Here is a 56,559-nt window from a genome sequence, read left to right on the forward strand (position 1 = left end):
GGCTCTGTTGAAATCCTCAGAGAGTTACATGTTCGCCGTGTAATTCGACGAGATGAAGGCCCTCCCGAAGTCGCAGATTCTCCGGTTTACTGAGAAGGCGATCCATTTGGCACGCCGAGTGGTTTCTCGATACTCCTCGAAGTTCTCCAAACATCGCTATACACTTCCCCAGCACGTTGTTTTGCTGTGCCTCAAAGTTCGGAAGAACACGACCTATCGTGGCCTGCTTGACGAACTAATCGAGATGCCACGCATTCGTCACGCCCTCGGATTAGCTGAACTTCCTACGCCATCAACGCTTTGTAAGGCGTTCAACCGGCTTGATATGGCTGTCTGGCGTGCTATATTGACTCTCTCAGCGACGCTACTTCCGACGAGCGGTGTCGTTGGAGTTGATGCGTCAGGATTCGACCGCAGTCACGCCTCAAAACACTACACGAAACGAGCCGAACTCACGATTCAGCAGCTCAAGGTGACGTTGCTGGTCGATACGGAGGTGAACGCAATTCTCGATTTACACGTAACGACGACACGAAAACACGATAGCCAGATCGCTCCGTCGTTGATCAAGCGCAATCCCGAAGACATTGATATTCTGCTCGGTGACAAGGGCTACGACGACCAGAAGATCAGGCGGCTCGCCCGGCAACACGAGGTTCGGCCACTGATTAAGCATCGTGAGTTCACATCACTCCACAAGGCATGGAACGCACGCTTAGACGCTGATCTCTACGGCCAGCGGAGTCAATCCGAGACTGTGAACTCAACGCTCAAGCGAAAGTACGGTGCGTTCGTCCGCTCACGACGATGGTGGAAACAGTTCCGTGAACTCACTATCGCTTGTCTCGTTCATAATCTCGACCGGTCGCTCTGAACGGTCTATACAGTTATTCCGTTGCTCGATACGCCTGACCGCCACGAACGATTCCCAGTACCGCGAGGAGGGCATACAGAACGGGCATATTTACGAGACCGAGATTCAGATAGCCGAGAACGGCGAACGCAAGTGAGAGAACTCCAACAACGATCATAATGACTGAGTACACTTTCTGAAACTTCAAGAGCAGGAACACACCAGCGACGGAGATTAACGAGAAGAGGGCGCTGAGGAAATACGAATCGAGGTAGACGGAAACAAAAACCGCTCCGAAGAAAGCAACAACGATGAGTCCCACCCTACAGAGATTCCTCCGTAACTCCTGATCGATCACGTTGAGAGAGTTATATTCCAAGGAGAAACAGTTTATTCTTTTCGCAATTCTCATCGACCGGCTGTTTCAGGCGAGAATGTGTCTGAAGAATAGGATTTCAACAAGGCCAAATAGAGGGAAATCTGCATCCAAATTTGTATTAGATTTGTATATACTATATCATGTATGATCTAATAAGTAGTATCATATTTATTGTTGATGTGCTAATGTTGATATTTATATTACTTTAAACTATGCGCGGAGGACCTCCATTCGAAGATATTTCGCAAGTTCATCTGGACCTGTCTCCGTTGGGATCCTCACTAACGTTGTCTTCGCATCAGCAAACGACTTCTTGTATACTGATTCAGTATCCTTTAGTATTTTTTGAGGAGTAGTATCCAATCCCGCGGAACAGAGAGCAGCACTATATTCAATTAACCAGTCTAACTCATCTATGATTACTCCTGTTGAACGACGTGCTAATTCAGGAGTAGATATATGTTCATGCTGAATCTGCTCTCTTTTTTCACGAATGAGATATATTGCAGCGCCCAAAGTCTGTCCTGTTGGTGGAGCCACCTGTCCATCAAATAATTTTTCTGGAGGTACACGCCGCCGAACACCGTGATCTCCAAATTGCTGTTTACGCCACTTCCAGTGGGACCGATCAATCATTCCCTCAAGTAGTTCATTTTCATTGATTGTACTTCCAGCGGTGTTATACGCGTAAATCATGCTTGACTTATAATAAGGGTAAACAACTCCATCTTCCGATATGAATGAGAGATCGTCACTCATAAAGTGAATATCATCTGATTGTTTTATTAGCATACTTGTTGAAGAGGTTTTACCCGCACCGCCAGCACCAGTCATAACAATCGCATTCTCTTCAAGCAAAATTGACGCAGAGTGAAGAAATGAAATCCCTTTTGAGAGAATCCATCCCTGTACTAGTGGCTCAAAAATATTGTAAACAAATGCTTTTGCGAGTCCGTTTGCGTAACTCACAAATGTGTTGTTATTCGCCTGAAGAGCCCAACGTACAGGACTCAAATTATTTTCATACAATTTTCCATCATAATATATGTCAATTGAAAGTGTGCTTGACTCCCAACCTTCTATTCGAAGAATACAGCCGCGCTGTCCAATTCGATCAGTTAGCCATGATACTGGCGGGCTATGTGGCCGCCTCTGATCTACGTGAATCACACCATTCTCAAGAGTGATACTATCGGTTGCTTTCGTATTTAGATCCGTCGGAATTCCGATCTCCTGCCAATCATGGCCTCTTATTCGTATATCGGCAGGGGAATCTGAATTCTCAAGTTGGCCATACATCGTCTCTATTACATCTGTACAAAACGGATCGTCAGAGAAGGAAACAGTAAGTGGACCAATAAGAACAGATCGCTCGGTCATATCTTAGTTGTAATTAGCTCACAAGATATTATGATTGTTTTGGTAGAATAAGAGAAGAAATGCCAACACTAACGCGAAGAGAACGGTCAAGACAGAAACCGTTTGTACTCCGGCTGCCTATCCAAAAGGTACTTTGGACACGTCGTTGTGAATATTTTAATGGCCAATCCCAATATCCTCTTAGTAATTCTTGATAGTGTGCGGGCCAAAAACACGAGTCTACACGGGTATGGAGAACGAACGACGCCCTTCTTAGAATCATTCACTGAAGAAGCAGAGTGGTACCGACAGACACGAGCACCGAGTATCCATAGTGTCGCGAGCCACGCTAGCATCTTTACCGGACTACACGTGACCCAGCACGGCGTTACAAAACACGAGTCGCGACTCGATCCCGACGCAACGGTCTGGTCGATGTTGTCGGAACAGGGCTACGAGACGGGCCTGTTCACGCCCAACGTGGTCGTCACAGAGTCCTCGAACCTCGCAGAGCCGTTCGATATAGTCTCGGGACCTCGACGAGACCCGAAACATCGATACTTCGAGAACGCTCTGTCCCCAAACGATATCGAGGGCCACCAAACGAGGGCAGAATATCTTTCGCGGTGTTTAAAGAGCGGCAAGCCGCTTCGGTCGGCATTTAATGGTCTCTACTTTCTCGCGGACAACACCGAAGAGTACGATCCTGAACAGGAGAGTGCGAACGGCTATATTGAGGAATTCATCAACTGGACAGCGGAAGAGGACGGACCGTGGGCAGCTTGCCTAAACTTCATGGATCCCCACTACCCCTACAAGCCGGTATCGGGCTTTGAGTCCGCGGGCACCGAGGGACTCTCGGAGATCCACGATTCGCTGTCCTCGCCGATTTCAAAGGATGTGGCCACCTCGAAGCAGTGGTGGAAGCTCCGGGCGATCGAATCACTCTACGACGACTGTATCCGTCAAGCCGACGCCGCCGTTGAGAAGTTGGTTGATGAACTCCGAGCCCGTGGTGAACTCAATGATACTCTTCTCGTCATCACCAGCGACCATGGCGACGGTTTCGGCGAACACAGCCGCGTGGATCCTCGTGTCCGGGCCGCATACCACAGTTGGGGAATCCATGAAGTACTGACTCACGTTCCGTTGCTTGTACGCCATCCCGATGGTTCTGATAGCGGGACCACAGATCAGCTTGCTAGTCTCACTCAGTTTCCGTCGGTCGTTGAAGACACTCTCAATAACGAGCGGGGGAGCTTCGCAGTTGAGGAGTACGCCTTTGCCGCAACTGAACGTCTCGAACGACCGGAAATAATGCTACCGGCCGAGTGTAAGGATCGTAAGCAGTACGGCGGTCCGTGGCGCGCGGTTTATGAACAGGACGGTGATACCGTCCGGAAGTATGCCACCCATGGAGAGGCTGCGGCGACGATTCATGTCAGAGACGCACAAGTGTCTTACCGAGTTGATGACAGAGAGGCGGCAGGCGTAGTCGAAGACCGATACGAACATCTCGAATCGGCAGACGTGAGCGATGGAGAGACGAGTGATTTGGAGACATCGGTCGAGGATCGCTTGAAGGGTCTCGGTTATATACGGTAGTCTTAGAACACTGGAATATTTTTTCTGATAATCCTTTTGAAATCTGCCGATAGTCCCCAAAGAAACGCAAAATACGCGGCAGCGCCAAGTACGACCAACACCGTTGTCGTGGCAGTGTTATTAATCGTGGAAAAAATTGGATTGGCAAGAATCTCTATCGCAACGACGACGAGGCCCATCCCAAGAGCAGCGGCAACCTGCGCACCGATCCGGTCGATTGGCACGGAGATATCAATATGCCTGTTGAGGATGATATAACCTACTGTGAAACTCAAAAGCACAGACGTTATCGTGGCGCCTGCGGCCCCAAAAATGCCATATTCTCGAATTAAGGCGAAGTTCAACACGAGATTCGAGAGAATGAGAACGCTGTTAATTTTGAACGACTCGTCAGGTCGGTCGATGGCGCTGAGAACATTGACAATTTGTCGCTGATAGCCGTAGACCAACACCGCCCCAATGAGTAGCCACAACACTTCGCTTCCATCGACAAACTCCGGACCATACACGCGCAAGAGTCGTTCGCTCAGTAAGGCACCGCCGACTAGACCAGGGATCGTGAACAAGCCTGCGTAAGCTAACGAGTCTTCTAGCAACGAAGACACCTGTACTGAGCTCTCATCGGCTGAGAGTTTACTCAGTTCTGGGAACAGTGACGAACTGATGGCGTTGCTGAAAATAATGAGGAAATTCGCAAGGTTCCAAGTGATTCCATAGACTCCGACTAAGGAGTCAGAAACGAAGACACCGAGAATGAGGATGTCGGCCTGATTGAATGTCTTTCCCTCAATGCGACCTAGCCACGCGAATCGGGCATACTCGTAGAGGCTCCGAAAATGTTCTCGATTTGGGAGATGGTATGGCCCGCCGACGACGTAGAGGCCAATCAGAATGATAACGACACCTCCGGTGGCGTACCCGTAGACAAGCGCTACTAATCCAAATGATAGTAGTATCCCACCCACCTGTACCAACGTCCGGATGACTCGTCGTACTGGCCGTAGTCCTGCGTAGACGTGGACAAGATGGACTCCCTGGAGTATTGCGTCAACGTAGGACCCCATGACGCCAACGATCAGCAGCAAGATCAGGAAATCGATCCGCTGGACACCGAAAAGTTGCTGGACGATATCCTCCCCGAGAATTAATGCGAGAACAATGGTCGCTGTCAGGGCTGCGATACAGAGGCCCCCTGCGACCTTGTAGGCCCCTCTGTTCTCACCCTCGCTCAAGCGCTTCGTAATTGCGCTCTCGAAACCTAACGTTCCGGCTAGGGCGAGCCAAGCGACGATTGACAGTAGAAGATAGTACTGGCCGAGAATGTCTGCTCCGAGTAATCGAGCGAATACGATTGTCCCAACGAATCCCGCACCAGAGGAAACAAAAGTTGAGACGAAGGTTATGAACGATGTCTGTCCGATACGCATCTGTATCGGCTCAAACGTCGGTAAGGAGTGGTTTATATTAGGCGGTCTGAGCATCGGCACCGATTGCTCAGCCCGGATGAAACTACCGCATCGTGGTCTATATCAGTTACCCGGAACGTATAACCAGTAATGACACGTATCCTTGTCTCTCCGGTCCACTCTCATATTTCGAACCGTGAGTACGGGAAGAGCTACAACATTCTAAATAATCTCCAAGATTCCACGTTCGAAATCGAAGCGTATGTTGGCGAGGCGGTGACGCCGATTGAGGCTGACAACGTCATAATCCATGAACTCCACACTCGAAACAAATTGAAGTACTACGGACGGTGTTTTGAGACGGTTGCTAAGGAATTCTGTGCCGGTAACGTCGATATCTACCATCATATGAATCTTAGCTATCGATGGTTCAATCCGGTCCTGCTCGCAGGGATTGGGTCCGATACTCCGACCGTTCTAGGTCCGTGTCAGGCCGGACACGCAATTATGTCGGAAGAATTCAACACTCTGCTCGCTGGAGTCCTCAATCGAGAACTGCCAATGCCAGTAAGTAACGCGCTGTACTATCCTCTGGACGCGATCCGGGATATGACGATCGATCCTATCAGGATGGAACTGTTCAAAAAAACGCTGGCGGCGGCGGATCGGATCATTGTCGTCCACGAGGACGCGAAAGATCTGTACACTCGATTCGTTGACGAGGCGAAAATAGAAGTGATTCCATTGGGAGTCGATCCGGAACTGTTCGAGTTCCAGGGGCGCTCAGAAACACAAGAATTGGTCGCAATAGGACGACTTGATCGGCGGAAAGCCTACGATATTCTGCTGGAAGCTCTTGCTCAGATTGCCATGCCATTCCCAGATGTTCACCTCAACATCTTCGGCCAAGGCCCTGAAGAAGAGGCATTGCGCGAACAGGCAGAAAAACTTGGCATCAGTGATAATCTCACATTTCATGGTTATGTCGACCAGTCCGTACTGCGTGATTACCTTGCTGAAGCACGTGCGTTCGTTCATCCTTCACGCTCCGAGAGTTTCTCGCTGGTTCGGCTGGAGGCGATGGCTGTCGGCTGTCCGGTCGTTATTAGTGATATTGATGGTGCTCATGAGATGGTGAGGAGCGGGAAGGAAGGATTTGTCGTCCCTACAGAGTCAGCCGAAGCAATCGCAGACGCGGTCACAACACTTCTCGCAGATTTCGATCTTGCCAGTGAGATCGGACAGCAAGCCCGGGCGCGCGTTGAAGAAAAGTACGACTGGCGAACAATCGGTCAACACTACCTCAATGTCTACAAGGATCTCCTGTCAGACTGAGTTATTTTATTCCTGTCATAATAATGCGGCTAAACAAGATTGTATAGTCTCCTGAGCTACTAGGTGATCACGTCTTGTCGAGTTCCACGTCGAACGATCTCAGTTGGTGACTACCTTTGTCGCCTTTCTGTATGGCTTGCGGTCATCAAAATGGGTAGATGTCGTGATAGACCTACTCTTATCCTCAGCTACTGTGTCCCCGCAAGAGTTCTTGGACTGACGCTTCTACACTCTCCGTTGTTTCCCACCCAAGTCGCTCTCCCGCCGCTGAAATATCCACCCCGAACTCCTCCACCATCGTCTCGTCACTCCGCGGATTCTCCACCAGCTCCACGTCCACGTCGATCCCGCGCACCTCCAACGCCGCCTCCCGCACAATCTCGGCAACTTCCATCACACTCATGTCCTCCTCACTCGCAATCTCGTACGTCTCTGTCCCGGTCTCCCCACGCGCCAACTGCTCCAGCAACCGCTCCGCGCTCCGCACGTATGCCCGCGCCACGCCCTGCACATGAACGAAGTTCCGCGCCTGCGTCCCGGGCTCATACACGGTCAGCGTCTCGCCAGCAAGCGCGCGATTCACGAAGAAGTTGATCACAGTCGGCTTCCCCACCTCCGTCCCGTCGACGACGTGCTCGCCGTAGAGGTTCGACTTCAAGAAGAGGTGCGCCGGGAACGCGCCGTCCGCAAACGCCTCGATCGACCGCTCGCCGAGCAGCTTTGTCCGCCCGTACCAGTTGAGCGGATCGCGCGGTTGGTCGGCCGTGATGGGGAACTCCTCGGGATCGCCCAACACGGCCATGCTGAACGGGAAGGCCAACGCAGCGCCCGTCTTCCGGCAGAACCACGCCACGTTGTTCGTCCCCGTGACGTTCACCTCGTACGCGAGATCCGGGTTCTCGTCGCAGTCGTCCACCCCACTTATCGCCGCGAGGTGACACACCACGTCCGCGCCCGCGAGCGCGTCCTCCAGCCGGTCACGATTCCGGATGTCGACGTGCTCGATGTCGACGTCGCCGATCGAGTCTACCTGCCCGCGGTACTGGTTATCGATCGCGATGAGCTCCCAGTCGGGATACGCCTCTTGGAACTCCACGACCACGCGGCTGCCGATGTAGCCGGCCGCGCCCGTGACCGCGATCGTCGGCGTCTCAATCGCTCTACCGTTGCTCTGATCGTTCATTTCGGTCTCTGTAATCTCAGTCATCCCTAGGTCGCCTCCGTCCCAGTCAGTTCGCTCGCGATGTCGCGGATCCCCTCGCGCAGCGTCCACTCCGTCTCGAAGCCAGTCTCGGCCAAGCGGTCGAAGTTCACGTGATACGAGGGGCCGGGCTGTTCGTCCTCCAAGTACGTCACGTCCAGATCCCGATCAATCTCCTCGCGGACGATCTCCGCGATCTCGCTAATCCGGTAGTTCCCCTCGTTCGAGCCGACGTTGTACACGCGCTGGGGCCACGCGGCGGGATCCAGCGCGGCGTCGAGATACGCCCGCGCGGCGTCGCGCACGTGGATAAACGGTCGCCAGTTCGACCCGTCGCCGTACACCGTCAGCGGGCGGTCCGTCAGCCCGCGGAAGACGAAGTGGTTCACCACGAGGTTGAACCGGACGCCCGGCGACCAGCCGTAGTTCGTGCTCATCCGGAGCGCAGTCGCGTCGAAGTCGTACGCGTCGACCGCCTCGTCGAGCAGGCGCTCGCAGGCCACCTTCGACTCGGCGTACGGGTTCAGCGGGTTCTGCTCGGTCGTCTCGTCGATATCGCGGCTCGCCGCGCGGCCGTAGTTGTTACACGAGGAGGCGACCACGACGCTGTCGACGTCGAACTTCCCCGCGGCCGTGAGCACGTTCTCGGTGCCGTCGCGGTTCACCGCGAACGTCTCCTCGCGCCGGTCGTGGGTCGACGCGGCGCCGGTGATCGCCGCGAGGTGGATCACGGCGTCGACGCCGCGGGTCGCGCTCTCGACGGCACCGTAGTCGCGGACGTCGCCCCGGCGAAAGTCGAGCCGGTCGCTGACACACCCGGAGAGGTGCGCGGGCGAGCCCGACGAAAGCGAGTCGAGGACGACCACTTCTCTCACGCGCGAGTCGTCGAGCAGCCGCGGGACGAGCGCGCTCCCGATGTAGCCGCAGCCGCCGGTGACGAGCACGCGCTGCCCGTCTGCGCGGTCGGCACCGTTTCTTTTATCCGCCTCACTCATCGGTCAGCACGCCCGGGAGGAACCGGTCCTCGTGGGCCGCGATCCGATCCTGTTCTTCGACGAGCGTCCCGAGGACGTCGCGGATCCCGGACTCGAGCTCCTGGCGCTGCCCACCGACCAGCTCGAGGAACCGCTCGTTTTCCATCTCCATCTTGTGTTCCTCGTCTTCCTCGCGCGGGTTCTCGTAGTGTTTCACCTCGGCGTCGAGGTCGAACTCCGCGCCGACCTCGGCGATCGTCTCTGCCAGCTCGACGATGGCGATCGGACGGGTGACCTGATTGTACACGTCGATCCCGTCGTCTCCGGAGTGGCCCTGCTCGACCAAGCGGACGAGGCTCTCGACGGCGTCTTCTAAGCTTACCATCGGCTTGCGCTGCTCGCCTTTCCCGTACACCGTGATCGGGTACCCCGCCACTGCCTGCGCGCAGAACCGGTTGACGACGGTGCCGAAGTAGTAGTCGAAGTCGAACCGCGTCGGGCTCTCGTGCGCCCGGGTCTCCGCCGTTTCCGTGCCGTAGACGATGGCGGTCCGCACCTCGCTCATCGGGAAGTCGAACTGGGACTCCGCGAGCCGCATGTTCGCCGCGTCGAACGACTTCGTCTGGTGGTACCAGCTGCCGCCCATCGCCGGGAACGGGACCTCGTCTTTGCCACCCTTCCGTTCGACCTCCAACCCGCCTTCGGGGATCGGGAAGTGCGGCGCGCCGTAGATGCCGGTGGTCGTCGTCTCGATGAAGTGTGTGTCCGACAGCCCGGTCTCGTGGAGGCCGTGGAGCAGGTTCAGCGTCATCGAGACGTTGTTGCGCTGGGTGTACAGCGCGCGCTCGCCGTTGATCGACGAGTAGGGCGCGCTGGGCTGTGCGGCCGCGTGAAGCACGGTGTCGGGCTCGTGGGTGTCTAACAGCTGGAGCACGAAGTCGCGGTCGGCGAGGTCGCCCTCGACCAGGCTGAGGTTCTCGACGCGCTCGAACCGCTCCTCGGGGCTCTCGATTCGCGTCGCGGAGACGCTCCCCGACTCGGCGACCCAGTCGCGTCGCGAGAAGTCGTCGACGCAGACGATTCGCTCGTCGAGACGGTCAGCCAGTCGCAGCGCGGTCGGCCAGCCGAGGTAGCCGTCGGCACCGGTGAGTAGGACAGTCATCGTTACTCGCCAGTCGAGTAACTACGAGTAAAGGCTTTCCGGTTGATCCTGTCCGCTGGTAACGCTCCATTCAGAATCGAGGCGTTCGGCTTACTCCCTGACGGTATCGCCGGCTGATGAGTCAGGATCGGCAGGAACGCTCTCGTGGCGCCACAGCAGGTCGAAGTACTGCCACATCCCCGCAACGAACGACGGGTTCTCGGTGACGGCGGCCTGCCGGTGGTGGTTCGGTACTTCTTCTTGCTCGACCATGAGTAGCCCCTGACCCGACTCGTACGAGAGACTCGGATCGGCGAACGTGCCGCGCCACGGTAGCACGCGGTCGCTGACGCGGACGGCGACCGACGGGAACTCCGCTGCGAGCGTTTCGCGGATCTCGGCCTGGCGTCGACGGTTCTCGGTCGAGAGCGAGTCGGGACTTAACAGCAGGATATCGACGTCGACGCCGCGGTCGACCGCGTCCCGCACTGCGGGGCGGACAGCGTCGATGTACCCGAAGCTCTTCGAGAGCACGTACACCGCTTCGTTCGCCTCACGGAACAGACGCCTCGTTTCGCGCTCACTCGGTTCTCCCACGTCGACCACGTGGAACAGGTCCTCCGTCGGGCTGAGCTCGTCGACGCCGCGGTCGCGGACCGGCGCGTACTCGTCGACGAACGCCTCCTCGACGGCTTCGACGTCCTCACGGAACCGCTCGTAGGCGTGCCGTCGGTTCTCGACCGCCCGTTCGGCAATCGCCGCCGGCTCGTGGGGTTCGTACCGCTTCGGGCGGCCCGGGATCACCTTCACGTACCCCGCCTCCGAGAGCGCGTCGAGGACGCCGTAGATCCGCGCCTTCGGGATCCCGGTCGCCTCGGCGAGGTCGGGCGCCGTGGTCCGCCCCAAAAGCAGCAGTTCTTCTAATGCGTCGGCTTCGTACTCCGTCAGATCGAGCAACGAGAATAGGTCCTCGCCGGAATCAGCCATACGTGGTCGTCGTGAGTCGTTCCGTAAGTACGTACTGGTGCGGCCGGAAGGGTTATTAGGTGGGCGTTAATACGGTTACTCAGAACATGAGTAACTCGGATACCGCAGACGACGCCCACCTCACCGACGTCCCGGACGGTGCGGGCTGTACGGAGATCTGGGAGCGACTCTCTGAGGGCCGCGACGAGGAGCCGGACGACGAGTAACGAGGTGGGACAGTGCCGACGTGATCGGTCTCGCACGGAGAGGCGGCGTTCACCCGCCGTCGGTGTTACGACCCGTGGTGCGCACGTTGCGGCGGACTCTTCTCGGGCAGGTCGTCTGATACCGCGCTCGTCAACTCACAGCGCTCAGTCTGGGTGGGAACCCGCGAGGCGAGATATGCGGTGCGGTCCCTGATACCGTTCCCGGCTGGTAGTAGTTCGACAACGACGACTGATGGCCCGGATTTCGGGCACTCTCCGCTACTCGACCGTCACGCTCTTCGCCAGATTCCGCGGCTTGTCGATTGATCGCCCCTTGTCGTTGGCCACGTGGTACGCGAACAGCTGGAGGTAGACGTTCGCGACCAGCGGTTCGACGAGTCCCACGTCGGGAACCGGGAGCGACACGTCTAGGGTACCGTACTCCTCGCCCGCGGAGACGCAGCCGATAGCGGGCGCGCCGCGCGTCTGCGCCTCGGTCACGTTGTTCATCGTCTCGTCGGCGCGTGCGCCGTCTGTCAGCACGGCTAACACGGGCGTGTCGGGCGTCACTAGCGCGAGCGGGCCGTGTTTCAGCTCGCCGGCTGCGAACCCCTCGGCGTGGTCGTAGGAGATCTCTTTGAGCTTCAACGCGCCCTCCAGCGCCACCGGGACACCCAACTGCCGGCCGACGAAGAAGAACGCCTCGCTGTCGCCGTACTCGGTCGCGGCCTCGCGGACCGCCGGTTCCGCGTCAAGCACCTGCTGGACCGCGCCGGGAAGGTCGCGGAGCCCCTCTAACACGGGCCGCGCGTCGGCCGCGCCCAGCGCGCCGCGCTCGCGACCGATCGCCACCGCGAGCATCGTCAGCGTCGCCACCTGCGAGGCGAACGTCTTCGTCGCCGCGACGCCGATCTCGGGGCCGGCGCGGATGAACGCGGTGTCGTCGACCTCGCGCGTGACGGTGCTGCCGAGGGTGTTCGTCACGGCGAACGTCCGCGCGCCGGCGGCGTTCGCGCGGCGGACCGCGCCGAGGGTGTCGGCGGTCTCCCCGCTCTGCGTCACGGCGACAACGAGGGTCCGGTCCGGGCTGCGGCCCGCACCGAACTCGTACTCGCTGGCGATCTCGACGGTCGCGCGCACTCCCGAGAGCTCCTCGAACAGCTGCGCGGCGTACCGCCCTGCGTAGTTGGAGGTGCCGCACGCGACGATCTGGATCTCTTCGAGGTCCGCGAGGAAGCCCGGCGGGAACGAGACGTCGAGGTCGACGTCGCCGGCGTCCACGTCGAGCCGTCCCGCGATAGTCTGGCGGAGCGACTCCGGCTGCTCGTGGATCTCCTTGCGCATGTAGTGCTCGTAGCCGCCCTTCTCGGCGGCGTCGGCCTCCCACGTGACCGTCTCGACGCCGCGGTCGACGAGGTCGCCGTCGGCGTAGACCTCGACACCCTCGGCCGACAGGGCCGCCACGTCGCCGTCCTCCAAGTAGGTCACGTCGCGCGTGTGCTCTAAGAAGGCCGTCACGTCGCTGGCGAGGAACGTCGCCTCGTCGTCGCGGCCCAGCACGAGCGGGCTCCCGCGGCGCGCCACGACGATCCGGTCGTCGCCCTCGCGGACCGCACAGATCGCGTAGCTCCCCTCCAGCCGGTCCTCGACGGCCCGAACCGCGTCGAGCAGGTCGCCCTCGCCGCGCTGCGCCGCGAGCTCCTCCTCGATCAGATGCGGGATGACCTCTGTGTCGGTGTCGCTCGTGAACTCGTGGTCGGCCAACTCAGTCCTGAGATCCTCGTGGTTCTCGACGATCCCGTTGTGAACGACCGCGACGTCGCCGACGCAGTCCGTGTGCGGGTGGGCGTTCGCGTCGGTCGGCGGGCCGTGCGTGCTCCAGCGCGTGTGGCCGACCCCGAGCGTTGCGTCCGCGACGTCAGGAACGGTGAGATTGTCCACCTCGCCCGACCGCTTCGCGACGGTGAGCCCGCTCGAATCGCCGACGAGCGCGACCCCCGCCGAGTCGTAGCCGCGGTACTCTAGGTTGCGGAGCCCCTCGTGGACGATATCGCCCACGCTGGCGACCTCGTCATCTCCATCCAGCACGATCTCGTCGCCGATGTAGCCGGTGATCCCGCACATGGTTACCCCCTCCGCACGACCGCGCCCGATTCGACGCGGCCGTCGATGACGACCCCCGCGTCGGCGGTCACGTCGTCGCCGACGACCGCGCCGTCTGTGAGCGTCGACCCGCCGCCGACGGTCGCGTTGTCGCCGATCACGCCCGCGAGTTCGACGCCGTGATGGACCGCGTCGCCGACGACGACCGTTGCCGGCCCGCCAGCGACCGTCGCGTTCGGGCCGATACGTGCGTTTCCAGCCACGATCGCGTCCCGGACCACGGCCCCGGCGCCGATCACTGCGTCCGGGAATATCACGGCGTTCTCGACGACGGCGCTCGCTTCGATCGTCGCGTTGCTCCCGATCGCCGTGCTGCCGCCGATCGTCACGTTCGGGCCGACGCGGACGTTGCCCGCGAGCGCCACGTCGTCGGCGACGGTCACCGACTCGCCGAGGACGGGACCCTCGGGGTCCGACGCCCCGGACCCGCCGATAACCCCCGCGTTGACGGTCAGCAGGTCCCACAGGTTCGACACGTCGAGCCAGCGGCCGTCGTACCGGACGGCCGACAGCGATTCGCTCGCGGCGAGGTCGTTGAGCGTCGCCGTGATCGTCAGCTCCCCCGGCGCGTGCGTTTCGCGGATCGCGTCGAACACGGCGGTCGAGAACCCGTATACGCCGGCGTTGATCCGGTTCGTCTCGACGGGCCCCTCCGGCTTCTCGTCGATGGCCGTCACGCGGTCACCGTCGAGGCTCACGACCCCGTACTCGCGCGGGTGTTCGGCGGTCGTCACCGCCATCGTCGGGTGCGTCCCCTCACTGACACGGTCGCGAATCCGCGAGACGGCCGACGGGTCGACGATCCGGTCGCCGTTGAGCACGAGGAACGGACCATCGACGAGCGGTTCGGCCTGTAACACCGCGTGGCCGGTGCCGAGCTGGGTGGCCTGTTCGACGTACTCGATCGTCACGTCCCAGTCGTCGCCGTCGCCGAAGTGGTTCCGGATGCGCTCCTGCCGGTAGCCGACGACGAGGACGATCCGGTTGACGTCGGCGGCGGCGACGGCCTCGATCACGTGTTCGAGCAGAGGCCGGTTCGCCACGGGGACCATCGGCTTCGGCCGCCGGTTCGTCAGCGGCGCCAGCCGCCGCCCCTCGCCCGCGGCGAGGATCACCGCGGTCACGGAATCATCGCTCATGTCACACCCGTCGCCCGCCCGGGTTTTAAATCACTCGCGGACGGGTGCTTGTCGGCGCCCCGCCGAGCGAGGGGCCCCTACTCGGGGGGGCGGTCGCGCGTCAGGGCCTCCCCGGGCCCCGTGGTCTCACCCGCGCCGAGCTTCACGCCAGCGTTCAGCGCGGTGTTGATCCCCGTCTTCGCCTCGTCGCCGACGATCGCGCCGAGCTTCCGGCGACCGGTGTCGACCCGGTCGCCTTTCACCGTCAGGCGCACGTTCTCGTCGTCGTGGCGGAGGTTTGCGACGTTCGTCCCCGCGCCGAAGTTCACCTCGCGGCCGAGTACGGAGTCGCCGACGTACGAGAGGTGGCCGACCGAGGCGTCGGCCATCAGCACCGAGTTCTTCACCTCGACCGAGTGACCGACGTGAGCCCCGGACCCCACGACGGTCGCCCCGCGGACGTACGCGTTCGGACCAACCTCGGCCCCCTCGCGGATCAGCGCCGGCCCCTCGATGTAGGCGCCTGACCTGACCCGCGCGTCCTCCTCGACGACGACCGGTCCGTGGAGATGGACATCCTCCTCGACGGTGCCGGCGAGTTCGCGTTCGTCGTCGAGCTCCGCGAGCGCCAGTTCGTTCGCCTCCAACAGCTCCCACGGACGCCCGACGTCGAGCCACGTGCCGTCGTATCGCGCCACGTCGATCCGGCGGTCGTCGCCGAGCAGGAGGTCGATCGTCGTCGTGATCTCGTACTCGCCGCGCTCGCTCTCGGAGGTGCGGTCGATGTAGTCGAACACCTCCGGCTCGAACGCGTAGCAGCCGACGTTCGCGAGGTTCGTCGGCGGGTCCGCCGGCTTCTCGACGATGTCCGCCAGCGAGCCGTCGGCCGCGGTCGAGAGCACGCCGTACGCCCGCGGGTCCTCGACCTCGGTAGCGGCGACCGCCGGCGCGCCCACGTCGGCAAGCGCCTGCGGGAGCGACGCGTCGACGACCACGTCGCCGTTGAGCACGAGGAAGTCGTCGTCGACCTCCGGTTCGGCCTGCGCCACGGCGTGGGCGGTGCCGAGCGCCTCCGCCTGCCCGACGTAGTGGACCGGACGGTCGCGGTACGACTCGCCGATGCCGTCGCGGATCGCGTCGCCGCGGTAGCCCGTCACGACGACGAACTCGTCGACCACGTCGCGGGCGGCGTCGAACACGCGTTCGAGCAGCGAGCGGTCCCCGACCGGGAGGAGCGGTTTCGGGCGGCGGTCCGTCAGCGGTCGCATCCGAGTCCCGCGGCCGGCCGCGAGCACGACTCCGTACATGTCCGGATTCGACGACGGGCCGGGGTTTATCGGCTGCGGTCGGCGGCGGGAGTTGGCGGTGGGGATCGGTCGGTTGCGGTCGGCGGCGGGGGTCGGCGGCTGGGAGCGTCAGTCGAGATCCGTGGCGGCCCGATCAATGAGCGCACGCGCCGTCTCGAACAGCGCGTCCGCGTCCCCCTCGTCGCGCGCCTCTGCGGTGATCCGCACTAACGGTTCGGTGCCGCTCGCGCGCACGAGGAACCAGCCCGCGTCCGTCTCAACCCGGACGCCGTCGAGCGTCGAGACGTCGTCGTACTCCGCGGCCGCGACTTCGCCGACCCGCTCGACGATCGCCGACTTCGCCTCTGTCCGAACCGAATCCCGGCGGATCGGGTACTCAGGGAGGTCGTCGACCAGCGCTGCCAGCGACCCCTCCGCGCCGAGGGTCGCGGTCAACATACACGCCGCGAGCGGGCCGTCCGGGCAGGGCGTCCGGTCCGGCCAGATCCACGCGCCGCTCGGCTCTCCGCCGAAGGCGACGTCCGGCTTCGCGGCCTCCGCGGCGACGTACGCGTCGCCGACGGGCGTGTACGTCACCTCCGCGCCGACCTCGGCGAGCGCGTCGGCGACGAGCAGGCTCGTGTCGACCGGGACCGCCACCCGGTCGTCTGAGTCGGCCTCGCGGCGGCCGAACAGCGCGAGCAGTGCGTCGCCGCCGACGAATCGCCCGCGCTCGTCGATCGCCATCATGCGGTCGGCGTCGCCGTCGTGGACCACGCCGAGGTCGGCGTCGGTCGCCGCGACGACCTCGCAGGCCGTCTCGCAGTTCGCCGCGGTCGGCTCGCTCGGCCGCCCGGGGAACCGCCCGTCGCGCTGCGCGTTGAGCGTCTCTACGTCGCAGCCGGCCGCGTGGAGCGCGTCGGCGGTGACGCGGCCGACCCCGTTCCCGAGGTCGACGACGACGGAGAGGTCGGCCGGGATCGCGACCGACTCGCGAAGTGCGCGCTCGTGGAGGCGCCGGGCGTCGCCGTCGGTCGCCGCCTCCGCGTCTCGGCGCTCGCCGATCGCGTCGTGACCGGCGAAGTCGAACGCGGCCGACTCGACGATATCGGCGATCCGGTCGTTGCGCTCCTCGCCGAACGCGCGCCCCGATTCAGTCCAGAGCTTGATCCCGTTGTCGGGCGCCGGGTTGTGCGAGGCGGTGACGACGACGCCGGCGTCCGCGCCCTCGCGGACGACCGCCCGCGCCACCGTGGGCGTCGCCTCGACGCCGACGTCGACGACGTCGGCCCCGCACTCGGTGAGCCCCGCCACGAGCGCCCGCGTGAGCATCCGGCCGCTGTCCCGCGCGTCGCGCCCGACCACGACCGTCTCCGCGCCGTCCGTCGCGAGCGCGCGCCCCACGTCGAGCGCGAGGCCGGCCGTGACCTCCTCGCCGACGGGACCGCGAACGCCGCTTGTTCCGAACATATCCCGGACATCGCCACCCACCGCAAAGACGGTTCGGGGTGATGAGTCGCTCCATTCCTCGCGCCGATACCGGGCGCTTCCCCGGCGGGCTCGCAGCGCGCCGCCGAACCGACACGATAATCCCGATGCCCCGACGAGAACGAAATATGCAGGACAAACGCGTCCTCGTCACGGGCGGGGCCGGGTTCATCGGCTCGAACCTCGCGAACCGTCTCGCGGCCGACAACGACGTGATCGCGGTCGACGACACCTACCTTGGGACCCCCGAGAACCTCGACGACGGCGTCGATTTCGTCGAGGCCTCCGTCGTCGACGGCGAGTTCCCCGTCGACGTCGACGTGGTCTTCCACCTCGCCGCGCTCTCCTCGCGGAACATGCACGAGAACGACCCCCAGCGCGGCTGTCGCGTCAACGTCGAGGGGTTCGTCAACGCCGTCGAGCGCGCCCGGAAGGAAGGCTGTGACACCGTCGTCTACGCCTCGACCTCCTCCATCTACGGAAGTCGTACCGAGCCCTCGCCAGTCGACATGGACGTGGAGGCGCACACCGCCTACGAGGCCTCGAAGCTCGCCCGCGAGCGCTACGCCGAGTACTACGCCAACCACCACGACATGGCGATGGCCGGGCTGCGCTTCTTTTCGGTGTATCAGGGGTTCAACGGCAACGAAGAACACAAAGGGGAGTACGCGAACACGGTCGCGCAGTTCGCCGACGCCATCGCGAACGGCGAGGCGCCCGAGCTGTTCGGCGACGGCAGCCAGACGCGCGACTTCACACACGTCTCGGACGTGGCCCGCGCCTGCGAACTCGCGGCCGACCACGAGCTGACGGGCGTCTACAACGTCGGCACGCGGGAGGCGTACTCGTTCAACGAGATGGTCGCGATGATCAACGACGCGCTCGGCACGGACATCGACCCCGAGTACATTGAGTGCCCGTTCGACGGCTACGTCCACGACACGATGGCCGACTACTCGACGTTCCACAAGGCCACCGGTTGGGAGCCCGAGATCTCCTTCGAAGAGGGCGTCGAGCTGGTGTGCGAATCGTACAACGAGTGACCAGCGTTCGTGGTCGGGACCGCCGGTCGCCATGCGCGCGCCGTGGCACGACGAATGCCTCGCGTGAGCGTCACCGGCAAGTCGCGCCCGACCTGTTTTCAACCCCGGCGCCGATCCGACGAACATGAGCCCCGACCCGGACGCGATCGCGGAGACGCTGGCCGCCGCGGACAGCGACGGAACGAACCGTCTCATCGACGACCTCAGCGACCTCGACGCGACCGCGCAGTTCAGGCTCTACGACGACCTGTTCGACGCGTGCCGTCCAGTCTTCGAGAACGCGGCGGACGGGTACGTCCGCCAGTCGGTCGTCCGAACGCTACGAGAGGCGTATCCCGGCGTCGAGCGCCACCCCGGCGGCAGCGACGCGCTGGACGTCGAAGAGGCGTCTCGGGACGCGATTGCCGACCAGCGCGAACGGTACGTCTCGTTCCTGCTCGACGCGCTCGACGACCCGGACGGACGGGTTCGAATCTCGGCCGCCGACGCGTTCGATCTACTCGCCGTCGGTCTCGGAATGGCCGATCTCGGCGGCGAAAAGGACCGGATCGCGGAGAGGCTGGAAACGCTCGCGGCGAGCCAACCCGAGGAGCGACGGAAACACACGGAGCAGGCCCGCGAGTCGCTCGAACGGCTCGGCGTCCCCGGGCTCCTCTCCGGCGCGCTGCCGGACGACCGCTCGTAGCGTCGTTCTCACCGACCGAAGCGGGTGCGTTCGAAGGGGTCAGGACGCGTCGACCGCGCTGCCGGCGGCGACGAGGAAGCCGATAATCGCGGTGACCAGCCCGACCATTCCGATGGCGACGGCGCCGATCTGGAAGGCGTCACCGGATAGTCGCTGCGCCGTGAGGAACAGGAAGACGGTCGTAACGAAGCCGACGAGCGCGAGGATCCGCCCGAATCGGCCGGTGTCGATTCCGGGCTCACTAGACACGGTTTAAGATCTCCTTGAGCACGCCCTGGTACTCCTCGTCGGTGGCGGAGTTGCCGAGCGAGTGGATCGACTGCGATATCCACAGCCCGGCGGTGAAGTTGATAAACGCCGCCATCGAGATGGTTCCCACCTGTCCCTCGACGAACAGCCCCGAGACGACCGCTCCCGCGAACCCCACCGCCATGAGCGCGTGCGTGACGAGCGATCGGGTCCCGAAGTCCGCGAGCTGTAGTGACAACCGAGTGCCGACTGGCATACCGGTCGTTGCGGCTGAGCATATAAAGAGGTAGCGCGTTAGGCGGCGTCGATCGCACTTTTGCCCGACCGCGCTCGCTCGCCCGGCCGCCGGAATCGCGACCCCACCAGTTTAGCGCCGGCGGCCCGTAGCGACCACCGAATGACGGACGCCGATCGGACACACGACGTCGTGGTATGGGGAGCGACCGGGGTCGCCGGGCGGTTCACGGCCGAGTACCTCACCGAGCGGTACGCCCCCGAGGAGCTCTCGCTGGCCGTCGGCGGGCGCAACCGCGGGAAGCTCGACGCGCTCGTCGACGACCTCACCCGCCGCAGCGACGCGTGGGACGACGTGCCGGTCGTCGTTGGCGACGCGACCGACCCCGAGAGCCTGCGAGCCATCGCCGAGGACACGCGGGTCGTCTGTACGACCGTCGGCCCGTACACGGCGTACGGGACGCCGCTCGTCGAGGCCTGCGTCGACGCCGGGACGGACTACTGCGATCTCACCGGCGAGGTGAACTGGGTGCGCGAGACGGTCGACCGCTTCCACGAGGCCGCGGTCGACTCCGGCGCCCGGATCGTCCACAGCTGCGGCTTCGACTCCGTGCCGGCCGACATCGGGACGCTGCTCGTCCAGTCGTTCGCGGCGGAGACGTTCGGCGCGCCCTGCGAGACGGTACGGATCTACCTCGAAGGCGGCAGCGGGAGCGTCAGCGGCGGCACGCTCGCGAGCTTCGGCGAGCTGTTCGAGGCGGCCGCGACCGACCCCCTCGCGCGGGAGACGCTTCGGAACCCCTACTCGCTGGCCCCCGCGGGCGAGCGGAGCGGCGTCGATCCCGGCCAGCAGCGGCGGCCGCGAAGGGATCCGCTTCGAGGGGCGTGGACGGCCCCCTCGCCGATGGCGCCGGTAAACGAGCGCGTGGTGCGGCGGAGCAACGCGCTCCTCGGCTACCCGTGGGGCCGCGAGTTCCGGTGTAGCGAGGTCGTTCCGACCGGCGAGGGCCTGCGGGGCGCGGCGACGGCGGGAGTCGTCGCCGGCGGTCTCGGCGCGTTCACGGCGGCCATGTCTGTCGGCCCGCTGCGCTCGGCGCTCCGTCGATACGTCTTCCCCGACCCGGGCGAGGGTCCGACGCGAGAGGAGGCTGAGGAGGGTTATTTCCAGATTCGCGTTCTCGGGCGGGGGACGGCCACGGAGGGCCCGTTCACGGTCGAGGCCGAGTTCGGTGCCGACCGCGATCCCGGGTACGGAGCGACCGCGCGGATGCTCGGCGAGTCCGCGGTGTGTCTGGCGCGCGGCGACGTCGACTCCCCGTTCGACGGCGGCGTGTTGACGCCGGCGTCCGGGATCGGGCTCCCGCTCGCGGACCGACTGCGCGAGGTCGGATTCACCGCGGCAGTCGGCGAGGCGGGGGACGGCGGTCGCTGATCCGAGCGTCGGTTCGGTACCTCCGTCTCCCCGTACACCGCCGGGGCCACAGAGCCGACGAGGCCGGGGCGCCCCTCGGCGAACGAACCGGTCAGGCCGGCTGCGAATCCAGCTTCTTGTAGTCGATGTAGTCGGCGCCGCGGAGCTCCTCGAGCAGGTTGATCGCCGCGCGGGCGCCCTCGCCGACGGAAGTCGCGATCTGCTGGTGGCCGCCGGTGACGTCGCCCGCCGCGTACACCCGATCGACCGGCGTCGACTGGTCGGGGTCGGTAACGATGTCGTCGCCGTCGACGGGGACGCCGAGCATCTCCGCGAGGTCGGTGCCGCCGGCGGTGCCCAACGCGACGAACAGCCCGTCGACCGGGATCTCTCCACCCTCCTTCGTCACGACGGCTTCGAGGGCCTCGTCGCCCGTGAGTCGGTCGAGCTCGTCGGTGACCACCGGGATCTCCGCTTCGGCGACTCGCTCTTTGAGCGCCTCGTCGGCCTCGAACGGCGACCCGTTGGTGAGGATCCGGACGTCGTCGGTGTAGTCGAGCAGCATCAGCGCCTCCGTCGCGGCGTAGTTGTCGGTGCCGACGACCGCGACGGGACTGTCGCGGTAGAAGTACGCGTCGCACTCGACGCAGTAGGAGACGCCGTGGCCCTCGTACGCCTCGACGTCCGCGATGGCCGGCCGCTCGTAGTCCGCGCCCGTCGCGATGATCACCCCGTCGACGGCGTACTCGTCGACCGTCGTCTCGACGCGGTACCGCTCGTCGTCGGGTTCGATCCGTACGACCTCTTCCTCGACGACCTCGGCACCGTACTTCCGCGCGTGTTCCTGCCCTAGGTCGACGAGCTCTGGACCTGTAACACCCTCCGGGAACCCGTAGACGTTTTCCATCGTATCAACGTCTCGGGTCGTTCCGCCGCCGTCGTCGAACACGAGCGTCCGCCTGTCCGCGCGGGCCGTGTAGATGGCCGCGTTCAGTCCGGTCGGACCGCCGCCGATGATCGCGACACCAGACATTGTATTGTACACTATACACTATATTAACTTATGAGTTCCGACGCTCACCCCGAGCCGATCCGTCCGACCGCCTCGCGAAGTGACAGTCCCTCACCGACGACATCGCGCCGGTAGTGCATGTAGACCGCGCCCAGCGGCGGCTGGATGACGTACGCCAGCGCGATCGGTAGCACCGCGCCGGACGGCACCGCGTCCGCGGCGACGACGATCGCCAGCGCGATCGACAGGTTTCGCATGCTGGTCGCGTACACGAGCGCGACGCCGCGGCTCGGATCAAGCAGCGTCCGTCCGGCGAGCGCAGCGGCGCCGAGGACGCCGGCGTAGAAGACGACCAGCGGGACGATCGTTCCGGCCGACGCGACCGGATCCGCGAGGATCTGGCCCGACCGCAATGTCATCGCGACGAACACGATCAGCATCACTCCGAGCGACGAGAGCCCGCCGAACACTGGTTTCAGGCGCTTGAACCCCTCTCGTGTGTAGCGACGGAGCAACAGCCGTCGCGTGAGGTTCCCGACGATCATCGGCACGACGACGACCTGCGCGAGCTGCCGGTACAGCGTCGAGGGATCGAACCCGACGTCGGCGGGCACGAGCACCGACAGGTACGCCGGGAGGATCACGATCGCCGCTAACAGGTTGACCGCCATCGCGACCAGCGCCGCCTCGAGGTCGCCGTCGGCGAGTCCGGTCCACGCGGCGGTCATCCCCGATGTCGGGATCAGCGCGATGAAGTACAGCCCGACGGCGTACTCGAGATCGCCGCCGAAGAACCCCCGCGAGAGGCCGACCGCGAACAGCGGGGCCACCCCGAAGTTGATCAGCAGGCTCAGCCCCACTGGACCGGCGTGGTCGCGGACGTTGACGACCTCCCGGAGGTCGATGTTGATCATCATCGGGTAGATCATAAGGAACAGAATCGGGACGACCGCGGCCCGGAGGACTCCCTTCATCTCCGGTCCCGCGACCTGGCCGACGGCCAGCCCGGCGACCAGCGAGGCGACGACGACGTAGATGAGGTTCTCCTTGATTCCGGTGAGAAGTACACGTATCATCTGTTTGGCGTGAGCGTTTCTCGATGCGGGCGGTTGCCGAGGTGATACACTCGCTTTCGTCGGTCGGGCGTTCGATCTGTCATCTCTCGAGCGGGCGGTCGGTCGTCCCTCGATCGCTCCGGAACGGCTCCGGCCGCTATTCGCGATCACGTGCGACGCAGACAAAAATGTATTGCGTACACAATTCTATGAACTATTACTGAAGGTGGGGTAGCGGTAATAGGGTGAATTCAATCCAGAAGCGATTCGAGCGGGAACCGCTACCAAGTATCCCGGGGATTGGTTCGGCGTCGGGAGACCGTCGACCGAACGGTTCCTGAAAAAGGCTTTGTCCCGGAGCGGTCGCGTCTCGAGCGCGCAGTTACATGTAGCCGAGGTCGCGCAGGCGCTCCATCAGGTCCTCCTTGTCCTGGGCGCGGCCGGCGCGCTCGGTCGTGTCCTCGAGGTTCTGGAGCCACGCGGGCTCTTCGGTCGTCTTCTCCGTCGAGACCTCGCTGCCGAGCGAGCGGAACCCGGCGAAGTACTTCGGCGAGATGGGGATGTCCTCTTGGGTGACGCCCTCGGGGAGGTCGTCGTCGGCCTGCGGGATGTATCCCTCATTGGGGAACGCTTCAACGGTGTCCGGCACCACGAAGTTCCAGAAGGCGTCCCACACGTCGGCCTCGGCGAACTGGAGGATGGGCTGGATGCGGTCGTGGGGCGGGAACAGGTCGGGGTCGTGACGCGGCGAGAAGAACGTCTCGTCGGCGCGGGCCTCCTGCTCGTCCCAGCGGACGCCCGAGATGACGCCGTCGATGTCGTACTCCTCTAAGGCGTCGTTGAGCGCGACCGTCTTCAACAGGTGGTTCCCGACGTAGGTGTCGAGCAGGAACGGGAACGAGTCCTCCTCGAACTCGAGGATCTCCCGGATGTGGTGCTGGTTGTGTTCCGAGAGCGCGTCGACGGGGATGTCGTCGCCGGGTTCGAGGCCGTGCTCTTCGACGTAGGCGCCGACGTCCTCGTTGCGGGCGTACACGAGGTCGATCTCCCACTCGTCGGCCCAGTGCTCGACGAAGTCGGTAATCGAATCGAAGTGCTGGAAGTGGTCGATGAACACTGCGGTGGGCTTCTCGTAGCCGTACTCCTCGGCGACCTGGTTGATGAAGTACAGCGTCAGCGTGGAGTCTTTCCCGCCGGTCCACATCACGGCGGGGTTGTCGTACTGTTCGAGCCCGCGGCGGGTCACCTCGACCGCCTTCTCGATTTTGTGCTGGATCGACGGGTAGTCATCCGGGGTCTCGCCCTCGCCGTCGGTGTAATCGACGTCGACGCTCGCCGGGAAGTCGTCACTCATACGCCGGATGTGTCGCCGCGAAGGGAAATAGTCCTTCTGAATCGGGCACGCGAGTCCGCCGGTCGGTCAGGGGGCCGTCACCGCTCTGGGATCGTCGGAACACAAGGGATATGTCAACTGCCCCGAAATCAACCGACATGGGTCTGTTCGACCGCCTCCGCGGCGACGACGACGAACGCGTCGTCTTCCTCGGGATCGACGGCGTACCGCTCGACCTCGTCGAGGACCACCCCGACGTCTTCGAGAACCTGACCGCCATCGCCGAGACCGGTTCCGGCGGGCGGTTAGAGAGCATCGTTCCGCCGGAGTCGAGCGCGTGCTGGCCGAGCCTCACGACCGGCGTGAACCCGGGCGCCACCGGCGTGTACGGCTTCCAGGACCGCGAGCGCGACTCCTACGAGACGTACGTCCCGCTCGGGCGCCACGTGAAGGCGACCCGGCTGTGGGACCGCGTCACCGACGCCGGCCGCGACGCGACCGTCCTCAACGTCCCCGTCACGTTCCCGCCGTCGACGCGGGTCCAGCGGATGGTCTCCGGGTTCCTCTCTCCCGACCTCGAGTCGGCCGCGAGCGACGAGTCGGTCCGCGAGACGCTCGACGGCTTCGACTACCGCATCGACGTCAACGCCAAGCTCGGCCACGACGACGACAAGACCGAGTTCATCGAGAACGCGCACGCGACCCTCGACGCGCGGTACGAGGCGTTCTCCCACTACCTCGACCGGGACGACTGGGACCTCTTTTTCGGCGTCTTCATGAGCACCGACCGGGTGAACCACTTCCTGTTCGGCGACTACGCCAACGACGGCGAGTACGCCGAGGAGTTCCTCGAGTTCTACCGCCGGCTCGACGGGTATATCGGGGAGATCCGCGACTCGCTCGACGATGACACCACCCTGATCGTCGCCTCCGACCACGGGTTCACCGAGCTGAAGTGGGAGGTGAACTGTAACCAGTTCCTCGCCGACGAAGGGTGGCTCTCGTACGCGGACGACGACCACGACTCGCTCACCGACATCGACGACGAGGCGCGCGCGTACTCGCTTATCCCGGGGCGCTTCTACCTCAACCTCGAGGGCCGCGAGCCGGAGGGCGTCGTCCCCGAGTCCGAGTACGAGGAGACGCGGGAGGCGCTCATCGAGGACCTCGAATCGCTCACCGGCCCAGACGGCCGGCAGGTGTGCAAGCGGATCGTGAAAGGCGAGACCGCCTTCGACGGCGACCACGACGACATCGCCCCAGACCTCGTCGTCATCCCCGCCGACGGCTTCGACCTCAAGTCCGGGTTCTCCGGCAAGGAGGCGGTGTTCACCGAGGGCCCCCGCAACGGGATGCACAAGTTCGAGAACTCCCTTCTGTACGCGACCGACCCCGATCTCGACCTGACGGACGCGAACCTCTTCGATGTGACGCCGACGGTCCTCGACCTGCTGGACGTCGACGCCGACGCTGCGTTCGACGGCGAGAGCCTCCTGAGCTGACGCCGCCGCGGACGTCGGCTCAGCGGCGCGCGCCGACTGCGCCGCTCTGTTTGATCGCCCCCCAGCTCCGGCGAGGCGTCACCCCTCGCAGAGCGGGAGCCTGACGACGAACACCGCGCCCTTCGGCTCGTTGTCTTCGATCCACACGTCGCCGCCGTATATCTCGACGAGCGACCGCACCAGGTAGAGTCCGATCCCGGCGCCCGGGCTGTCGAGCCCCTTCTCGCCTTTGCCGAACACCTCGTCGCGCTGGTCTTCGGGGATCCCGGGGCCGTTGTCGGCGATCCGCACCTCGGCGGCGCCCGCGGACTCGTCGGCGGACGCCGTCACCGTCACCTTCGGCGGGGTCTCGTCGTTGTGCTGGACCGCGTTCCGTAGGAGGTTCCGGAACACCGAGCTCAGCATCTCGTCGCCGACGACCGACGCCTCGGGGAACGATCCCTCCACCGTGAAGACGGCCTCCGAGTACGCCGACCGGACCTCCTCGACCTGCTGTGAGAGGACCCGGCCGAGGGAGACGCTGTTCGGATCGGCGTCCTCCCGGAGCATCACCTCCGCGAGGTCGCGGACCGTCGTGGTGAGCGAGACGGCGCTCTGGGTGTTCCGCTTGATCACCTCGAGGTACTCCGCGCCCTCCTCGTCGACGTGGTCGTCGAGCAGCTCGGCGTACGCGCCCACCAGCTGGAGGTCGTTGCGGATGTCGTGGCGCATCACCTGGTTCAGCAGTTGGAGGTCGTCGCGCTGGCGCTTGAGACGCCCCTCCGGGTCCGGTTCGTCGCCCGCTTCGAAAGGCACGCCGTCGTCCGGATCGGCGTCCCCCTCGTCGACCCGCTCGGCGTCCGCGTGGTCGCTCATGACGCGATCGTACGTCCGGCGAGAGTTTTTACGTACCGGTTGCGGGCGGCAAGCCGCTTCGGTCGCTCCGGGATCACATCCCGTCGCCCAGCAGCTCGCGGGCGACGATGTTCTTCTGGATCTCCGTGGTCCCCTCGTAGATCTGGGTGATCTTCGCGTCGCGGTAGAGGCGCTCGACGTCGTGGTCGTTCACGAAGCCGGCGCCGCCGTGGACCTGGACCGCCTCGTTGGCGACCTCTACTGCGGTCCGCGAGGCGAACTCCTTGGCCATCGACGCGAGCGCGGTCAGGTCGCCGGCCTCGTTGTCGACGGCCCACGCCGAGCGGTAGGTGAGCCAGCGGGCGGCCTCGGTGTTCGTGTGCATCTCCGCGAGCTTGTGTTTGATCGCCTGGAAGTCGGAGATAGAGCGGCCGAACTGCTCGCGCTCCTCGGCGTACTCCAGCGCGCGCTCGGCCGCGCCGCGAGCGATGCCGACGCCCTGCGCCGCGACCGCGGTGCGCGTCTCGTCGAAGAACTGCATGAGCTGGAGGAAGCCCATCCCGCGCTGGCCGATGAGGTTCTCCTCGGGGACTCGCACGTCGTCGAAGCGTAGCTCGGCGGTGTCGCTCGCGCGGATCCCGAGCTTGCCGGTGATCTTGTCGCGGGTGAGCCCGTCGCGGTCGCCCTCGACGAGGATCTGCGAGTAGCCGGAGTAGCGGTCGTCGATGTCCGGGTCCGTCTCGCAGACGACGACGAAGTAGTCGGCGACGGTGCCGTTCGTGATCCACATCTTCGAGCCGTTGATCACCCACTCGTCGCCGTCCTTCTCCGCCCGCGTCGCGACCGAGGTCACGTCCGACCCCGCCTGCGGCTCCGAGATGGCCGAGCCCATCACCGCGTCGCCCGCGGTCACCTCCGGCAGGACGCGCTCTTTCTGTTCTTCCGTGCCGAACTCCATCAGCGCCTCCGCGCCGAAGCCGGCGCTCGAGATACAGAGCCCGATCCCGGGGTCGGCCGCGAACAGCTCTTCCGTGAGGATCGCGTTCTCCAGCGAGGAGTAGCCGATCCCGCCGTACTCGACCGGGACGTGCGGCGCTAACAGTCCCATCTCGGCCGCCTTGTTCATCACCTCGTGGGGATACTCCTCCTCGACGTCGTACTCGGTCGCGACCGGTCGGATCTCCTCGTCGGCGAACTTCCGTACCTCCTCGCGGAGCTGTTTCTGCTCGTCGGTTAGCTGGAACTCCATGCCCTGACGATCATGGTCGAGTGTGATAATCGTTGGCGAACGAAAACAAATTCGAAAGGAGTTGCTCGTTTGCTGTTGGGCTCGGACGGCAACCGAGCGTCAGCGCCCGTCGACGAACGCCGCGATCCGGTCGGTCGCCGCCTTCAGTTCGCGCATCGAGGTCGCGTACGAGACGCGGAGGTGCCCCTCCCCGCCCTCGCCGAAGACGGACCCGGGGACGACCGCGACCCCCTCCGCCTCCAGCAGCTCCTCGGCGAACGCCTCGTCGTCGCCGCCGCACTCCGGAAACGCGTAGAACGCGCCGCCCGGCTCGAACGTGTCGAGGCCCATCTCGTTGAACCGGGAGACGACCAGCCGCCGGCGGCGGTTGTACTCCTCGACCATCTCCGCGACCTCGTCGTCGCAGCGGTCGAGCGCCTCGATGGCCGCGTACTGCGGCGTCGTCGGCGCCGACAGCATCGTGTACTGGTGGATGCGGTTCATCGCGTCGATGGCCTCCGCGGGGCCCAGCGCGTAGCCCAGTCGCAGGCCGGTCATCGCGTACGCCTTCGAGAAGCCGTTGACGACGACCGTGCGCTCGCGCATGCCGGGCTGGGTGGCGATCGACGCGTGGTCGGTCCCGTAGGTGAGCGCGGCGTAGATTTCGTCGGCGACCACCCGGAGATCCTCGTCGCGGCAGAACGCGGCGACCTCGGCCAGCTCCTCGTCCGTCATCGTCGCGCCCGTGGGGTTGTTCGGGTAACAGAGGACCAAGAGGTCCGCCTCGGCCGCGCCGGCCGCCTCCAGCGACTCCCGCGTGAGCGCGAAGTCGTCCGCGGCGCGAGTGGGGACGGTCAGCTGCTCGCCACCAGCGAGTTCGATCCCGGGCCCGTAGGAGATGTACGTCGGCTCGTGGACCGCGACGGTGTCGCCGGGGTCGACCAAGGCGCGGAACGCGAGGTCGACCGCCTCGCTCGCGCCGGTCGTGACCAAGACCTCCGACTCCGGCTCGTACGACTGGTCGTAGCGCTCGTGGTGGTCGGCGATCCGCTCGCGGAGCGCGGCCATCCCGCGGTTCGCGGTGTACGAGGTCTTCCCGCGTTCGAGCGAGTCGATCGCGGCGGTGCGGGCGGTCCACGGCGCCGAGAAGTCGGGCTCGCCGACCCCCAGCGAGATGACGTCGTCGCGCGCCTCCGCCAGCTCGAAGAACTTCCGGATCCCTGACTCCGGGAGGGTGCGCGCCCGGTCCGAGAGTCTCATGGCGACACGGAGAGACGGTCGTCGTCGTCGCCGTCCTCGAACCGGATCCCGCCGTCCTTGTACGTCTCCATGATGTAGTGGGTCACCGTCTGGGTGACCTCCGGCATCGGCGCCACCTGCTCGGAGATGAACTCGGAGACGTCTTGCATGTTCTCGCCGAGCACCTCGACGGCGAAGTCGTAGTCGCCCGAGACGAGGTGGAGGGCGTCGACCGCGGGGAACTTCGCGATCCGGTCCGCGACCTGCTCGTACCCCGTCTCGCGGTCGAGTTCGACGTTGATCTCGACGACCGCGCGGATCTTCCCCTCGTCGACGCGGTCCCAGTCGACGACGGCCTGGTAGCCGTGAACCACGCTTTTCGCCTCCAGCGCGTCGATCGCGTCCGCTACCGCGTCCGCGTCGAGGCCCGTCTGGGCCGCGATGTCGTCGATGTCCTCGCGGGCGTTCCGCGCCAACACGTCGAGTACCTCGCGCTCGGCGTCCATACCCTTAGATTACGCGGGGACGGTTTATGAGTAGCGACGGGCGCAACACGGGCGAACCGCGCGTCGCGCTCGCCACGGCCGCGACGCGTCCCCTTCCGCCATCCCCACGGCTTTCACCGTGGCGCGAGATCGCTCGGCCATGGCTTCGAACACCAGCGGGAGCGAGACGTTCGACATCGGCGGCGAGTTCACGGTCAACCGCCTCGGCTTCGGCGCGATGCGGATCACGGGCGAGGACATCATCGGCCGCCCCGACGACGAAGGAGAGGCGAAGGAGGTCCTCCAACGAGCCGTGGACCTCGGCGTCGACTTCGTCGACACGGCCGACTCCTACGGACCGGGCGTCTCGGAGCGACTCATCGGCGAGGCGCTCGGCGACCCCGACGATGTCGTCGTCGCCTCGAAGGCCGGCCTGCTCCGCAACCGCGAGGGCGACTGGCTCCCCCACGGCGACCCCGACTTCCTGAAGAATCAGGTGCTGTGTAGCCTCGACCGACTCGGGACCGACACGATCGACCTCTACCAGTACCACCGCCCGGACCCCGACACCGACTTCGAGGAGTCGATCCACGCGTTCGCAGAGATGAAAGACACCGGGCAGGTCACGCACGTCGGCCTCTCGAACGTCACCGTCGAACAGCTGGAGACCGCCACCGACATCGTCGATATCGCTACTGTCCAGAACCGGTACAACGTCGGTCACCGCGACGACGAGGACGTGTTGGCCGCCTGCGAGGAGAAGGGCGTGGGCTTCATCCCGTGGGGACCGATGTACGTGGTCGACGACGAGGAATCCGCGGACGCGCTCGACGAGGTCGCCGAGCGTCGGGACGCGACGCCTCGGCAGGTCGCGCTCGCGTGGCTGCTCGACCACTCCGACGTGACGCTCCCGATTCCGGGCACGTCGAGCGTCGACCACCTCGAGTCCAACCTCGCGGCGGCGGACCTGACGCTCACCGACGAGGACCGCGCCGCGCTGAACGGCGTCGACCCGCAGTAGACCGGCCGGTTCCTCCTGTTGAGCGATTACTCGATCGTCTCAACGTCGGCCATCTGCGCGACCTTCAGCGCGGTCGCGACGTTGAACGCGAGCCCCAGCGGCGCAGCGACGACCGCCGCGAGCAGTGCGCCGGGCGGCCCGGCGCGCGTCAGGAGGCTCAACGGGACGGAACAAACCGCCGTGACGACCGCGACGAAGAGGAAGAACCCGAGCGGCTGGTGGCGGGCGGTGAGTTCGCGCGCCCGGCGGGCCGCGGACTCAATCCCGCGGTCCTCGAGCGTGAGGACATACACCGTCGGGAAGTAGAGGTACGCCACGATCAGCGCCGCGAGAATGGCGGCCACGAACAGCGGCGGAACGACGAGCAGCGGGAAGAAGGCGGCCGCCAGCGCGACGAGGACGACGGCTTCGAGAAGGATCATCCGGACGCCGAACCGCCGGACGCCCGCGGCGAAGTCGAACCGCCCGGTCGTGATCCCCTCGGCGATGGCGCCGAAGTAGCCCGCGCTCAGCGCGCCCGAGACGACGACGTAGGCGCCGAGCAGCGGGACGAACAGCACGACCGACTCCACGGTGCCGAACGGGACGGCGACCGAGAGGCCGCCGCCGGTCGGCGCCTCCACGAAGCTCCAGAGGTCGTACCGGTAGACGGGGAACGACGCCCGGACCGAGATCCCGTCCGTCCGCGACGCCGCCAGCAGGTCGCTCGCGTTTAAAATCGTCGTGACGAGCGGCACGAGCGCGAGCGGGAGCAGTCGCGGGAGGTGTGAGAACGTCCGTTCGACGATCGGTTCCGGCGCGGACGACGGTTCGTCCGACGGACCGTTGGAGGGCCGGGCCATGTCGGCGGTTCGCGTTCACCCCTGAAAAGTCTCGGCCGGATGCTAGTGCCGTTCGCACGCGGTGATCGGTCGCGTGGGGCGGTCGGCTCCGGGCCCGGGAGCGACGCTACTCCTCGAACGGGTTCGTCAGCTCGACCGTCTCCTCGCGGTCGGGCCCGACGCCGACGGCGTAGACGGGCGTGTCGATCTCGGCGGCGAGGAACTCAAGGTAGTCGCGGGCCGCCTCGGGTAAGGCGTCGTAGCCCGCCTCGGCGACCGCCGAGGAATCGAACTCCTCCCAGGTGTCGAGCGTCTCGTATATCGGCTCGCAGCGCTCCCATCGGTCGGTCGTGGTCGGTACCGTGTCGAGCGTTTCTCCCTCGAGCTCGTACCCCGTACACACCTTCAGCTCGTCGAGCCCGGCCAGCACGTCGACGTGGTTGACCGCGACGCCCGTGAAGCCGGAGACGCGCGCGGCGTGACGGAGCATCGGGAGGTCGAGCCAGCCGATCCGGCGCGGCCGGCCAGTGACCGTCCCGAACTCGCCGCCCTTCTCGCGGATCTCGTCGGCGAGCGCCTCCTCGTCGGCGTCGCCGTCGAGCTCGGTCGGGAGCGGCCCCTCGCCGACCCGCGAGAGGTACGCCTTCACGATGCCGACGACCTCGCCGGCGCCGACCTTAGTGACGCCGAGCCCGGAGCCGACGGCCGCGCCGCCGGCAGTCGGGTTCGACGAGGTGACGAACGGGTAGTTCCCGTGGTCGACGTCGATGTGGGTGCCCTGCGCGCCCTCGAAGAGGATCTCGTCGCCCGCCGCGTGGCGCCGGTGGAGGTAGTCGGAGCAGTTGACGGTCATCCCCTCGTCGGCGAGTCGCTCGCCGATCGCGGCGAACTCCTCGTGGAGCGCGTCGACGTCGAACGCCTCGGCGCGCTGCGGCTCGGCGTCGTCGAGGTCGAGCCCGTACACGTCCTCGACGAGCGCGCGCTTCTGCGGCACGGCGTACTCCAGCTTCTCGCGAAGCGTCTCCGGGTCGAGCAGGTCGGCGATCCGGATCCCGCGGCGGCCGGCCTTATCCTCATAGGTCGGGCCGATACCGCGGCCGGTAGTGCCGACCTCCTCGCCGGCGTCGTCGTCGGCCTTGACCTCCTCTTCGATCCCGTCGAGCGCGCGGTGGTACGGCATGATGACGTGCGCCCGGCGAGCGACGCGTACGTCCGGTTCGAGCCCCCGCTCGCGCAGGTCGTCGATCTCGGTGAACAGCGTCTTCGGGTTGACGACGCAGCCGTTCCCGAGGACGCCGACCGTCCCCCGAACCGCGCCGCTCGGAACCAGTGAGAGCTTGTACTCCGCGCCGCCTTCGACGACGGTGTGGCCGGCGTTGTCGCCGCCCTGATAACGGACTACGACGTCCGCGTCCCCTCCCCACCGGTCGACGAGCGCGCCCTTGCCCTCGTCGCCGAGTTGGGAGCCGACGATGGTGAGTGTCATACGACCTGCCGATTCCCGGCGGGGGGTAAAACCGATTACGGTCTGCGACCGCGCGACAGGCACGGACGTGGATCGGAAAATATCTTCTTTGCTGAGAATGCGCTCGTTCGTGTATTCTCTCGGCGTCGCGCCGCTTGCCGGTTTCGGCGCGTTCGCCTGTCGGTTCCAGCGCGCTCGCCCGCCGCGTGTGTGTCTCCCTCCGGCGTGCTGCGATCGAACACGTTAACTACTCCCACGTGAAAGCGAGCGATCGAACCGGGCGTCCCCGGCCGCCGACAGCAACTTTTAAACGGGGGCATGACGAGTTAACATGTGCCATGATAGATCGACTAGAGAAGGAGGTAGACATGCTGGAACGCCACCTTCAGGTCCTGCGGATGGTCATCGAAAACGAGCCGATCGGCATCGTGAAGATGTCGAACGAGACCGGCTACCCGCACCACAAGGTTCGGTACTCGCTGCGGGTCCTCGAAGAGGAGAACCTCATCGAGCCGTCCAGTCAGGGCGCGATCACCACGGAGCGAACCCACGAGTTCGTCGACGAGCTCGACGAGAAGCTCGACGAGACCGTCGAGAAGCTGGGCTCCATGCGGATCGACGACGCCGCAGAGCTCGAGAACTGACCGCGCGACCGATTTCGACCGGCGACGTACCTGCCGCGTTTTCTCTCTCAGCGACGGCGCGAGTTCGCGACGGTCGGCGACAGCTATAGGTCCGGGACCGTCATGTGGAATCCGCCGTCGCGGGCCTCGACGAGACACAGGTGGTACCCCTGCTTGCGCGAGAGCTTCACGAAGCTCGCCCGCTTCGACCGGCTGAACAGGCCGCCGCCGACCGCGTCGCTCGCGGTCTCTAAGGCGCCGGGCTCGAAGAAGCTCTCCGTCACCGCGAACGCCCCCGCGAACGTCTCGTTCGACTCGGCGATGTCGCGCCCGTTCTCGACGAGCGACTCCAGCGTCCCCTCTGCCGTGGGGTCCCGGCTGTCGTTCAGGTCGGCGACGAACAGCGGGTGACCCATCCGGTCGCGCAACACGAGGTCGAACGCCCGCTGCTCGCGGACCTCCTCGCCGCCCTCGCGGAGCTCGACGGACACCGTGCCACCGATCTCGGCGCGGTCGATCTCCGGCAGCGCGTCGTAGAGGTCGCGGAGCGTCCCCTCGTTGCCGGTGCCGCGGACTTCGAACGGGAGGTCCTCGACGAGCCACCGGGCGAAGCCGTACTCGATTGTGTCCTCGAGGAACTCCGCGAACGGTCGCCCGTCGACCGCGAGGCCCTCCGTCTCGAAGCTCGTGTGGTGTTCGACCCGGAGGTTCTCGCGGAGCGCCTCGCGGTCGGCGCTCCCCTCGTGGGCGTCGGCCAACGTCACGCCCTCCTTCGACTCGTACCTGATGAACAGGTTCGTCCCGTTGCGCGCCTCCCCCGGCGTGAGCGTCCGCTCCGCGTCCGGGAGCCGCTCTTTGGCTTCAGACAGCTCGCGGCGGAGTCGGTCGCGCTCCGATCGGAGGTCGTCGACCTCGGTCTCGAGGCGGTCGACCTCGGCTGCCAGCTCGTCGCGCTCCGCCTCGACCTCGTCGCGCTCGGCCGCCAGCCGGTCGCGTTCGTCCGCGAGCGACTGCCGCTCCGTCTCGGTCTCCTCTAAGGCCGCCTCGAGCTTCCGGAGTCGCTCGGGCTTGCCGCCGCGCTGCGCGTCGCGCGCCTCGCGCTTCGAGACCGCCGACGGCGTCGATGCCGACCCGCCGGTGGAACGCGGTGACGGCGAGCCGCCGCTCGCGGGCGACTCGCTCCGCTCGGCCCCGCGTCGGTCGTCTGCCGACCGGGAGCGCCGCGCCGACCCCGCGCCCCGGTCGTCGTCCGCTCTCGGTTCTCCGCTCGCCTGCGAGGGGTCGAGCGCCGGGATCGACTTCTGCTCTCTCCACTCGGCCTCCTCCGAGAAGACGTCCTCGTCGCCCGGTGCGTCGCCGCGATCCGAGTCGGGGCCGTCCGCGTCGCCGGCGGCCGCGGCGGACGAGGCGTCGGACTCCGGCGGCGGCCGTCGAACGCGCTCGGAGCCGGGCGACCCCCGAGCGTCTCCGTCGGCGGACTCGACGTCCCCGATCTGAACCCCGCTGCGTGGCTGCGGCTCGTCGTCTCCCGAGGCGTCCTCGCTCGAATCGACGTCCGGCCGTCCGTCCGCGGACGCGCTCGCGTCGACGCTCGCCGGCTCGTCGCGTCGGGCCGACGCCGCCGAGTCGTCGTCTCGACTGCGGTCCGGCGCGCGGTCGACCGCGGCCGCGGGCTCGGCGGCGTCGTCTCCGTCCGTTCCGTCGTCGCCGCCCGTTTCCGCCTCGATCCCTTCGGACTCCGTCTCGTCGGTCGCGCCGGCGGCGGTGCCCTCGTCGCGCGCGCCGTCCGCGTCGGTGGTGGCGTCCGCGTCGGCGGCGGCGTCCGCATCGCCCGCGCCGTCCGCACCGTCCCCGCCGGCCACGGCGTCGCCATCCGGGAGCGGCCGGACATCGAGGTCGACCTCGTACACCGTGTAGATGCCGACCTCGTCCGCGGCGAGTTCGAAGGCGTCGTCCCCGGTCTCCAGCCGTCGGGCGTTGCCGACGTACGCCGCCGCCATCGACTCGCCGCCCGTGTACGCGACGTAGTAGTCGCCGGAGAGGACGTTCTCCGACAGCTCGATGTAGCCGGTGAACCCGCCCTGCGAGAGCTTGCGGTCGGCCTCGTTCAGCGGCGTGTCGTTGGTGTAGTACTTCGCCCGCGGCTCGCCGCCGATCTCCTGCATCGCGAAAAGCACGGGGAGCGCGTCGTCCGGGGCCCGGTAGACCGTCCCGGAGGCGTCGGCGAAGGCGTCGAGCGTCGCGTCCACGACGCCGACGACGCGTCCGTCGACGAGGAACAGCCACCCGGTCCCGTCGGTTGCCGCGCCGGAGAACCCGCTGTCGACGATCCGCCGGAGTCCCGCGAACCCGCCGGAAAACGAGCGGTCGTCCCACTCGGTGATCGCTTCCCTTCGCTGTGCGTCCATCCTTGCGTTTACGTCGCCAACACCGACCCAAATACCTTCCGGAGCGTGAGACGGCCGTCTGACGCCGCGATTCGCCCTTCGAACCCGTTGACGGCGGTCCATCGACCGGCTCCTGACCCGGCCGCGACCCGGATCGGCGCGCCCGGCGAGTCGGTCCGATCAGCGCTCGCCGACGGCGGCGATCGCCTCCCGTCCGAGGTCGACGACGTCGTCCGGGAGGTCGCTCGCCGCCAGCTCCTCCGGGGTGTACCAGCGCCAGCGCGTCGGGTCGACCTCGTCATCGCCGTCCGGGTCGATCTCCCGGGAGCCGACGTGGGCGTAGTAGAGGTGGTCGACGTGCTGGTGGCCCACGGACCCGTCCTCGTGGACGTTGATGTCGTGGAGCATGAGGTGGGCCGGCTCCGGGAGGCCGCGGGTGTTCGGTCCGGTGATCGGCGACTCGTCGGCGAGCAGCTCCGGCGTCAGCCCCGTCTCCTCGCGGACCTCGCGGCGCGCGGCCTCGTGCGGGAGCTCGTCGCGGTCGACGTGGCCCCCGGGCGGCAGTCGGATGCCGAGCCGCTCGTGGTCGTGAAGCGCCGTCGCCCCGTCGTTGACGATGTAGGTCGTCGCCGTGAAGTGGCGCGTCGTCTCCATGTCCGGGGGTGGCGGCGCGTCGACTTCGCGGTTTCGGCTCGCGACGCGGAAACGAAGAATGGAAAAATCGTCCGATACGGCGGCGGAAGGCAGAGCGAACGCCGAACGCCACGACGTCTGAGGGCGGGAGAGCGAGTTAGTTCAGTGCGACGGAGTCCTCGGCCTCGAGGAGCTCGTGGTACCGATTCCGGATGGTGACCTCGCTGATGTTCGCGACGTCGCTGACCTCGCTCTGGGTAACCTTCTCGTTGACGAGCAGCGAGGCGGCGTAGACGGCGGCGGCGGCGAGCCCGACCGGCGACTTCCCGGAGTGGATCCCCTGCTGTTTCGCCGTGTCGAGGAGGCTGCGGGCGCGGCGCTCAGCCTCGTCGGAGAGGCCGAGGTCGGAGGCGAACCGCGGGACGTAGCTCTCGGGGTCGGCGGGCTGGATCTCCAGCTTCAGCTCGCGGACCACGTAGCGGTACGTCCGGGCGATCTCGTCTTTCTCGACCCGGGAGACGCCGGCGATCTCGTCGAGGCTGCGCGGCGTCCCCGCCTGCCGGGCCGCGGCGTACAGCGACGCCGTCGAGACACCCTCGATGGAGCGGCCGGGCAGCAGGTCCTCGTCGAGCGCGCGGCGGTAGATGACGGAGGCGGTCTCGCGGACGTTGTCCGGGAGGCCGAGCGCGGAGGCCATCCGGTCGATCTCGCCGAGCGCCTGCTTGAGGTTGCGCTCCTTGGAGTCGCGGGTGCGGAACCGCTCGTTCCACGTGCGCAGCCGCTGCATCTTCTCGCGCTGGCGGCTAGACAGCGACTTGCCGTAGGCGTCTTTGTCCTGCCAGCCGATGTTCGTCGAGAGCCCCTTGTCGTGCATCATGTTCGTCGTCGGGGCGCCGACGCGCGACTTGCTGTCCTTCTCTTTGGAGTCGAACGCGCGCCACTCCGGCCCGCGGTCGATCTCGTCCTCCTCGACGACGAGCCCGCAGTCGACGCAGACGGTCTCGCCGTGTTCGGTGTCGGTCGCGAGCTGGCCGCCGCACTCCGGGCACCGCAGCTCTTCCTCTTCGGTTTCCGACTCTGTCTCGCTCTCGTCGTCGACGGTCTCTGTCGTGTACGTTCGAAGGTTCTCGCTCATTGGTTTGATGCTGGAGGGAAAGACGGAACCGAGGGACGAATCTCGGTGTTTTCCTCACCTTCGGGTAAGTGACCCAAATACTTAAATGTTCGCGTGTTTGGCATCGCTGAGGCACGCCCGAAAACAGCGTGTAGAACCCTGTAAAACTCGGTATTTTCGAGGGGTCGAGCGGAAGCAGCTCGAGAGCGCAATTCGCGGTCGATGAGCGGGGTATAATATATATGCGTTTCGCGGCGGGTCGGCCGGCGCCCGAAGCGACCGAGCGATCAGTCAGCCTGCGGTCGCCGTCGCCGCAATCGCCCCGCCGAAGTAGCCGACGACTACGCAGATCTCGGTCACTAGCAGCAGGGTCAAGTCGATGTCCTGACCCGCGGTGACGCTGGTCGTCGGCGGGAGACACCCTACCCGCGTGTTCCGCGAGGACAACCGCTTTGAGCGTCGCGCGAGCAAGGCGTGTATGAACCGAACGCGACTCGACGACCGCCTCGCCGACCTCGACGCGGACGGCTACCTCCTCGACGCCTCGCAGGAGGACGCCAACCAGCTGTACCTCTCCGGGTTCACCGGCCCCGACCCGTTTCTCACGCTGTACGCCGACGGCGAGGTCCACCTCCTCGTCAGCGGGCTGGAGTACGGCCGCGCGACGACCGAGGCGGCGGCCGACACGGTGCAACGCCACGCCGACTACGACTACGAGTACGGCGGCCGCGAGGAGCGCAACGACATGTACGCCGCGTTCGTCCGCGAGAAGGGCGTCGACTCCGTCTCGATGCCGCCGCGCGGGCCGGTCGGCACCGCGGACGCCCTCCGCGAGCGCGAGATCGACGTCTTCGTCGACGGCGACGACCGGCTTCAGGAGGTCCGCGCGGTGAAGACCGACGAGGAGATCGACGCGATCCGCGAGGCCCAGAAGGCGAACGAGGCCGCCATGCGGGCCGCCGAGGAGCTGATCGCCGGCGCGGAGGTGGCCGGCGAGGACGCCCCGGCTGACGGCGACGTCGAGCCCGGCGTCCTGCTCCGCGACGGCGAGCCGCTCACGAGCGAGCGGGTGACAGAAGAGATAGAGGTGACGCTGCTGCGCCACGGCTGTGCGCTCGACGAGACGATCGTCGCCGGCGGCGCGCAGGCGGCGGACCCCCACGACCGCGGCTCCGGTCCCCTGCGAGCGAACGAGGCGGTAATCGTCGACATCTTCCCGCGCTCGAAGGCGACGAAGTACAACGCCGACATGACGCGGACGTTCTGCGTCGGCGAGCCGGGCGAGATCCTCCGCGAGTGGTACGACCTCACCGAGCGCGCGCTGGAGGCCGCGCTCGACGCCGTCGAGCCGGGCGCGACCGGCGAGGACGTCCACGCCGCCGCCTGCGAGGTGTACGAGTCGGCCGGCGAGCCCACCTTCCGCACCGACCCCGAGACGGAGACCGGGTTTATCCACTCCACCGGGCACGGCATCGGGCTCGACGTCCACGAGTCGCCGCGGCTCGCGAGCGGGGGCGAGGAGCTGGAGCCGGGTCACGTGATCACCGTCGAGCCCGGCCTCTACGACCCCGAGGTGGGCGGCGTCCGGATCGAGGACCTCGTCGTGGTCACCGAGGACGGCTACGATAACCTCACCGACTACCCGGTCCGGTTCGCGGCCGAGTAGGTCTCTGACCGGTCTGTCCCGGCGAGTCCCCGGCCCGTCTGACCGCGATCGGAAGCCGCTTTGACCCGTGTCGGAAACGCCGACCGTGAACTGGCGGTACGAACACACGGCGCTCGCGCTCTGTACGCTCGCGTTCACCGGAACGATGGTGGCGCGGCTGGTCGTCAGCCCGCTTGTCCCGGAGATCACGACGCAGTTCGGCGTCACCAACGGGACCGTCGGGCTCGCGCTCAGCGGGATGTGGCTCACGTACGCGCTGGCGCAGTTCCCCTCCGGCGTCCTCGGCGACCGCTACGGCGAGCGCCGCGTCATCCTCGTCGCGGTTGGCGCCACCGCGGTTGCGTCGGTGCTCCTCGCCGCGTCGCCCTCGATCCTCGCGTTCGGGCTGTTCGCGGCCGCGCTCGGCGTCGGGGCGGGGCTCCACTACTCGGTCGCGACGACGTTCCTCACGCGGCAGTTCGACGACACCGGCCGCGCCATCGGCGTCCACGTCGCGGGCGGCCCGATCGCCGGGCTCGCCGCGCCGCCCGCCGCGGCGCTGGTCGGGTCCCGGTACGGGTGGCGCGCCGGCGTCCTCCTCGGGGCGGCCGTCGCGGTGCCCGTGTTCGCCCTGTTCGCGTGGCGGGTTCGACCGACCGAGCCGCTGCGGCCGGACCAGCCGATGGGCGAGCGGTTCGCGCTCGGCCCGCTCGCCGAGCTGCTCTTGCGGCCGGAGATCCTCTACACGACCGCGCTGGCGACGATGGGCGCGTTCACGTGGCAGGCGACCGCCTCCTTCCTCCCGACGTTCTTGGAGGTCGGGGGCGGCCTGTCGAGCGCGCTGTCGGCGCTCCTGTTCTCGGTGTACTTCCTCGTCCACGGCGCGACCCAGCCGGTAACCGGGTCGATCTCCGACCGAATCGGCCGCGACGCGACCGCGATGGCGACGATGGGCGCCGGCGTCGTCGGCTACGGGGCCCTCGTCGCGGTCGCGACGCTCGACCTCGGCCTGCCGGTCACGGTCGGGGCCGTCGGCCTCGTCGGCCTCGCGATGTCGTGGGGCGCGCCGATCCAGTCGCGGTTCATGGACCTCCTGTCCGACGACGAGCGCGGCGCCGGCTTCGGGCTCGTCCGGACCGCGTACATGGTGACCGGCGCCTCCGGCAGCGTCGTGGTCGGCGCGGTCTCCGACGCCGCCGGGTGGGCGGTCGCGTTCGGGCTGCTCGCCTGCGTGATGGCGCTGGGACTGGCGACGCTCACGACGAACCGACTGCTCGGATCGGGGTACTGAGCCGTCACGGGCGGAACGGCCGACTCGGCAGTGGGTTGCGGGTCCCGATCTGCCGCCAGGTTCTACCGGCCTGAACGGCGATTTGACCCGCTGGGAGACATGATTTGGGCGACAAGTAAGCAGCTATTTACGTACGGGTGCGACATATTATAATAGAACTTACATGAACAGACGATACATTCTTGCTAGCGCCGCGGCTGCATCGATTTCTCTCGCTGGTTGTAGTGGTTCGGCTCCTGATGAATCGACGTCACCGAACGGCTCTGGGGACGGGTCCAACACCGAGGAGGACGAAGACGGCTCGGAGACCCAGAGTGAGGAGTCCGAGGACTCGACTCCGAGCCTGGGGGAGTTCGCGTATCCGACCGGAACCGACCGAAGCGGCGTCGACGCCGGAGAGCTGTTCAACACACACGAATCGACCCTGGTCGATGCCGGATCGCTGACGCTCGATCAGGAGCGGGTCGACATCTTCGACGGCAACGAGTTCTCGCGGACGCTAACGAACGAGTTCGAGGCCAACAACATCTCGGTCGGCCTGACGGAGGACGGCGAGACCGAGCAGTTCTGGTCGCCGGCCGACGAGGATGTGGCGTACGTCAGGCTGGAGTCCGGGTTCGATCAGGCGTACCGAGTGGACGAGCGGGCGCCGCCGGCGGCCGAGGTGACCGGTCTGAACGAGTTTAATCGGTACCTCACCGAGGTCGAGTGGGGAGAGGCGACGGAGGTCGTCGAGGTCGCGGACGGGTACGGCGTCACCTACGAGTCCGTCGGCTACTCGGACCGCCTGAGTTTCGGGGAGATGGAGGAGTTCGACGCGGCGATAACCGTCTCCGAGTCCGGATACGTGAGCGACTTGGAATACGCCCAGACGGAGGACCGGAACGGCGACACCGTGGAGATCGACGCCGAGTCCGCGGTGATGGCGGTCGGTGAGACGACCGTCGAGGAGCCCGACTGGGCCGAGACGGCGCGGGAGGAGGGCGTCCGGTTCGACGTCACGTTCACCGACGACGGCACGGCGTTCCGACTCGAACTGACGAACGGCGACGAGGTCTCGACGGAGGCGCGAGTTCGACTTCGAGACGGCCGAGGAAGCGCCAGCCGCAACCTCTCACAAGCGCTCTCGGTCGGTGACGTGCTGTTCGTCGGCCTCTCCGAGACCGGGGACCTGGTGACCGACTCGGACGGGGCACCCGAGGGAGCGCGAGGGCTGACGGGGGATATTCGTCTCACGGTTCGCACGATGTTCCCGCTCCTGACGCATACGCGACGACCGTAGCGCGAACGGGATTCCTCCTCGACGGCGTTCCCGCGAGACGCGAAAAAAAAATGAGCTCGGACTCGGTGAGGTCGACTACAGCCGGTCGTCTTCGATGCTGCCCGGGTCCTCCGCGGTGTCGAACATGTTGTTCTCGGCGCCGTCGAGCATCTCGTCGCGGGGGTCGTCGTCGACGACGGTCACGTTGTACGCCTCGATGCCGGACGCGATGAGGTCTTCGGCGGCCTGCTCCTCGGAGACGAACTCCTCGTCCGCCAGCTGCTGAAACTCCGCGTACACGTCGTCCGAGAGGTTCAGCTCGAAAGTGGGCATACCCCTCGTTCCGACCGGACGCTTTTAAATCGTTCCCTCCCAGAGGTGACCGCTCGGATCGAACCTGTCCCGACGCGGACTGCTCCGAGGGGCCCGACGGCCGGATCGCGTCGTCTGAGCCCCGGCAAGCCGACGCCTCTATGCCGCCCTGTCCGCGATCACCGGCGGCGCCCCGAACATCTGCGGGGTCAGGAGTACCCCGACGGGGCGCCGTTTCACGCGTATGCCCGGCTTTCCGTCCCCCTTCGGCTCCGACGACGGCGACCTGTTCGACGGCTACGACGAGTTCGTCGAAGACGACCTCCCGCGCCCGGGGCGGTTCCTCGACGGCCACGACGCCCTCACGGGCGCGGACCACCTCGCCTTTCACCGGCTCACCCGCGACTGCTTCGAGGAGCGGAAGGTGTACGACATGACGTTCAACTACAACCTCGCGCGGCTAAACCTAGACACTCGCCACGGCAGCGCCGGCTTCCGATACGCCGTCGAGCGGGGCGACGCCACCGACGCGGTCGACCCCGCCGAGGCGATTGAGGCCGCCGACGCGATCGACCCCGCCGACGTCGACGGTGACGCCGTCGCCGGTAGCGGCGTCGACCGCGTCCTCCGCGCGGAGTTCACCCCGACGACGGCGTTCTGTCCGCAGACGCACACGCTGACGATCGGCGCCTTCCGCGCGTGGAACGGCCTCTCAGACCGCCACGAGTACGACTTCGTCCGGGTCCGCGCGGCCCCGATGCACAACCAGAGCGAGGCGGTGAATGACCGGCTCGCGGAGCTGGAGGCGGCGTACCTCGAAACGGGCGACGTGGAGGAGGAACCGAACGACGGCGTCGGAGCCGTCGCGACGGAGGGGAAGACAAACGCCGGCGGGCCGAGCGGCTCGGCCGACGCGCCTTTTTAAAAAGCGACCCCGCGGACCGCTCAGAGGTCCCGCCAGGCGCCGAGGAACCGCTGGACCGCGGTGAGGTGGCCGACGACGGCGAACAGCGCGAGCAGGAGGCCGACGACGTTCAGCCCGGCGGCGATCGGCGCGGCGTAAATCGCGGCGACGACGCCGACGATCCCGGCGAGCGCGAGCCGGTCGGCACGGCCGAGGAGCCCGCCGTACTCTCGGCCGATGCCGACCGCCTGGATCTGCGTGCCGAGGTAGGAGGTGAGGAGGACGCCCGTGACCGCGGCGAAGCCGAGCGCGTACGCCTCGATACCGGCGGTGAACCCCGCGATGATCGCCACGTCGGCGTAGCGGTCGAGGACGTGGTCGAGGAAGTCGCCGCCGTCGGAGGCGACCCCCTGGTGGCGCGCGAGCGCGCCGTCGACCACGTCGAGCCAGCCGTTGAGGAGGACGAGCAGCGCGCCGGCCGCGTAGAGCGGACTCGACCCTGCGGCGAACGCGACGGCGGCCCCGACCGCGACGAGGAACGCGATCACGCTCACCTGGTCGGGGGAGAGGCCGAGCCTGTCGGCCGCCGACACCCACGGCCCGAGGAGGCGGTCCGCCACGGACCGGTACTGGTCGAGAGTCATCTAACGTTCCGACGCTCGCGGCCGGTTCATATATAATCCATGAAGTTCACGGTGCCCGCGCTCGGCTCGCGCTCGCCCGCGATAGCCGCGCGGATCGCGTCGGCGACCGCCTCGGGGTCGCGGTCGGTCGCGTCGATCTCGTAGACGTTCTCGACGCCGTGTCCGTCGACTGCCTCCGAGAGGATCACATCGAGCGCCTCGCTTTCCGCATTCTCCGCTGCGGTCTCGGGCGACTCGCCCCGGGCTTCGAGTCGGGACTCGATCGTCTCCGGGTGACAGCGCAACACCACCACGCGGTCGACGTCGAACCGGTGCGCGAGGTGCGAGTCGAGAACGCCGCTCCAGTCGCCGAGGTCATCGCGGACCGCGTCGAGGTCGGCGACGAGCGTGTCGCGGTCGGCGTCGCGCTCGGTCCAGAGGTCGTCGTCAGATTTGATCCGGTCGTTGAGGTGGATCACGTCGTACTCGCCTTCGAGCAGCGCCGTCGCGGTCGACTTGCCCGTTCCGGGGGTGCCCGTGACCGCGACGCGGTCGGCGCGGCCGAGGTCGGCGCCGTCGGCGGAGTCAGAGCGGTCGCTCACGCGCGAACACCGAGGTCGAGGTCCGCCAGCGCCTCGTTGAGCAGGTCGACCGCCTCGCGGGTCTCTTCACGGGTGCCAGTCGAGATCCGGACGTGCTCCGGGAGGCCGAAGGAGGTGCAGTCGCGGACGATCACGCCGCGCTCCTGGGCCGCCTCGGCGACGCGCTCGCCGTCGCCGACCGCGGCGAGGACGAAGTTGCCCGCGGAGTCGACGGTGGGCGCGTCGAGCTCGTCGGCGATGTACTCGCGGGCCCACCGCGCGGTCTCGACCGACTCCTCGACGTGTTCGTCGTCGTCGAGCGCGGCCAGTGCGGCGCGGCAGGCGAGCTCGTTGGCCGCGAACGGCGTGTTGACGCGGGCGTACGCCTCGCCCCACGCCTCGGGGACGACGCTGTAGCCGATCCGGAGCCCGGCGAGCCCGTACGCCTTCGAGAAGGTGCGGAGGACCGCCACGTCGTCGCGCTCGTCGGCGAGCGGAATCGCGCTGTCGACGGCGGCGAACTCGCCGTACGCCTCGTCGACGACGACGAGGGTCTCCTCGGCGGTCGCGTCCGCGATCGCCTCGACCTCGTCGAGGGGCATGGTCGAGCCGGAGGGGTTGTGCGGCGAGGTGACGTAGACGATTCGCTCGCCCCCGTAGGCGGACAGCACCGTCTCCGCGTCCTGCGCGAAGCCGTCGGCCGGCGAGAGGTCGTACTCGGTCACCTCGCCGTGGTGGTATCGCGAGGACATCGCGTAGTAGGCGAAGCCGGGGCTCGGAACCAGCACCTCGTCGCCGGGCTCTAACGCGGCCCGCGAGAGGTAATCGATCGAACCGTCGGCACCCGGCGACACCCACACCTGCTCGTCGTCGACGCCCCACTCGTCGGCGATCTTCGCGGTGAGGTCCGTGTGTGAGGACTTCGGGTACTGGTTCACGCGGTCGGCGTGGTCGCGGATGGCCTCGACGGCCGCCGGGCTCGGGCCGTGCGGGTTCTCGTTCGAAGAGAGCTTGATGAGGTCGTCGGGGTCGAGCCCGCGGTCGCGGGCGACCTCCTCGACGCCCCGCCCGGGCACGTACGGCGAGTGATCGGAGAGATCCCGTGGTCGCATGCCCGGGAGTCGGAGTCGGTCGGGCTTAAGGGTGGTCTTGGCGGACGCCGGTCACGACGGCGGGACGGCGCCGTTCAATCGCCGCTCCGCCTCGGCGACGACGTCGGGCCGGCCCGCGAGGTCGACGGCGACCGTCTCGCCCTCGTAGTCGACGGACGCGACGACGCCCCGGTCGTACGCCCACGAAAGAGCGGCCTGCGCGGCGCCGCCGTTCGGCGCCGAGACCGACGCCGTCGCCGTCGGGAGGGCGTCCGCCACCGCGTCCGCGAGGTCGGCCAGTCCCGTCCCGTCGCGAGCGCTGACCGGGATCGGCGACCGGAGCGCGTCGACGAACGGGGCGTCCCTGGGGTCGAGCCCGTCGACTGCGGCCTCGTACGCCTCGACTGCGTCCGCGAGCCCGTCCGAGCCGACCTCGTCCGCCTTCGACAGGACGGGGACGACGTGGCCCTCCGTCGTCTCGATCGCCGACAGCGACGCCAGGAGCTTCCGGCGGAGGTCGGCGGGATCGTCACTCGCGTCGACGACGAGCAGCGCGCAGTCGGCGGTCCGGACCGACTCGATGGTCGCGCGGAACGACCGCACCGACTCGTGCGGCAGCCCGTCGAGGAACCCCACCGTGTCAGTGAGCAGGGTGCGCCGGTCACCGATCGTTGCCCGCCGCGTCGTCGTCGAGAGCGTCTCGAAGGGCCGGTCGGCGACCGCGAGCGGGCCGACGTCGGCAGCCGGGTCACCGTTGTCGTCGACCGGATCCCCCGCCTCGTCGACTTCGTCGGCGAGCCGGCGGGCCAGCGTCGACTTCCCGGCGTTGGTGTAGCCCGCGAGAGCGATCAGGTCGAACCCGGCGGCGCGGCGCTCCGCCCGGCGCGCGGCCCGGTCGTCCGCGATCTCGTCGAGGGCGCGCTCCGCCGACTCGATCCGTTTTTCTACGTCGAGAACGCGGCTGTCGCCCTCGGGCTGAAGTCGGACGTCCTCGCTGGCGTCGCGGGCGACCGCCTCGCGGAGCCGCGGGAGCTCGTAGCGGAGCCGGGCCAGCTCCAGCTGGCGGTCTGCGGCCCGGGAGTCGGCGGCGTCGGCGAACAGCTCCAGCACCAGCCGCGGGCGGTCGATAACCGCGGTCCCGGCCGGCAGCAGGTCGCCGAGCGAGAACGTCTGGCCGGGCGAGAGTCCGCCGTCGTAGATCACCGCCTCGGCGCCGGCGTCGGCCGCGAGCCGCATCAGCTCCTCGGCCTTCCCGCGGCCGAGGTCGTAGGTCGGGTCCTCGCGGCGTCGCTGCGTGACCTCGCCGACCACCGCGTAGCCGGCCGCGGCGGCGAGTTCGCGGATCTCGGTCGTGTCCGGCGGCTCGCCGTCGGATCGGGCCGCGACGACGGCTCGGGCCGCGTCCGGGTCCGCGGCGTCGGGTTCGCTCGGTTCTGGTCCGCTCGATGCGTCGCGTTCGTTCGTCGCGTCGTCGTCTCGTGACATTCGGTCGGGCGCTCGCGTCGGCCCGGAGAGGGGAGCATCTCGCTCCGCGTGCGGCCTCGTCGGCGCGTCCGTTGGGATCGAACCGGTCGGGTCGCGCCGCGGCGGTACCGTCAGGAATCGGCGACGAACGAACTGGTCTCCATACCTCCGACTCCGGGGGCTCGCATATAAGCGTTCACCGGAAACGAGGTGTGGTAGCGAACCACAGGAGCGTCGGTCGGTCCGCCCGTTCAGGGCACGCGAACGTCGTGTTCCAGCGTGCCGACGCCCTCGACCTCGACCTCGACGGTGTCGCCGTCGGCGAGGGCGCCGACGCCCTCGGGGGTGCCGGTCGCGATGACGTCGCCCGGTTCGAGCGTGAGGTACGTCGTGATCTCTTCGATCAGCGTCGGCACGTCGAAGATCATGTGCTCGCGGTCGCTCGACTGCTTCGTCTCGCCGTTGACGCGGAGTTCGACGCTCGCGTCGGCCGGCACCTCGTCGGGCGTGGCGAGGACCGGCCCCAGCGGCGCGGCGCCGTCGAATGCCTTCCCGCGCACCCAGTTCTGCTCGCGGTTCTGGTCGTCGCGGTTCGACACGTCGTTCATACAGGTGAACCCCGCGACGACGTCCATCGCGTCGTCGGCGTCGACCGCTTTACACTGCTCGCCGATCACGACCGCAAGCTCGGCCTCCCAGTCGATCCGGTCCTTGCCGGCCGGGACGGTCACCGTGTCGCCGTGGCTCGCCACCGCGTTCGGCGGCTTCAAGAAAAGCAGCGGCCGGTCGGGGACGTCGTTGCCGAGCTCGGCGGCGTGGTCGGCGTAGTTGCGGCCGATACAGACGATCTTCGAAGGCTCTGTCGGCGCGAGCACGTCGATCTCGGGCGCCGAGAGCGCGTACTCCTCGCCGCCGAAGGCGACGGTGTCGCTCGCTGGGTCGTACTCGCCCTCGCGGATCGATCCGGCCGGGTCGCGGAACCGTGCGCGGTACATACGCCGGCGAACGGGCGGCCGCCCGAAAAGCGTTCCCGGAGAGGCAAGCGGGGCGGGGCTACTCGTTCCGGCCGAGGGCCTGCTCCTCATCGGTCGAGTCTATCTCGTCGGGGATAGACGCCTCTTGCTCGGGTATCGACTCCTCGCCGTCCGAAGTCGGCTCGTTCCCTCCCGACTGAGGCTCGTCTCCGTCGGATCCCGGCTCTTCCCCCTGCGATGTCGACACTTCTTCGTCGAACGCCGACCCGACCTCCGACAGTTGGCTCGCGTCGAGTCGGTCGCCGAACAGTTCGGACTGCGCGCAGTCGACGCAGTAGTAGTTGTGGCGGATCGAGTGGGTGCGGACCGGGACGCCGGCGGCGACCGTCTCGTCGCGGCGCCGCCTGACGAGGCCCCGCTCGAAGTCCTCTCCGCAGACGACGCAGGGCTCGTCGACGGTCTCCGGCGGTCGGACGATCCGGTGGTCGACCGTTTTCTGGCGTCCGAACGCCGTGATCTCGTGACGGCGGTCGAGGCGCCGGCGGACCGGCGGGGCCACGCCGAGGCCGAGGCCGGCGAACGCGAGGCCGATCAGCGCGGCGGGCGGGGAGCCGGCCGTCGCCGCGAAAAACGCGATCCACCCCCCGATCAGCAACAGCAGCGCGGTCAGGACGTACGCGGAGACGGTCTCGGCCGTCCCTCCCCTCTCCGCACTCGACGGCGCGCGTGCGGCCGTCTCGTCGCCGCGGACGAGCCGGCGCCGCTCGGCCAGCTTCGAGTAGTGCCACCAGCCGTAGAGGAGGTTCCCGATGCCGCTGGTGAAGATGAACAGGAGGATGTGAACGCCGACGGAGCCGATACCGCGGTCGACGAGGACGACGCGGTCGCCGTCGTCCCGTTCGATGTCCCATCCCGCGTCGAGGTGGTCTTGAACCCGGCGACGGAAGGCGCGCGAGCTCTCTGGCGGGGACGACGCCGAACGCGACGAAGACGGGCCCGAGCCGTTCGACGTTTGGCGGACGCGGTCCGATCGCTCGGACGCGCTGTCGCCGCCGCCCGACCGCGACGCGCCGCAGTTTGAACAGAACCGGTCGTCGTCGTCGAACGCCTCGCCGCACTCGGCGCAGTACGCGGGGTCGGTGGGGTCGCCGAGGTCGGCGCCGCAGTCGGGGCAGAAGCTCGCGTTGGGGGGAACCGCCCGATCGCACTCGTGACACCGGTCGGTCGACGGTGGGGCGTCATTCCGCTCGGAGGGCATCAGCAGGTCGTTAACTTGGCGGGCGCTTAATTCCCCACCTTCCTCACGACCGGCGGAGCCGGATCGAAACGTCGTTGCCGCCGAGGTCGCTCCGTCCGAACGACACCTCTCCACCAAAGGCCTCGACGGTCAACTCCGTGAGCCAGAGGCCGAGCCCGCTCCCGTGGTGCGTCGGGGTGATTCCTGTACGGTCCACGATCACGTCTCTTTCGGCAGCCGGGATCCGCGGACCGTCGTCCTCGACGTGGATCTCGACCCAGTTGCCACACGCCGCGTCCGCGGCACCGTCGCTCTCCTCGATCCGCACGCGGACCCGCGGTTTCGGGCTCGGATTGTGTTCGATCGCGTTGTCGACGAGGCTTTCTATCGCGTACCGCAGTCGGCTGTCGGCCATCACCGGACCGGCGTCAGAGTCGGCGACCTCGATCGACGCGGTCGGGGTCAGGCCGCGGTGCTCCGAGACGACCGACCGGACGATCGGTTCGGGATCGATGTCGGTCGTTTCGTCCGTCGGATGCTCGAGGACGCGGCGGATGTGGCTGGCTTCCTCGGCCAGCCGTTCGAGCTCGTGGGCGGCGCGCTCGATCGTCGCCGCCACCTCGGTCGTCTCGCGGTCCTGACCGTCCAGTTCGGCCAGCAGCCGCGTCGTGTGGCCGGCGATGACGTTGGCGCTATTCCGGAGGTTGTGGCGCAGCACTCGGTTCAACACCTCCAGGCGGCGCTCGTTTCGAGACACCTCCGTCAGATCGGTGTAAACGGCGAACCCCCCGTCTAACCCCCCGTTGCCGCGCTCGCTGCCGTCGTAAGGGATCCCGCGGTACAGGAACTCCCGAAGTCCGGTCGCGGTCTCGCGGGTCACCTGCTGATAGTTGATTTCGCCGGATGCTGTGTTCGCGTCCAACTCCTTCGCCTCCGCGAGCCGCCAGTCGGGAACGACCCACTCGTTGAGCGGCTCGCCGCGGATCTCGTCGGCGTCGTAGCCGAAGACGTCGACGAACGCCCGGTTGATGTCGCTGACAACGGGCTCACCGTCGACGAGATTGAACTCGACGACCGCGTCCTGAACGTGCTCGATGAGGTGGCGATAGCGGTCGCTCCCCGTCTCGTCGCCGACACGATCCCCAGCCGCCTCACGACTCATATCGAGGCCCCACAGTCACGAGATCTGTAGGCAGATACAGTTATTAAGCGTGTACTCGCGGGAAGATATTGCGTCTGATTGCGTTGGTACTGATCGTTCGACAGAAAGAACCGACCGGAACGAGCCGGATCGGAGATATTGGTCGTCATCTCCCGTGTCGCTCGCGGATCCATCCGGTCTACGGGGATCGCGGCTCCGCGGCGTCGAGTTTTATTACGGCGCACCGAGATGTACGGAACGGACCATGGAACTCACCTGGCACGGCCACTCCACGTGGCACGTCGTCGTCGAGGACACGGAGCTGCTCATCGACCCGTTTTTCGACAACCCGAAGACCGACGTCGACCCCGCGGAGCTCGACCCCGACTACCTGCTCCTCACCCACGGGCACGCGGACCACATCGCGGACGCGGCCGAGTTCGAGGACGCTACCGTGGTCGCCACCCCTGAGCTGACCGCCTACGTCACGGAGCAGTTCGGCCTCGAGAACACCCTCCCCGCGGGCGGAATGAACATCGGCGGCACCGTCGAGTGCGGGGACGCGTGGGTGACGATGGTCCGCGCGGACCACTCCAACGGCATCGAGAACGACCCCGACTACTCGGCCGGCATGCCGGCCGGGTTCGTCGTCGGCGACAAGAAGCCGACCCAGGAGTCGGACGCCGACTGCACCACGTTCTACCACGCCGGCGACACGGGCCTGATGTCCGAGATGGTCGACGTGATCGCGCCGTACCTCGAACCGGACGCCGCCGCCTTACCCGCCGGCGACCACTTCACGATGGGCCCCGCAGGCGCCGGCATCGCCGCCGACTGGGTGGGCGCGGACGTCGTCTTCCCGATGCACTACGACTCGTTCGGGCCGATCGAAATCGAGACACAGGAGTTCGTCAACGAGGTGAAGGCCGCGGGCGCCGCCGCCGAGCCGGTCGTCCTCGAGGGGGACGAGACGTACACGCTGGAGTAGCGCGAAGCCCTCGCGGACATCTCCGTCGACGACACGGGCGACGGCCTCATTTTTAACCCGACGATGCGACCGGTACGCGAGATCCGCGTGTGCCGGTCGCACCGATACCGGGGTCGGCGCGTCCCGCTCCGCAACGGGCCCGTTGCGGGCGCTCGAATATAGAATACTATTCAGATTCGAATAAATATAAACCCCACAGGGGTAGATTCCGCAGATCTTCGGCAGCACAAATATATTTTATATATTTAAATTAATAATAAATCAGAAGCCTTCTAAATAAAAGTTGGTTAGGGCCGAATTGGTACGCCATGTCAACCGCAGATATGCGGGCTGTGATCCGGGGAGAGGGCGGGCGGTTCGTCTACGTCGTCTCCGCGCTCGCAGCGCTCAACGGACTCCTGTTCGGGTTCGACACCGGGATCATCTCCGGAGCCATCCTCTTCATCGACACGACGTTCGAGCTGAGCCCGTTGGTGGAGGGGATCGTCGTCAGCGGCGCGATGGTCGGCGCGGCCGCCGGCGCCGCCGTCGGCGGGCAGCTGTCCGACCGTATCGGGCGCAAGCGGTTCATCCTCCTGTCGGCCGGGGTGTTCTTCCTCGGATCGTTCCTCATGGCGGTCGCGCCGACCGTCGAGGTGCTCGTCGCGGGGCGGATGATCGACGGGATCGCCATCGGGTTCGCGTCGATCGTGGGCCCGCTGTACATCTCCGAGATCGCGCCACCCTCCGTCCGCGGGGGCCTCACGTCCCTGAACCAGCTGATGGTCACCGTCGGGATCCTCTCGTCGTACTTCGTCAACTACGCCTTCTCCGGGTCCGGGTCGTGGCGGATCATGCTCGGCGCGGGGATGGTCCCGGCCCTCGTCCTCGCCGTCGGGATGACCCGAATGCCCGAGAGCCCGCGGTGGCTCTACGAGCGGGGTCGGACCGACGAGGCTCGCGCCGTCCTCCGTCGCACGCGCGACGGCGACGTCGAGTCCGAGCTCTCGGAGATCGAGGCGACCGTCGAAGCGCAGTCCGGAAACGGGGTTCGCGACCTGCTCAGTCCGTGGATGCGTCCGGCGCTGATCGTCGGGCTCGGGCTCGCGGTCTTCCAGCAGGTCACCGGGATCAACGCCGTGATGTACTACGCGCCCACCGTCTTGGAGTCGACCGCGCTCGGCAGCTCGCAGTCGATCCTCGCGTCGGTTGCCATCGGCACCGTCAACGTCGCGATGACGGTCGTCGCGATCCTCCTCGTCGACCGCGTCGGTCGGCGCCCCCTCCTGCTCGTCGGGACCGGGGGGATGATCGGGTCGCTGGGCGTCGCCGGGCTCGTCTTCCAGTTCGCCGACCCGACCGGCGGGATGGGCTGGTTGGCGACGCTCACGCTCATCTCGTTCGTCGCGTTCTTCGCGATCGGGCTCGGCCCGGTGTTCTGGCTGCTGATCTCCGAGATCTACCCGCTCGCCGTCCGCGGGAGCGCGATGGGGATCGTGACCGTCGCCAACTGGCTCGCGAACCTCGCCGTGGCGCTTTCGTTCCCCGTGCTGCTCGACGGGATCGGCACGCCGGCGACGTTCTGGCTGTTCGGCGGCTGTAGCGTCGTCGCCCTCCTCTTCACCCACCGCACCGTCCCCGAGACGAAGGGGCGGACCCTGGAGGCGATCGAGGCCGACCTGCGGGGCGCGACCGGGATGGCCGCGGACGCGTCCGGCGACGACTGACGCGTCGCTGACCGCGAAGCGGTCGACGTCGCGTCGCGGCTCTGCGCGTCCTCGACGTGCCGATGCCGATAGCCTTTATCCCCGCGAGACCGAACGACCAGTCGACTATGGCAGATATCGAGACGTCCACGGTTTCCGAGGAAGGGTACGCAAGCACCAGCCAGGTCGGCGAGTTCGACCTCCAGATCGACGCCACCGACGAGACGGGACCGAACCCGAACGCGGCGCTCGTCGCCACGTACGCCTCCTGTTACCTCCCGGCGCTCCGCGTCGGCGGGAGCCAGCGCGGCGAGGAGGACCTCGGCACGATCCAGATCGACGCGAGCGCCGAGCTCGACGACGACGACGACCTCGAATCGATCGCCTTCGACGTCCACGTAGAGGCCGACCTCGACGACGAGACTGCCGCCGACATCGCCGAGCGCGCTGAGGGCATCTGTCACGTCCACAGCGCGCTCCGCGAGGAACTCCACGCCGACATCAGCGTCTACCCCGGCGCGTTCTGAGTCGACCCGCTCCGTCGACTGCCGGTTTCTCTCTCCGTCCCGTTAGCTCATGACCGCTCAGTCTCGCGGCTCGACCGCCTCGCCCGACGACGCCGACTCCTGTGTTGACGGGCCCGGTCGGTCGACGCCGGTGAACTCGAACCGGGCGCCGCCGCGCTCTCCCTCCGTGACCGCGACGTCCCAGCCGTGGGCCTCGGCGATGCGCTGGACGATGGAGAGCCCGAAGCCGGTGCCGGTCTCGGAGGTGGTGTAGCCGCTCTCGAACACCTTCTCCCGCTCGTCGGGGTCGATTCCGGGCCCGTCGTCCTCGACGTAGAACCCGTCGGGGAGGTCGCCGACGACGACGCGCTCCGCGCCGTGTTCGGCCGAGTTCCTGAACAGGTTCCCGAGGAGCTGTCGGAGCCGTCCGGGGTCGGCGAGGACCTCGCCGTCGGCCTCGATCCCGATTTCGATCGGCGGGACCTCATCCGCGGGTTCGCTCGGGCCGTCGCCGCCGAACGGGTCCTCGCCGCTCGCCGACCCGAACGCGTCGTCGCTGTAGCGGGCGGCCAGCTCGCCGAGGTGGACCCGCTCGAACGACCCGACCGCCTCGCCCTGCTTGGCGAGCGTGAGCACGTCCTCGATCAGCCGCTCCATCTCGTCGAGCGCGCGCTCGCAGCGGTCGAAGTACGAGTCGGTCCCGGTCTCGCGGGCGAGCCGCAGGTAGCCGGAGAGGACGTTGAGCGGGTTCCGGAGGTCGTGCGAGACGATGCTCGCGAACTCGTCGAGCCGCTCGTTCTCGCGCTCTATCCGGCGTTCGTACGCCTTGCGCTCGGAGATGTCGCGGCTGCTCGCGAGGAACCGGTCTTCGCCCTGGACGTCGATCCGCCGGACGTGGACCTCGACGGGGAACCTCGAGCCGTCGGCCCGGGCGAACGTCGTCTCCAGCCGGACCGTCTCGTCCGTCTCTAGCTCGTTCCAGAGGCGCACGCCAGCCTCCCGGTCGAGCTCGGTGTCGACCTCCCAGACGTCCATGCCGACTATCTCCTCGCGGTCATAGCCGAGTGTGTCGGTCATCGCTCGGTTGGCGTCGACGATCTCGCCCGCCTCGTCGTGGATGTCGATCATGTCCGGCGACCGCTCGAACAGCGCCTCCAGCCGTGCGGAGGTGCGTTCGAGGCGGCGCTGCCGGCGCCGCTCGTCCGTCACGTCGCGGGTAATTCCGAGCACGCCGTCGAACTCGCCGTCGATGACGAGGCCCGTCAGCGCGTAGTCGACGATGACGTCGGACTTCGTCGGCAGGTCGAACTCGACCGTGCCGGTGAGCGACTCCCGGTCGCCGGCGACGAGCGCGCCGAACGGGTCGCCGGCGGCGGTCTCTCGGACTCGGTCGACGAGGCGGCTCTGCTCGCCGACGAGCGCCTCGGGTCCAGTGTCGTACACCTCGGCGAGGTGGTCGTTTGCGAGCGCGAACCGACCCTCGGCGTCGTATACGCAGACAGACTGCGGGAGTTCGTCGACGATCCGGCGGTACCGTTCGAGATCGCGTTCGCGCTCCTTCTGCTCAGTGACGTCGATGTGGATACCGACGGCGCGGCGCGGCTCGCCATCCCCGGTCCGCTCAACCACCCGGCCGCGGTCGCGGATCCACCTCCAGTCGCCGCCCTTCGTTCGCATCCGGTAGTCGCATCGGTAGACGTCGGTCTCGCCGGAGAAGTGCGTCTCGATAGCCTCCCACGCGTCGCCGACGTCGTCGGGGTGGACCCGGTCCTCCCACGAGGAGAGGTCGAACGCGAGGTCCTCCGTCTCGTAGCCGAGCATCGCCGCCCACCGCTCGTCGAACCGGACCTCGTCCGTCTGGACGTTCCAGTCCCAGACGCCGACGTCGGCGCCCTCGACGGCCAGCCGGAGCCGCTCGGAGAGCTCGCGGATCTCCCGCTCTCGTTCCCGCTCCTCCGTCACGTCCCGGACGTACAGCGCGAGCCCGTCGGACGTGGGGTAGGCGTTCACGATGAGATCGGCGCCGAGCCGGTCGACGCGTACCTCGAACCGCACCGGTTCGCCGGTCTCGGCGGCCTCGCGGAGGGCCCTCTCGCCGTCGGTACCGGACGTCCCCGGGAACAGGTCCCAGATCCGCTCGCCCAGCAGCTCCTCCGCGTCGAGGTCGATCATCTCGACCGCCCGGTCGTTGAGGTACGCCACCCGCCAGTCGGCGTCGACCTCGCAGTACGCGTCGGAGACGCGTTCTAAGTGTTCCTCGGCCCGACTCTCGCTTCGCGTCCGCGACACCACCCGGTCGACCGCGGCCGCGAGCCGCGCGTACTGGTCGGACGCCGCCCCCTTCCGGAGGTACTCGTCGACGCCCGCGGAGACCGCCTCGCTGGCCACCGCCTCGGACCCCTCGCCGGTGAACAGCACGAACGGGAGGTCGCCGTGTCGCTCGCGGACGGTCTCGAGCAGTTCGACGCCGTCGGTCTCGGGCATCTCGTAGTCGGAGACGACGCAGTCGAACGCGGAGTCGGACAGCGCGTCGAGCGCGGCCGCCGCGCTCTCGACCGGCGTCGCCTCGAACCGGTCGTCGCGCGACTCCAGAAGCGAAGCCGCCACGTCCGCGAACCCCGGCTCGTCGTCGACGACGAGCACGCGGACGGCTGCCCGCCCGTTCGGGTCCCCCGCCTCGCCGACTTCGGTCCCTCCGCTCATCCGGATTGATGTTTTATATCCGACATGGTAACCGTTTCGCTCGGTGTCACCGGAGGACCGTCGAGACGGCGATCCCGGAGCCGACGGGGAGTATCGCCGTCTCCACGGCGTCGTCCGAGCGGACGGTGCCCACGTACTCGCCGATGCCGCGCGTCTCCGCGTCGACCGCGTCGTCCGGGAGCGGTTCGCCCGCCTCGAAGTGCGCGACGAGCGCCTCGGAGTCGATGGGGCCGCGCGTGACGTTGTCGGCGACAATCACGCCGCCGGACCTGACCTTCGGGAGGACCGTCCGGTAGGCG

At 66.7% G+C, this 56,559-nt stretch carries 51 protein-coding genes (1 of these 51 only partly in view); 16 read left to right on the forward strand and 35 right to left on the reverse strand.

The features are described from left to right. Window positions 1-52: 52 nt before the first annotated feature. A complete protein-coding gene (locus F3H13_RS10015; RefSeq protein WP_149798359.1) occupies window positions 53-874 on the forward strand; it encodes an IS5 family transposase in 822 nt (273 codons plus the stop codon). 13 nt (window positions 875-887) lie between these two features. Here F3H13_RS10015 and F3H13_RS10020 read toward each other — a convergent pair whose 3' ends face one another. Beyond that, window positions 888-1,211, reverse strand: coding sequence for a hypothetical protein (locus tag F3H13_RS10020; protein WP_223174386.1), 324 nt, complete (start codon window positions 1,209-1,211; stop codon window positions 888-890). A 231-nt stretch (window positions 1,212-1,442) separates the two neighbouring features. Then, window positions 1,443-2,612 (reverse strand): hypothetical protein, encoded by a 1,170-nt coding sequence (locus tag F3H13_RS10025; protein ID WP_149798898.1) that lies wholly within the window; start codon window positions 2,610-2,612, stop codon window positions 1,443-1,445. Between the two features lie 159 nt (window positions 2,613-2,771). Here F3H13_RS10025 and F3H13_RS10030 point away from each other — a divergent pair, with 159 nt between their 5' ends. Further along, window positions 2,772-4,196 (forward strand): sulfatase-like hydrolase/transferase, encoded by a 1,425-nt coding sequence (locus tag F3H13_RS10030; protein WP_149798899.1) that lies wholly within the window; start codon window positions 2,772-2,774, stop codon window positions 4,194-4,196. Window positions 4,197-4,198: 2 nt separating this feature from the next. Here F3H13_RS10030 and F3H13_RS10035 read toward each other — a convergent pair whose 3' ends face one another. Next, window positions 4,199-5,623, reverse strand: a complete 1,425-nt coding sequence (locus F3H13_RS10035) for an oligosaccharide flippase family protein (RefSeq protein ID WP_149798900.1) — start codon at window positions 5,621-5,623, stop codon at window positions 4,199-4,201. Between the two features lie 129 nt (window positions 5,624-5,752). Between F3H13_RS10035 and F3H13_RS10040 the strand changes: the two genes are divergently transcribed. Then, a complete protein-coding gene (locus tag F3H13_RS10040; RefSeq protein ID WP_149798901.1) occupies window positions 5,753-6,937 on the forward strand; it encodes a glycosyltransferase family 4 protein in 1,185 nt (394 codons plus the stop codon). 184 nt (window positions 6,938-7,121) lie between these two features. Here the strand turns inward: F3H13_RS10040 and F3H13_RS10045 are convergent, their stop codons facing one another. The 8 genes from F3H13_RS10045 to glmM form a co-directional block, all read right to left on the reverse strand. Next, window positions 7,122-8,144, reverse strand: a complete 1,023-nt coding sequence (locus tag F3H13_RS10045; protein ID WP_149798902.1) for an NAD-dependent epimerase/dehydratase family protein — start codon at window positions 8,142-8,144, stop codon at window positions 7,122-7,124. A 2-nt stretch (window positions 8,145-8,146) separates the two neighbouring features. Beyond that, window positions 8,147-9,133: an NAD-dependent epimerase/dehydratase family protein gene (locus F3H13_RS10050; protein WP_149798903.1), complete on the reverse strand. Its 987-nt coding sequence runs from the start codon at window positions 9,131-9,133 to the stop codon at window positions 8,147-8,149. Then, window positions 9,126-10,274: an NAD-dependent epimerase/dehydratase family protein gene (locus F3H13_RS10055; protein WP_149798904.1), complete on the reverse strand. Its 1,149-nt coding sequence runs from the start codon at window positions 10,272-10,274 to the stop codon at window positions 9,126-9,128. Before F3H13_RS10055 ends, F3H13_RS10050 begins: the two co-directional genes overlap by 8 nt. 90 nt (window positions 10,275-10,364) lie before the next feature. Then, window positions 10,365-11,240, reverse strand: a complete 876-nt coding sequence (locus tag F3H13_RS10060) for a TrmB family transcriptional regulator (protein WP_149798905.1) — start codon at window positions 11,238-11,240, stop codon at window positions 10,365-10,367. Window positions 11,241-11,704: 464 nt separating this feature from the next. Beyond that, entirely contained in the window at window positions 11,705-13,549 is a 1,845-nt protein-coding gene (glmS, locus tag F3H13_RS10065; protein WP_149798906.1) for a glutamine--fructose-6-phosphate transaminase (isomerizing), read from the reverse strand. 2 nt (window positions 13,550-13,551) lie between these two features. Beyond that, on the reverse strand, window positions 13,552-14,727 hold the full coding sequence (locus F3H13_RS10070; RefSeq protein ID WP_149798907.1) for a sugar phosphate nucleotidyltransferase: 1,176 nt from the start codon (window positions 14,725-14,727) through the stop codon (window positions 13,552-13,554). 77 nt (window positions 14,728-14,804) lie between these two features. Further along, window positions 14,805-16,013 carry a bifunctional sugar-1-phosphate nucleotidylyltransferase/acetyltransferase gene (gene glmU / locus F3H13_RS10075; protein ID WP_149798908.1) on the reverse strand — a complete coding sequence of 403 codons (1,209 nt, stop codon included), beginning with the start codon at window positions 16,011-16,013 and terminating at the stop codon, window positions 14,805-14,807. Window positions 16,014-16,121: 108 nt separating this feature from the next. After that, window positions 16,122-17,462, reverse strand: a complete 1,341-nt coding sequence (glmM, locus tag F3H13_RS10080) for a phosphoglucosamine mutase (protein ID WP_149798909.1) — start codon at window positions 17,460-17,462, stop codon at window positions 16,122-16,124. Between the two features lie 146 nt (window positions 17,463-17,608). Here glmM and F3H13_RS10085 point away from each other — a divergent pair, with 146 nt between their 5' ends. Together F3H13_RS10085 and F3H13_RS10090 are read left to right on the forward strand one after the other, a co-directional pair. Further along, window positions 17,609-18,523, forward strand: coding sequence for an NAD-dependent epimerase/dehydratase family protein (locus F3H13_RS10085; protein WP_149798910.1), 915 nt, complete (start codon window positions 17,609-17,611; stop codon window positions 18,521-18,523). A 124-nt stretch (window positions 18,524-18,647) separates the two neighbouring features. Then, entirely contained in the window at window positions 18,648-19,208 is a 561-nt protein-coding gene (locus F3H13_RS10090; protein WP_149798911.1) for a hypothetical protein, read from the forward strand. A 39-nt stretch (window positions 19,209-19,247) separates the two neighbouring features. On the opposite strand, the gene F3H13_RS10095 is transcribed toward F3H13_RS10090, so the two are convergent. Continuing rightward, entirely contained in the window at window positions 19,248-19,457 is a 210-nt protein-coding gene (locus F3H13_RS10095) for a hypothetical protein (protein WP_026046206.1), read from the reverse strand. Continuing rightward, the gene (locus F3H13_RS10100) at window positions 19,450-19,713 is read right to left on the reverse strand and encodes a hypothetical protein (protein WP_149798912.1); all 264 of its coding nucleotides are present in this window, start codon (window positions 19,711-19,713) and stop codon (window positions 19,450-19,452) included. Before F3H13_RS10100 ends, F3H13_RS10095 begins: the two co-directional genes overlap by 8 nt. 141 nt (window positions 19,714-19,854) lie before the next feature. Between F3H13_RS10100 and F3H13_RS10105 the strand changes: the two genes are divergently transcribed. Further along, window positions 19,855-21,123, forward strand: coding sequence for a saccharopine dehydrogenase family protein (locus F3H13_RS10105; RefSeq protein ID WP_149798913.1), 1,269 nt, complete (start codon window positions 19,855-19,857; stop codon window positions 21,121-21,123). A 91-nt stretch (window positions 21,124-21,214) separates the two neighbouring features. Here F3H13_RS10105 and F3H13_RS10110 read toward each other — a convergent pair whose 3' ends face one another. From F3H13_RS10110 to F3H13_RS10120, 3 genes are all read right to left on the reverse strand, one after another. After that, window positions 21,215-22,135 (reverse strand): NAD(P)/FAD-dependent oxidoreductase, encoded by a 921-nt coding sequence (locus F3H13_RS10110; protein WP_149798914.1) that lies wholly within the window; start codon window positions 22,133-22,135, stop codon window positions 21,215-21,217. Window positions 22,136-22,179: 44 nt separating this feature from the next. Beyond that, on the reverse strand, window positions 22,180-23,190 hold the full coding sequence (locus F3H13_RS10115; RefSeq protein ID WP_149798915.1) for an arsenic resistance protein: 1,011 nt from the start codon (window positions 23,188-23,190) through the stop codon (window positions 22,180-22,182). 361 nt (window positions 23,191-23,551) lie between these two features. Then, the gene (locus F3H13_RS10120) at window positions 23,552-24,523 is read right to left on the reverse strand and encodes a phosphoadenosine phosphosulfate reductase family protein (protein ID WP_149798916.1); all 972 of its coding nucleotides are present in this window, start codon (window positions 24,521-24,523) and stop codon (window positions 23,552-23,554) included. A 137-nt stretch (window positions 24,524-24,660) separates the two neighbouring features. On the opposite strand from F3H13_RS10120, the gene F3H13_RS10125 reads away from it, so the two are divergent. After that, a complete protein-coding gene (locus F3H13_RS10125) occupies window positions 24,661-26,004 on the forward strand; it encodes an alkaline phosphatase family protein (protein ID WP_149798917.1) in 1,344 nt (447 codons plus the stop codon). 78 nt (window positions 26,005-26,082) lie between these two features. On the opposite strand, the gene F3H13_RS10130 is transcribed toward F3H13_RS10125, so the two are convergent. The 4 genes from F3H13_RS10130 to F3H13_RS10145 form a co-directional block, all read right to left on the reverse strand. Next, window positions 26,083-26,859 (reverse strand): sensor histidine kinase, encoded by a 777-nt coding sequence (locus F3H13_RS10130; protein ID WP_149798918.1) that lies wholly within the window; start codon window positions 26,857-26,859, stop codon window positions 26,083-26,085. Window positions 26,860-26,932: 73 nt separating this feature from the next. After that, window positions 26,933-28,087 (reverse strand): acyl-CoA dehydrogenase family protein, encoded by a 1,155-nt coding sequence (locus F3H13_RS10135; RefSeq protein ID WP_149798919.1) that lies wholly within the window; start codon window positions 28,085-28,087, stop codon window positions 26,933-26,935. A gap of 99 nt (window positions 28,088-28,186) precedes the next feature. Then, window positions 28,187-29,326 (reverse strand): pyridoxal phosphate-dependent aminotransferase, encoded by a 1,140-nt coding sequence (locus tag F3H13_RS10140; protein ID WP_149798920.1) that lies wholly within the window; start codon window positions 29,324-29,326, stop codon window positions 28,187-28,189. Then, window positions 29,323-29,811, reverse strand: a complete 489-nt coding sequence (locus F3H13_RS10145; protein WP_149798921.1) for an Lrp/AsnC family transcriptional regulator — start codon at window positions 29,809-29,811, stop codon at window positions 29,323-29,325. Before F3H13_RS10145 ends, F3H13_RS10140 begins: the two co-directional genes overlap by 4 nt. A 139-nt stretch (window positions 29,812-29,950) precedes the next feature. Between F3H13_RS10145 and F3H13_RS10150 the strand changes: the two genes are divergently transcribed. After that, window positions 29,951-30,811 (forward strand): aldo/keto reductase, encoded by an 861-nt coding sequence (locus tag F3H13_RS10150; protein ID WP_149798922.1) that lies wholly within the window; start codon window positions 29,951-29,953, stop codon window positions 30,809-30,811. A 26-nt stretch (window positions 30,812-30,837) separates the two neighbouring features. Here F3H13_RS10150 and F3H13_RS10155 read toward each other — a convergent pair whose 3' ends face one another. Further along, window positions 30,838-31,653, reverse strand: coding sequence for a hypothetical protein (locus tag F3H13_RS10155; protein WP_149798923.1), 816 nt, complete (start codon window positions 31,651-31,653; stop codon window positions 30,838-30,840). 106 nt (window positions 31,654-31,759) lie between these two features. Next, window positions 31,760-33,118: an adenylosuccinate synthase gene (locus tag F3H13_RS10160; RefSeq protein ID WP_149798924.1), complete on the reverse strand. Its 1,359-nt coding sequence runs from the start codon at window positions 33,116-33,118 to the stop codon at window positions 31,760-31,762. Between the two features lie 317 nt (window positions 33,119-33,435). Here F3H13_RS10160 and F3H13_RS10165 point away from each other — a divergent pair, with 317 nt between their 5' ends. Then, complete coding sequence (locus F3H13_RS10165) at window positions 33,436-33,741, forward strand: hypothetical protein (protein ID WP_004595838.1); 306 nt, start codon at window positions 33,436-33,438, stop codon at window positions 33,739-33,741. An 83-nt stretch (window positions 33,742-33,824) separates the two neighbouring features. Here F3H13_RS10165 and F3H13_RS10170 read toward each other — a convergent pair whose 3' ends face one another. The 3 genes from F3H13_RS10170 to F3H13_RS10180 form a co-directional block, all read right to left on the reverse strand. Then, window positions 33,825-36,128, reverse strand: coding sequence for a DUF7527 domain-containing protein (locus F3H13_RS10170; protein WP_149798925.1), 2,304 nt, complete (start codon window positions 36,126-36,128; stop codon window positions 33,825-33,827). A 159-nt stretch (window positions 36,129-36,287) separates the two neighbouring features. Continuing rightward, a complete protein-coding gene (locus F3H13_RS10175) occupies window positions 36,288-36,761 on the reverse strand; it encodes an NUDIX hydrolase (protein ID WP_149798926.1) in 474 nt (157 codons plus the stop codon). A gap of 136 nt (window positions 36,762-36,897) precedes the next feature. Then, entirely contained in the window at window positions 36,898-37,875 is a 978-nt protein-coding gene (locus tag F3H13_RS10180; protein ID WP_149798927.1) for a transcription initiation factor IIB, read from the reverse strand. Between the two features lie 457 nt (window positions 37,876-38,332). On the opposite strand from F3H13_RS10180, the gene F3H13_RS10185 reads away from it, so the two are divergent. From F3H13_RS10185 to F3H13_RS10195, 3 genes are all read left to right on the forward strand, one after another. Continuing rightward, complete coding sequence (locus F3H13_RS10185; RefSeq protein ID WP_149798928.1) at window positions 38,333-39,520, forward strand: M24 family metallopeptidase; 1,188 nt, start codon at window positions 38,333-38,335, stop codon at window positions 39,518-39,520. A gap of 85 nt (window positions 39,521-39,605) precedes the next feature. After that, window positions 39,606-40,790, forward strand: a complete 1,185-nt coding sequence (locus tag F3H13_RS10190) for an MFS transporter (RefSeq protein WP_149799021.1) — start codon at window positions 39,606-39,608, stop codon at window positions 40,788-40,790. A gap of 163 nt (window positions 40,791-40,953) precedes the next feature. Then, window positions 40,954-42,072 carry a DUF7537 family lipoprotein gene (locus F3H13_RS10195; protein WP_149798929.1) on the forward strand — a complete coding sequence of 373 codons (1,119 nt, stop codon included), beginning with the start codon at window positions 40,954-40,956 and terminating at the stop codon, window positions 42,070-42,072. A gap of 75 nt (window positions 42,073-42,147) precedes the next feature. On the opposite strand, the gene F3H13_RS10200 is transcribed toward F3H13_RS10195, so the two are convergent. Next, window positions 42,148-42,384 (reverse strand): hypothetical protein, encoded by a 237-nt coding sequence (locus tag F3H13_RS10200; RefSeq protein ID WP_137688696.1) that lies wholly within the window; start codon window positions 42,382-42,384, stop codon window positions 42,148-42,150. A 223-nt stretch (window positions 42,385-42,607) separates the two neighbouring features. Between F3H13_RS10200 and F3H13_RS10205 the strand changes: the two genes are divergently transcribed. After that, the gene (locus tag F3H13_RS10205; protein ID WP_149798930.1) at window positions 42,608-43,288 is read left to right on the forward strand and encodes a hypothetical protein; all 681 of its coding nucleotides are present in this window, start codon (window positions 42,608-42,610) and stop codon (window positions 43,286-43,288) included. A gap of 20 nt (window positions 43,289-43,308) precedes the next feature. Here F3H13_RS10205 and F3H13_RS10210 read toward each other — a convergent pair whose 3' ends face one another. The 7 genes from F3H13_RS10210 to F3H13_RS10240 form a co-directional block, all read right to left on the reverse strand. Then, window positions 43,309-43,911, reverse strand: a complete 603-nt coding sequence (locus F3H13_RS10210) for a CDP-alcohol phosphatidyltransferase family protein (protein ID WP_149798931.1) — start codon at window positions 43,909-43,911, stop codon at window positions 43,309-43,311. A gap of 26 nt (window positions 43,912-43,937) precedes the next feature. Further along, window positions 43,938-44,492, reverse strand: a complete 555-nt coding sequence (locus F3H13_RS10215; protein ID WP_149798932.1) for an adenylate kinase family protein — start codon at window positions 44,490-44,492, stop codon at window positions 43,938-43,940. Beyond that, complete coding sequence (gene hisC / locus F3H13_RS10220; RefSeq protein ID WP_149798933.1) at window positions 44,489-45,583, reverse strand: histidinol-phosphate transaminase; 1,095 nt, start codon at window positions 45,581-45,583, stop codon at window positions 44,489-44,491. Before hisC ends, F3H13_RS10215 begins: the two co-directional genes overlap by 4 nt. Before the next feature lie 51 nt (window positions 45,584-45,634). After that, a complete protein-coding gene (locus F3H13_RS10225) occupies window positions 45,635-47,047 on the reverse strand; it encodes an HflX-like GTP-binding protein (RefSeq protein ID WP_149798934.1) in 1,413 nt (470 codons plus the stop codon). A 230-nt stretch (window positions 47,048-47,277) separates the two neighbouring features. Next, window positions 47,278-48,021 carry a fumarylacetoacetate hydrolase family protein gene (locus tag F3H13_RS10230; RefSeq protein ID WP_149798935.1) on the reverse strand — a complete coding sequence of 248 codons (744 nt, stop codon included), beginning with the start codon at window positions 48,019-48,021 and terminating at the stop codon, window positions 47,278-47,280. Window positions 48,022-48,079: 58 nt separating this feature from the next. Next, window positions 48,080-49,258 (reverse strand): double zinc ribbon domain-containing protein, encoded by a 1,179-nt coding sequence (locus tag F3H13_RS10235; RefSeq protein WP_149798936.1) that lies wholly within the window; start codon window positions 49,256-49,258, stop codon window positions 48,080-48,082. Between the two features lie 43 nt (window positions 49,259-49,301). Next, a complete protein-coding gene (locus F3H13_RS10240; protein WP_149798937.1) occupies window positions 49,302-50,399 on the reverse strand; it encodes a PAS domain-containing sensor histidine kinase in 1,098 nt (365 codons plus the stop codon). Between the two features lie 244 nt (window positions 50,400-50,643). On the opposite strand from F3H13_RS10240, the gene F3H13_RS10245 reads away from it, so the two are divergent. The 3 genes from F3H13_RS10245 to F3H13_RS10255 all read left to right on the forward strand — a co-directional run bounded on the left by F3H13_RS10245 (window position 50,644) and on the right by F3H13_RS10255 (window position 53,578). Continuing rightward, window positions 50,644-51,366 carry a metal-dependent hydrolase gene (locus F3H13_RS10245; RefSeq protein ID WP_149798938.1) on the forward strand — a complete coding sequence of 241 codons (723 nt, stop codon included), beginning with the start codon at window positions 50,644-50,646 and terminating at the stop codon, window positions 51,364-51,366. Window positions 51,367-51,674: 308 nt separating this feature from the next. Then, complete coding sequence (locus F3H13_RS10250; RefSeq protein ID WP_149798939.1) at window positions 51,675-53,072, forward strand: sugar porter family MFS transporter; 1,398 nt, start codon at window positions 51,675-51,677, stop codon at window positions 53,070-53,072. Window positions 53,073-53,179: 107 nt separating this feature from the next. Next, on the forward strand, window positions 53,180-53,578 hold the full coding sequence (locus F3H13_RS10255) for an OsmC family protein (RefSeq protein ID WP_149798940.1): 399 nt from the start codon (window positions 53,180-53,182) through the stop codon (window positions 53,576-53,578). A 57-nt stretch (window positions 53,579-53,635) separates the two neighbouring features. On the opposite strand, the gene F3H13_RS10260 is transcribed toward F3H13_RS10255, so the two are convergent. Together F3H13_RS10260 and F3H13_RS10265 are read right to left on the reverse strand one after the other, a co-directional pair. After that, window positions 53,636-56,260 (reverse strand): hybrid sensor histidine kinase/response regulator, encoded by a 2,625-nt coding sequence (locus F3H13_RS10260; RefSeq protein WP_149798941.1) that lies wholly within the window; start codon window positions 56,258-56,260, stop codon window positions 53,636-53,638. A gap of 46 nt (window positions 56,261-56,306) precedes the next feature. Then, a protein-coding gene (locus tag F3H13_RS10265; RefSeq protein WP_149798942.1) for an O-methyltransferase crosses the window boundary here: on the reverse strand, window positions 56,307-56,559 show its final stretch. 413 nt of this gene lie beyond the right edge of the window; 253 of the gene's 666 nt are visible here — the last part of the coding sequence; the start codon falls outside the window, past its right edge — the gene reads right to left on this strand; it ends in the stop codon at window positions 56,307-56,309.

Source organism: Halorubrum xinjiangense (assembly GCF_900102375.1).
Lineage (GTDB): Archaea > Halobacteriota > Halobacteria > Halobacteriales > Haloferacaceae > Halorubrum > Halorubrum xinjiangense.

What these genes read in the sequence shown, in the direction of transcription:
- F3H13_RS10015 (WP_149798359.1), top strand. Translation starts at nt 53, where the DNA reads ATGAAGGCCCTCCCGAAGTCGCAGATTCTCCGGTTTACTGAGAAGGCG.
- F3H13_RS10025 (WP_149798898.1), bottom strand. Translation starts at nt 2,612, where the DNA reads ATGACCGAGCGATCTGTTCTTATTGGTCCACTTACTGTTTCCTTCTCT.
- F3H13_RS10030 (WP_149798899.1), top strand. Translation starts at nt 2,772, where the DNA reads ATGGCCAATCCCAATATCCTCTTAGTAATTCTTGATAGTGTGCGGGCC.
- F3H13_RS10035 (WP_149798900.1), bottom strand. Translation starts at nt 5,623, where the DNA reads ATGCGTATCGGACAGACATCGTTCATAACCTTCGTCTCAACTTTTGTT.
- F3H13_RS10040 (WP_149798901.1), top strand. Translation starts at nt 5,753, where the DNA reads ATGACACGTATCCTTGTCTCTCCGGTCCACTCTCATATTTCGAACCGT.
- F3H13_RS10045 (WP_149798902.1), bottom strand. Translation starts at nt 8,144, where the DNA reads ATGACTGAGATTACAGAGACCGAAATGAACGATCAGAGCAACGGTAGA.
- F3H13_RS10050 (WP_149798903.1), bottom strand. Translation starts at nt 9,133, where the DNA reads ATGAGTGAGGCGGATAAAAGAAACGGTGCCGACCGCGCAGACGGGCAG.
- F3H13_RS10055 (WP_149798904.1), bottom strand. Translation starts at nt 10,274, where the DNA reads ATGACTGTCCTACTCACCGGTGCCGACGGCTACCTCGGCTGGCCGACC.
- F3H13_RS10060 (WP_149798905.1), bottom strand. Translation starts at nt 11,240, where the DNA reads ATGGCTGATTCCGGCGAGGACCTATTCTCGTTGCTCGATCTGACGGAG.
- glmS (WP_149798906.1), bottom strand. Translation starts at nt 13,549, where the DNA reads ATGTGCGGGATCACCGGCTACATCGGCGACGAGATCGTGCTGGATGGA.
- F3H13_RS10070 (WP_149798907.1), bottom strand. Translation starts at nt 14,727, where the DNA reads ATGAGCGATGATTCCGTGACCGCGGTGATCCTCGCCGCGGGCGAGGGG.
- glmU (WP_149798908.1), bottom strand. Translation starts at nt 16,013, where the DNA reads ATGTACGGAGTCGTGCTCGCGGCCGGCCGCGGGACTCGGATGCGACCG.
- glmM (WP_149798909.1), bottom strand. Translation starts at nt 17,462, where the DNA reads ATGTTCGGAACAAGCGGCGTTCGCGGTCCCGTCGGCGAGGAGGTCACG.
- F3H13_RS10085 (WP_149798910.1), top strand. Translation starts at nt 17,609, where the DNA reads ATGCAGGACAAACGCGTCCTCGTCACGGGCGGGGCCGGGTTCATCGGC.
- F3H13_RS10090 (WP_149798911.1), top strand. Translation starts at nt 18,648, where the DNA reads ATGAGCCCCGACCCGGACGCGATCGCGGAGACGCTGGCCGCCGCGGAC.
- F3H13_RS10100 (WP_149798912.1), bottom strand. Translation starts at nt 19,713, where the DNA reads ATGCCAGTCGGCACTCGGTTGTCACTACAGCTCGCGGACTTCGGGACC.
- F3H13_RS10105 (WP_149798913.1), top strand. Translation starts at nt 19,855, where the DNA reads ATGACGGACGCCGATCGGACACACGACGTCGTGGTATGGGGAGCGACC.
- F3H13_RS10110 (WP_149798914.1), bottom strand. Translation starts at nt 22,135, where the DNA reads ATGTCTGGTGTCGCGATCATCGGCGGCGGTCCGACCGGACTGAACGCG.
- F3H13_RS10115 (WP_149798915.1), bottom strand. Translation starts at nt 23,190, where the DNA reads ATGATACGTGTACTTCTCACCGGAATCAAGGAGAACCTCATCTACGTC.
- F3H13_RS10120 (WP_149798916.1), bottom strand. Translation starts at nt 24,523, where the DNA reads ATGAGTGACGACTTCCCGGCGAGCGTCGACGTCGATTACACCGACGGC.
- F3H13_RS10125 (WP_149798917.1), top strand. Translation starts at nt 24,661, where the DNA reads ATGGGTCTGTTCGACCGCCTCCGCGGCGACGACGACGAACGCGTCGTC.
- F3H13_RS10130 (WP_149798918.1), bottom strand. Translation starts at nt 26,859, where the DNA reads ATGAGCGACCACGCGGACGCCGAGCGGGTCGACGAGGGGGACGCCGAT.
- F3H13_RS10135 (WP_149798919.1), bottom strand. Translation starts at nt 28,087, where the DNA reads ATGGAGTTCCAGCTAACCGACGAGCAGAAACAGCTCCGCGAGGAGGTA.
- F3H13_RS10140 (WP_149798920.1), bottom strand. Translation starts at nt 29,326, where the DNA reads ATGAGACTCTCGGACCGGGCGCGCACCCTCCCGGAGTCAGGGATCCGG.
- F3H13_RS10145 (WP_149798921.1), bottom strand. Translation starts at nt 29,811, where the DNA reads ATGGACGCCGAGCGCGAGGTACTCGACGTGTTGGCGCGGAACGCCCGC.
- F3H13_RS10150 (WP_149798922.1), top strand. Translation starts at nt 29,951, where the DNA reads ATGGCTTCGAACACCAGCGGGAGCGAGACGTTCGACATCGGCGGCGAG.
- F3H13_RS10155 (WP_149798923.1), bottom strand. Translation starts at nt 31,653, where the DNA reads ATGGCCCGGCCCTCCAACGGTCCGTCGGACGAACCGTCGTCCGCGCCG.
- F3H13_RS10160 (WP_149798924.1), bottom strand. Translation starts at nt 33,118, where the DNA reads ATGACACTCACCATCGTCGGCTCCCAACTCGGCGACGAGGGCAAGGGC.
- F3H13_RS10165 (WP_004595838.1), top strand. Translation starts at nt 33,436, where the DNA reads ATGATAGATCGACTAGAGAAGGAGGTAGACATGCTGGAACGCCACCTT.
- F3H13_RS10170 (WP_149798925.1), bottom strand. Translation starts at nt 36,128, where the DNA reads ATGGACGCACAGCGAAGGGAAGCGATCACCGAGTGGGACGACCGCTCG.
- F3H13_RS10175 (WP_149798926.1), bottom strand. Translation starts at nt 36,761, where the DNA reads ATGGAGACGACGCGCCACTTCACGGCGACGACCTACATCGTCAACGAC.
- F3H13_RS10180 (WP_149798927.1), bottom strand. Translation starts at nt 37,875, where the DNA reads ATGAGCGAGAACCTTCGAACGTACACGACAGAGACCGTCGACGACGAG.
- F3H13_RS10185 (WP_149798928.1), top strand. Translation starts at nt 38,333, where the DNA reads ATGAACCGAACGCGACTCGACGACCGCCTCGCCGACCTCGACGCGGAC.
- F3H13_RS10195 (WP_149798929.1), top strand. Translation starts at nt 40,954, where the DNA reads ATGAACAGACGATACATTCTTGCTAGCGCCGCGGCTGCATCGATTTCT.
- F3H13_RS10200 (WP_137688696.1), bottom strand. Translation starts at nt 42,384, where the DNA reads ATGCCCACTTTCGAGCTGAACCTCTCGGACGACGTGTACGCGGAGTTT.
- F3H13_RS10205 (WP_149798930.1), top strand. Translation starts at nt 42,608, where the DNA reads ATGCCCGGCTTTCCGTCCCCCTTCGGCTCCGACGACGGCGACCTGTTC.
- F3H13_RS10210 (WP_149798931.1), bottom strand. Translation starts at nt 43,911, where the DNA reads ATGACTCTCGACCAGTACCGGTCCGTGGCGGACCGCCTCCTCGGGCCG.
- hisC (WP_149798933.1), bottom strand. Translation starts at nt 45,583, where the DNA reads ATGCGACCACGGGATCTCTCCGATCACTCGCCGTACGTGCCCGGGCGG.
- F3H13_RS10225 (WP_149798934.1), bottom strand. Translation starts at nt 47,047, where the DNA reads ATGTCACGAGACGACGACGCGACGAACGAACGCGACGCATCGAGCGGA.
- F3H13_RS10230 (WP_149798935.1), bottom strand. Translation starts at nt 48,021, where the DNA reads ATGTACCGCGCACGGTTCCGCGACCCGGCCGGATCGATCCGCGAGGGC.
- F3H13_RS10235 (WP_149798936.1), bottom strand. Translation starts at nt 49,258, where the DNA reads ATGCCCTCCGAGCGGAATGACGCCCCACCGTCGACCGACCGGTGTCAC.
- F3H13_RS10240 (WP_149798937.1), bottom strand. Translation starts at nt 50,399, where the DNA reads ATGAGTCGTGAGGCGGCTGGGGATCGTGTCGGCGACGAGACGGGGAGC.
- F3H13_RS10245 (WP_149798938.1), top strand. Translation starts at nt 50,644, where the DNA reads ATGGAACTCACCTGGCACGGCCACTCCACGTGGCACGTCGTCGTCGAG.
- F3H13_RS10250 (WP_149798939.1), top strand. Translation starts at nt 51,675, where the DNA reads ATGTCAACCGCAGATATGCGGGCTGTGATCCGGGGAGAGGGCGGGCGG.
- F3H13_RS10255 (WP_149798940.1), top strand. Translation starts at nt 53,180, where the DNA reads ATGGCAGATATCGAGACGTCCACGGTTTCCGAGGAAGGGTACGCAAGC.
- F3H13_RS10260 (WP_149798941.1), bottom strand. Translation starts at nt 56,260, where the DNA reads ATGAGCGGAGGGACCGAAGTCGGCGAGGCGGGGGACCCGAACGGGCGG.